This window comes from Flavobacterium notoginsengisoli (genome assembly GCF_042686225.1).
Taxonomy (GTDB): domain Bacteria; phylum Bacteroidota; class Bacteroidia; order Flavobacteriales; family Flavobacteriaceae; genus Flavobacterium; species Flavobacterium notoginsengisoli.
In genome coordinates this window covers 324,102-381,772 of sequence record NZ_JBHUOT010000007.1, presented here as the reverse complement: position 1 = coordinate 381,772, position 57,671 = coordinate 324,102, and the positions used below count along the sequence as shown (strand labels likewise).

Sequence of the window (57,671 nt, the reverse complement as noted above, 5' to 3'; positions counted from 1 at the left end):
AGTCCATATATTTTTGTTTTTAATATAGAGCAAATACCTCAAAATTATTTTGTTATAAATTCTACATCACTAGTACTTAAAAACAATCTGTCCAAAAGGGCAGATTATTTTTTTTAATCAAACTAAACTTGTTTAAATCTCATTAAAAATATCACAATAAAGCAATCTTCTTTCTCAAATAAACCTCCCTTTCCAGCCAACTGCACTATCACCGGCCAAAACCAAATTAAAAAAATCTAAACAGAAGAAGAAAAACATAAACAAAACAAACTAACTAACTAACTAACTAACTAACTAACTAACTAACTAACTAACTAACTAACTAACTAACTAACTAACTAACTAACTAACTAACTATTTAATAATTCTTCCTTTAAATTTCCTGATTTATATCCTATTTGTAAGCGTTGCAGCCATACTCAATCCGCTGTCTTTTTTTGCAAACACAACATTTATAAAGCTGATTTCCATTAGATTGAAATCCATTTTTTACGTATTTACCATTGCACAAATTACATTTTATTTTCATGACCTAATCTGGAACACTAAGGTAAGGTAAAAGCACTTTAAGGCTTATTAAAAGACAAAAAAGAAAGAGACGACCTCATGGTCGTCTCTTTCTTTTTCAATAATTTTAAATTTAATATTCTTTTTCAGCTAGTTAAATGATTAAATTATAAAAACACCTAATCTGTAACATTACCAACCCAATAATCTTTTATGAGAACACTAGCCTATTCTTTAGATTCCAGAATGTCATTTAATTCACCTATTCTTTTCTCTGTTGCCTCTTTTTTACAATTATTTAAAAAACCCATGTAAAGATTACCTCCTCTCAAATCTCTAGTTTCTTCTTCGCAAGAAATATCCCTATGTTTTATCCATTTTCTCTGTTCAAGTCTTAATGCAGTTTTTTCAGTTTCGTTTAAAACTGCCATAACTTGTTCGTAAATAATATTCAATTTTTTATCAGCTATTCTAAGCTCGTCTTCTGATTTAATATTATAACTTATTTCACTTGCATTATAAGTACTATTATTAGTGTTTTTTTCATTATCCGGTGTTTGAATTTCAGTCGAATTTCCTCCTTCTGAAATATTTTCAGAAGAATAATTATCATTACTCACTTTAGCCTTTGACAAAGTGTCATTAGCATCTGGAATTACTTCAATTTCAGATTCATTAATTTGATTGTTGATTTCGGTCTTATTATCATTATTATTTAAAAGATCTATGGCTTCGGTATTTGACTTATCAACATTTATAGAAGAAAAAAGGGAATATATGGCATAAATAATTATCAAAAGCAATACTAAGAAATGAACCATATGAATTTTCCCCGTTATATTCCCCATGTCACTACCACTTTCACCTTTAACAGTTTGATATTCTACAATTTTACCATATTTGGTGTTAAATGACCTGCCTGTTTTCACCTCTCTATCCATATAAGGAGCCATGGTAATTATTTCAGTTAAAAAACAACCTATAAATAGCCAAGCTAAAAAATTCTCCTCCCAATTATGATAACAAAATAATGCTATAACATAGGGAACTGATAAATGAAGCCAATTCCAAAAACTTAATTTCATGATTTTTTATTTTAAAAAGTGGAACGGATTAATTGGAATGTTTTTTTAGAAATCGAGCTAAACAAACTAATGGTTTAACAATAAAAATGTAACTCAACTTCTTTAATACAAAACTTCTTTCTATAAACTTTGCAACTATTGCTCCGTTTAGATAGTACCACTTAACAAAACTATCTCCCCAATATTTTTGCAATATCCAATTGTCTCTAAAAGATCTTAATTCCATAACCAACGGATGATTGTAGTTTCCCATTGTAGCAGTTGCAATAAAACAAGAACCTGTTGTTTGTTTCTCTATTGATTCTATATATTTATCACGTTTTTTAGGATTCAAGTTATTTTCAGGATGATAAAAAGTTATTTTAGTTGTTTTATCATTAGCTACTATTCTAATATTATCATCTTTTAAAAAATCAACATTATAATCCTTTATTGTTGAAAAAGACAAGTTGACTTCCACATTATCAAAATCTTTATTCCTATTATCACCAATCAAATGAGATGCACTTACAGTAGCAGTAGATAATATTCTTTTATAATCAAATTTTCTTAACCATTCAAGCGAACTAAAAGGATTATTTATAAAATTAATTCCTAGGTTTGATTCTAAAACACGAAATTTTAAACTGTTTAATTCTAAAATATCATCATCAGAAATATTTACTATTTTGTTATTTGAGAAATTATATGATACGGCTCTAAACTTGGAAATATATTTTATTGAAGTAATATTGTTGTTGTTTAAAAATAGATATTTAACCTTACCTAATTCTGAATCAGGATATAAGTCTGTGATTTGTTGAATACTATGAATCTCTCTATTTTCATAAGCTAAAGAAGATTCCTTTTTTATTTTGGCAGTACTTAATGTTTTGTTTATTACTGAATGATTTGGAATTGTTTTATTGATAGAATTTCCACAAAAAGCACAAAACATTGAACTTTTACCGTCAGGTAATTGATTTAATGCCCCACAGGAAGAACAATATATTGCATTATCCATAATGTTTTTTTATTTCAAAATTTATATAAGAAAAAGTGAATTTATAAAGTATAAGAATTTATACTATCTGACTAAATTTGATGAATTCGGAATACTTAATTCCCCGTCTATTACTATATAATCTGAATTAATATAAAAATTAGAAATACCACAATGTAAACGTAAACTACTTTTACATAATTTAGATGTATCTATTTTTGAATTTTCCATTGAATTTTTATAATATAATATTTTACCATTTTCTATAATTGTTCGTTGATTCTCATCCATTTTTGAATTAGTAAGAATGAATAAAATATTGTCTTTTAAAAATACATTTCTGATTTTTTCAAGTTTTGTTTCTGTTTTTTGCTTTAAATCATATACATAACTAATACAATCATAGAGTTCATTACGACTTTCGTTATAGTCAATGTATAATTTATTATCAAAAGCTAAAAATCTGCTTATACCACCAAGGCTTCTCATTGTTTCAACATCATATTTAAAAACAATTTCATCTATTTTTGACCATGATATTCCCTTGTCAGTAGATTCATAAATATTTTTAAGAGTAGCAATGTACATTTGATTATTTGAAGATGTAAATTTGGTTATTTGGATGCCTTCCGGTGTCTTTATTTTATTCCAATTGGTGCAATCTTCTGATATATAGAGCCCTTCACTTGAAAGCCCTATATAATTATCATTAAACATATATCCTTTATAGAATCTCCTTTGCTCTTGAACTTTTTTGTTTTTGCTGATTCTTTTAAAACTTCTTCCAAAATCTTTTGAAATTAAAAATTCTGAATTAAAAATTATCAAATCATTTTCTCTAATAAATAAACTTTCGTCAATGTCTTCATGGAATATATTGTTATAAGGCAAAATTGTTTCATTATATTCAAAAGATTGCCAATCATGTCCCCGGTTATAAGATACAGAATAGTAATATGCATTAAATCCAATTATTGAATCCCCTTTGCAAATCAATTTTTCAAACTTTAATTTTTCATTATAATCGACTTTAGTTTTTTTTCCAATGAATGTATTTACTTGTGCATTTAAAGTATATGATAAAAACAGTAACAGTATGATGCTAAATAGCTTTTCTTTCATTTTATATTTTTTTAATTATCAAAGGAAACACAATAGATTAACCACCAGATGAAACAGGGAACACTGCTACATCCATTGTTTTAATTATATCTCCTTTATTATTAATTAAATAATATTCTTTTTTCTGAATTTCATCACCAGGATTACTAATTATTTTACTTAATTCAATTAATCCATTTTCAAATTTTACCGCTGATCCCCAAATTGGTTCATAACCTTTGTCTAATTCCTTAACAATTTCAAATTTCTCATTGATTGTACAATATCCATCATTGACAATTTTATAACCATCCAGTACTTTTTTGCTTATTATTGCAAATCCATTATCAAAATCACCTGCAAACGAATATATTTTTTCAGTAAGAATTTCTCCTTTACTATTTTTATAACCAAAGCCATCTCTTCCATTATCACCATAACTGACTATATTAGGCAACGGTTTTGCAGCTATATCGCAGTATGGTATATTATATGATTGATAATTACGTAGATAATCTTGGTTTTCAGCAATAGACATACTGCCATCCTTATTTATTATATAATAATCAGGCTTACCTTCATTATAGTAACCACCATCTTTGTCAAAAATCTTTTTTTCATCGATACCGTAAGTGATACCATTTACAATCTTAACATTATCAAACCATTTATTAGAAATATACTTTCCCTGCATGTTTATAAAACAATATTTCTCATTCAATTCAACCCATGCTATCCCATTACAAAATTGTCCTGTGGAATCATATTTATGGGGAATAACAAGAATCCCTTTCTCAGAATAATATCCAAATTTTCCATTCATACTAACAGAAATTAGCCCTTCATTAAATCCAAGATTACAAAAAGCATATTGATCATCAAACTTAGGTTGAAAAACAATCATTCCTGTCTCATTTATCAATCCCCATTTTTCATTTTTTTTGAATCTGCTTAATCCAGATTCAAACATTGTCATTTGTTCAATTGTCGGTTTCAAAATAATTTTACCCGTTTTATCAATAACTCCATACAGTTTGCTGGCATTATCATAATAAACCGTTTGCGCTGATATTACATGGAGACTGAGTAATTGAATTAATGATATAATTAACGAGTATTTAAATTTCATATTTTTATTGGATTGGGTTAATATTGTATAAACACATTAAATAGTTTTTACTAGTGTTTTTTTAGTATTAATTTACAGTTATAAGAACTGTGATTGTGAACAGTATTTTTTTCTTCTCATTCATATTTCATGATCTGTAGTTGTTTAATCAAGACGCACAAGCCTTAATATTTAGAAGCTTTCTGAGCAACAGCAAGTTATTGCCCTTCCAACTAGTTCTTTGAATAATTTGGATTTTGCAGAAGAATTCTTTGGATAAATTTTTCGCTCAATTGTGAGTTTTTACAAAGCATAAATTAATGTTTTATGTATGAAACTGCAATGTTCTATTAAAGCTATTTCAACAACCAGAACGCATTAGTTTGCAATAAAATCCCAAACCTACAGTAAATTAATTATCAAAAAATCAAGAATTAGTTATCGTATAGATTTATCGTTTTAACGTTAGATAATAAAAAAACTATTCATTTCAGAATAGTTTTGTGACTTTGTATTTTATAGTCATTAGATTAATTTCCAATTCTATATCTTATTTTAAAACCTCGATTTTAATTCTGTAATTACCACTAACTGGAACATCAACATTCTTATTAAGGAAAGTACAGTTAAAATTACCTTCAATAATATAAAATTTAGATTCAGAATCCTCAGACAAGAAATTAACTTTGGTTATTTTGTGCGTACTTTGAGTATTTGGTTTCAAATTTAGATAGGTATCGGTACTTTTATCTTCATAAATAATACTCAAATCATTGTTTAAATTACAAAAATTACTATTAATTCCATCTGTAGAAAATGTCCAGATACTATTAGTATCAACAACCCTACTGCTCAGAATGTTGTTTTTTTGTGTATTTGAATAGTCAATTAAGTTTTCAAAATGGGCAAAACTAACTTCAATATATAAAGATGAATTCTCCACTTCACCAACATATTGCAAAAAGAAATCCCCATTATCCAAACAATTCTCCTGTCCTCCAAAACCTGTAGCGTAAAGCCCTTCACTTGCGTAATCTTTTCCTGACACATTTACCTGCAAAAATAAATTGTCTCCTGAATTATCTTCATCAGAACTGCTACAACTATTAAATAGCACTATAAGAAAAGTACAGAAAAAAATCTTCATAAGTAATTTTAAATTATTCATTGTATTGTTTTTAAGATTAATATAATCCAAAACTAACTCTATAGAAAAATTAAAATTTGAACAACTAGTTCTCGTACAGATTTTATGATTAATCGTAAAAAATTATAGAATTTGAAAACGTAATTCCACTGTAGTCCCTTCTTTTAAATTCGAAGTAATTATTATAGGATTAGAATTATGAGCATCAAATAGGGCAATACGTTCTTTCGCTAAGTCAATCCCTTTTGATGTGTGAAGTTTGTTTAAATTCATTAATTGCATTCCTTTTCCGTTGTCTATAATTTTACATAACAAAAAGTTATTTTGCATAGTAAACCAAAGAGTTAATTTTGGATTTGCTGAATGAGAGTCAAATGCATGGACAAATACATTTTCAATAAATGGTTGAATTAACATTGGAGGAATTTCAATTTCAAATAAATCTAATTCTTCATCTACAATCAGCTCAAACTGAATATGATTTCTAAATCTCATATTTTCTAGGGCAACATAAGATTTTAGATATTCAATTTCATCGGATAATGCAATTTTTTGAACTGAAGAATTATTTAATGTTTGACGAATTATCTTCGAAAATTCTCCCATATACATAAGCGCATCATCAGTGTTGTTATCAATGATATAGTTCTGAATAGAGTTCATTGCGTTAAAGATAAAATGAGGGTTCATTTGGCTTTGTAATGCCTCCATTTTTGTTTCCGCTAAACGTTTTTGAATTTCAGACTTTGCACGTTCTTGCTTTTTTACATTACGTATACGATTCATATAAATTAGATAACTGCAAATAAAAATAATAATAAAACAGCTTAGTAAAAACCACCATGTTTTCCAAAAAGGAGGCGTTATTACAATATTTAAAATATCATCTGAAGATATTTGACCAGAATATAAATTTTTGATTTGTAATCTAATTACATAGCTCCCATTTGGCAGATAAGTAAGATTGATATTTTTATCTTTTGTCCATTTACTCCAATTAGAATTACTTAGTCCGAATACCTTATAACGGTATTCCAACTTATTTGGGTATGTGATGGATTGAGGTTCAAATGCAATTGAAATCGTATTCTTATTGTATGGCAATTCAATTTTATCCGAATTATATTTTAACCATTTAAAATGATTTTGATTTATCTTCTCGAAGTTAACATCAATTCCTGTAACTTTAATTTTTGCAGAAGCATTTTTGTCTCTAATATAGTTCTTAAAATCAAACTCATAATAGCTATTTTGAGTTCCCATTTTCAAAACAGTTCCATCAATATTTGAAGAAGTAAAAGCTTTGGTAATTAATCCTTGTTCTTCATCGATCAATCTAATAGTACCATTTTTATAAATATTTAATCCCTTTTCTGTACCTATAAACAAAATGTCTTTGTAGCATTCCAAAAATGAAATCGAATTACCAATTAACTCTTTTCTATTAATTTTTTTAATTACTTTAAATCCTTTTGAAACATCAATAACAAAAATATCTCCGAAAGAGTTTGCAATTACAAGTTCACTTTTATCATTAACTTTAGCCTGAACAAGTTCTTTTTCATTCCATACTTTATTTAAATAACAAGAATAGGGCTTATCGTTTTGAAAGATATACAACCCACCTGATGAAGAAGCTATATAATATTTACCATATAAAGAATAAATGGCGAAAGCATCCCTTGGAGTATTTTCGTCTGGCAACTCATATGTTTTAAAATCTATATTATTTTTAAAATTCTCTGATTTATAAAACTTACCATAAGCAACTTGAAAAATTATTGCATTTTGATTTAAAAAATTAAAAGCACTTACGGAATATGGAAAATAAAGTGTTATTTGTCCTTTTGAATTAATTCCAAACAGCCCAATCGTCGAATTGACCCAAATAACTGAATTCACTACCTGAATACTTCTTAACTCAATACCTTTTAGCGCTTTTGCATCAGAAGACACATCATGTTCAAAATATCTAAATGCTGAATTTTGTTCATACCATTTACTGGCAAAATTATAAAACATCTGATTTGTGATTTCAGTAGTAATTTCTTTTCCGCTAAGAAATAGTAGCCCATCCTTATGTAGAATAAGCTCATTATTGCCCATCTTCTTAAGACAAACTATATCTAGTTTTGATTTATTATAAAATGATGAAGGATAATATTCAATTTGTTGTTTCAAATCAATTTTAAATAGTCCTTTATTTATAGTCCCTACATATAAGTTGTCAGTTGAAGAATCGTAAAACAAACTCCAAACTTCAGAACTTTCGATACCAAACTCTCTATTAAGATTAACGAGTTTATTATTTGCTTCCTTATAAATCCCCCCCGTAGCAAAATTAATTCCATTACCCGCTACATAAGTCACTCCTCTTTTATCCGTTACAAAATTCCAAAAAACACTACTCCCAAAATGCGTGTTGGATGCTTCATTTTTTAAATAATCGGTAATTTTAATTTTGCTTATGGATTTACCAATTGCATCACTATGACAAATAAAAAGACTATCATTTTTCTTGTGAATTGAAAATATATCAGGTCGTCTATGGTTTATCAGTTTTATACTTTTTTTTTCTAAATCAACCCGCCAAAAACCATCGTTAAAAGTTCCGAAATAAATTTTAGAATTTATTTCAACAAAATCCATGACTTGAAATAAGTTCCTGCAACCAATAATTTTCTTGCTCAAAAGGATTTTATGAGTGTTGATATCCAAAACAGTAATACCGAATTCAGTTCCTATGTAAAGAAGATTTTTGTAGATAAATAATCGTCTGATTTTATCATGAATAAGTCCTTTTTTTTGATTGATGACTTCATATTTTTTACCATCATAAAAAGTCAAACCACCACCATGACTACCAAACCACATATTATGATAAGCATCTTCTACAATAGCCCAACAACTATTGTGCGCTAAACCGTCTGAAATATAATAGTTTTTTACTGTTGCGTTTTGGATAGCAGATAATCCATTTGCTGTTCCTACCCAAAGAATTCCACGGCTGTCTTTGTAAATTGAATAAACGCTATTGTTGGGTAGTCCATCAATTGTAGAAAAATTCTTTGATGGAAATTGTTGTGAAAAAACTATTTCAACAACAAAAAGCAGAATCAATAATAGATTATTTTTTTTGAATAATAGCATTTATAAATTCTTCTTTTTTTCTAACAGATACTGGTAAAGTTTCTCCATTGCTTAATTCCACAAGGAGTTCATTTGTTTTATTGAATCGAATAATGTAATTAAGGTTAACTAAATATGATTTGTGAATTCTTTGAAAAATAGAAGCTGGAAGAAGCTCTTCAATATATTTCAATGTTTTAGACAAGACAATATTTCTTCCGTCAAGACAAACAATTTTACAATAGTTACTATCGGCTTCACAGTACAGGATCGCATTAGTTTTAATTAATTCAAATCCATTTTCTGTTGGTAATGCTATTCTGTTAAATTCTGAACCTCCAGTATCAATGTTTTCCAAAAGTAATCTTAGTTTTTCCTCTTGTGATGCCTTTTTTTGTTTGTCATTGTATTTTTTGATAGTCTCCAACAAATCGATATAATTGATTGGTTTTAACAAATAATCCAACGCACTACATTTTATAGCATCTATAGCAAATTCTGAATGTGCAGTCGTAAAAATGACTTCAAATTTTACTTTATTTAATTCTTTAAAAAGTTGAAAACCATTTTTATTTGGCATTTGGACATCCAGAAAAACTAATTCAGGATTATATTTTTCAATAGCAATTTTTGCTTCATCTACGCTTTCGCATTTATCAAGTACTAGAAATTTATCAGGAAAATAGCGAATCAAAAGCTTTTCCAGAAACTCTCTGGCATTGTATTCATCGTCAACAATAATGGTCTTAATCATTTGATAAATATAAATATATTTTAATTAAATGAATTGATTGAATTAGTAAACGTTATAATTTTCACAGTAAGTGACTGACAGACTACTATCCAGTTTCAAACATGTGCAAAATACTCGGAGTAAGCAGTAGCTATTATTAATTTCGTCACAAAGTTCGACAATCCCCTGCGGGCACTAGTGAAAAATTCCCGCATAAATGCAGAAAAAAATCTTACTTTATTGCGTTGCTTTTTGCGCCTGCTAAGTGATTCCCAATGAATGTTCCATAATTATAAAATATAGAAAGTATGGAAACTTTAAATCAAAACTGGCAAATCGTATCTGAAATTGAACTGATCTACAAAACGAGCGCCAAGCTCTCTTTGATAAGAAAGAATTTTTCTGTAAAATGAATTCTTAATTGATCGAGAATTCCATTTACAGATTGCTATTAAAGTCTTTTTACCAATCTTTATTCTTACTTTGAATTTAAACTTCGGAGGAAATCTGGAGCTTTACTTATTTGTAATCCAGCAATTCTTCTTCTATCGGCCTACTTGACGGTCACTCAAAATTACACTAAAAGAAATCTAAAACAACAAACGATACTAAATCGCTTTTCCATTAAATAAACACCCTTTCTCACCAACCTCACCTTCACCGGCCATAACAACAATTAAAAACAATCTTCAAGAAAGAAAAGAAAAAACACAATCTAAAACTAACTAACTAACTAACTAACTAACTAACTAACTAACTAACTAACTAACTAACTAACTAACTAACTAACTAACTAACTAACTAACTAACTAACTAACTAACTAACTAACTAACTAACTAACTAAATGAAGTCTTAGAAATAAAGTTAAAATAGACCGTAAATAAAGCTTATGTTTTTTAAACGTAACTTATAGCTTTTTACGGTCTAAGATAACTGATTCTCCAATAAACTCAATTATAAGTTACTAAAAAACCGGCTTTCTGCATACAACTGCAATAAAATCAAAATAAACATTTTTAGATATGCCCGCAGGTTCAGAAATTTCAATTGTATCCTGAAGACCGTACGCTCCAAACTCTTTTTGGATAGAATCGGAATCATAAAAGAAAATCTGTACTCCCTGGGTATTTTCAAAAGTATCCGGCGCAATCTCCCTGCCGAGACCATAATTAGAGCTTGTTTTTGATAATACCGAAAAATACATGTATCCGCCGGGCTTTAACTGATTATTACAAGCATTAAGCATAGCAGTCCGCTGTGCTGCATTTAAGAGATAAAGAAGTCCATGACAAAAAATTCCGTCATAAATTATATCATTAAAAGGCATTTCAGTTACAGATCCGTGAATTATTTCTACTTTTCCATTATAGTTCCGTTCTGCAGTACGAATAGCCGTTTGAGATATTTCAATCCCTGTAACATTCATACCGTTATTCGTGAAAAGCTGTGCATTTCTGCCATATCCAAATCCCGGAATAAGTATATTTTTAAGACTGCTTATATTAAACAATTCATTGGCCAGAATGGCAGCGTTTGCTGGTTCCCACCCCCATACAGTATTATTAGACAGGAAACAAGTGTCCCACTGTTCATGCATCTCTTTTGAAGAGTTTTTCTTTAACAGGCACAGCCTATCAGGAATAATTTTACAGGAAAAACCTAAGTCTAATGCTGTTTGGATAATCTTTTCACTATTAATAAACTCCGCTTCTACCCTCAATATGCGATCCTGATCATCAAGGTCGAAATTAACCGTATAGTCGGCAAACTCTTTCTTTAAAGCCTCGCTTAGCTTATCCGCAAGTTTTTTATCTGTTATATCCGTTTTAAAAATTTCAATCATAATTATATTTTTTTTATCCTCGCCAAACTTTTATATTTCCTTTTTACATCCCAAAATTACTTATATTTACTTTCCAAATGATAGTGCTTTCCTTTTGGAAAGTACTATCCAAAAGGGAAGTGAACTAAAACAAAATTGTATGAAACCACAAGAAAAAGACTGCTCAAAAGCTATGCTTTCTATAAAAGATGCACTCGAAGCAGTGAGCGGAAACTGGAAACTGCTTATTCTTTATGCTCTTTGTTCCGGTCCAAAACGTTTCACCGAGCTAAAAAAAGATGTAATTGGGATTACAGATAAAACTCTTTCCAGAGAATTAAAAAATCTTCAGGCTGATAAACTTATCAGTCGGCACGTTTATGACAGCACACCAATATTGATCGAATATCAAATAACAGACCATGGAAGATCGCTGAACAAAGTATTGTATGAATTGTGGAACTGGGGTCTTTCGCATCGTAAAGAGGTAATAGGATGAAGACAGCTGACTAATAAAATAATTTCAATTAAAAATGTCTCAACAGTGAGACATTTTTTTTATATCTTTGTCCGATGAAAGACACAAAAGGTAAAATAATTGAATCTGCAATATCAGTTCTTAACAAAGATGAAACAGCCTCTATAGAACAGATAGCGATCACAGCAGGAGTTACAAGACGTACGATACATCGCTACTTTAAGGATAGATTGAACTTAATTGAGTACTGCAAAGAGAATATGCTGGCGGTATGCAATGAAAAAATGACAAATGCATTTAAATCGAGTCCGGATCCTTTTACACAAATTGAACATATGCTGTATGCAGCAATTGAAGTTGGAAACCAATACTGCTTTTTAAAAAAATTTTATCAGCATACTGATTATTCTGAAATTAAAAACAACAGTGAATCTGAATATGAGAATGTCAGGCTGCAATGGTTTAGACTTATAGAAAATCTGCAGTCTGATGGTCACATTGATACTGAATTAACAATTGGCTGGATCTACAATTTATTTGGTGGAATAATTGAAACAGCTGTCATTTCCGTACAGTCTGGAAACATAACACTGAACCAGGTCAAAAAGTTTGCCTGGATTTCTTTCACAGGTGGTATCAGTTTAAACAGATAAGAACTGTAATTAAATCCAGACTTAAATAATTTCTACGGATATAACGAATAAATAAAAAAGCAAAAAATGAATTTTTACAGCGACGAATCATTAATACAACAGTTGCCCGGTTTTAAAAATAACTATACTACAGTAAATGGAGTCAATTTGCACTATGTAACCGGAGGACAAGGAAGTCCATTGGTCTTAATTCCAGGATGGCCGCAAACGTGGTGGAGTTATCGTAAAATTATGCCCATTTTAGCAGAAAAACACAGTCTTATTGTAGTTGATTTGCGAGGAATGGGTTCATCGGAAAAACCTTTGGACGGCTACACAAAAAAATATATGGCCCAGGATATCCAATCGTTAATTACGCATTTGGGACATCAAAAAATAAATATAGCAGGTCATGATATTGGAGCTGCAGTTGCTTTCAGTTATGCTGCCAACTTCCCTGAAAGTACGGATAAACTTATCATTTTAGATACGCCGCATCCCGATGAAAACATATACAAACTGCCAATGATGCCAATTGGAAATCCTGTATTTCCTTGGTGGCTTGCTTTTAACCAAGTAAAACAACTACCCGAAGAATTACTGGAAGGACGTTATGACATATTGCAAAATTATATCTTTAACCACCTTTTGATTGACCCCGAAACAATTAATGAGTTTGACAGAAAAGTGTATGCTGAAGCTTATAACAATAAAGCTGCAATAAGAAGCGCCAATGCCTGGTACCAAGCCTTTACGGAAGATATTCAGGATATCAAACAATACAAAAAAATAACTCTGCCTGCAATCGGAATTGGAAGCCCGGAAAGTAAAGAAATGCTGGGTTATTTCTTTTCAACCTATATTGATAATTCAAGAATAGAAGAAATAGAAAATTCCGGTCATTTCGTACATGAAGAAAAGCCGCTGGCAACAGCATTGCTTATAATGGACTTTTTAGACCATTAAGCGCCCGTATTTTTAGCATAAAGGGGCAACGTATTGTAAAATCATAGATTTCATATGAATTAATTTCTTAAAGCTGTAAGCCACTGTACCCGCTGCTAATAACGCTGAAAGCATATCCCATACGCTCTTCCCAATTTCACCGTCACCGGCCGAAACAACAATAAAAAAAATCTACTATGAAAATATTCTGTCTAATTCTGATATTAGTTTTTGCTTTCAGCTGCAAAAAATATGTAATCCCTGATGACCTTACTTTTGTACCTCAGAAAAGCATGAACATCAACGGCATATCTTTAGTAAAAAATAATGCCGTTTGTATTGGGAGCTATACATCACAAAAAGATACGGTAGTGTCTCAATATAATATTCAATCAAAATATTCTCTGATAGCTGTTAAACTTGGCAACACTGCTCCCTTTTCAAATTTTAAAAATTATGAAAATGGGGACTACTCTATCCCGGGTTATTTTTCAATAGTGAATCAAGGACTTTATGAAGTTAAGGTGAGTCCAAAAATTTTTGATGGAAAAGAAAAAATTACTTCAATTGATTTTTACTCTGACAAAAAAATAATTTATCAGATCAACAATGACAGCATTAAAAGCTTTGATTTAAATTTCAACAAATTCACATTGAAAATTAATAATGATGGCAATAAGGTGCTGTACAGCAATATTGAGTATTATGGATTAAAAAGTTTAGATGCCCAAATATTATTATACAAATCAGAAAATCAGAGTTATCTTTTTATTATGACTCCTGCTAAAGAGAACATTCTTTTGGAAAAGGATTTTTTATATCATTATTTCTTTAATTAAAAGATAATTTAACTATTCTTGAGTGACGAAAAGACAGCAAAAAATGCTGTCTTTTTTTATAAATAACTTTCTGTTAGAAAAAGCAGGAATCACTTTTCCTCAATTCTGCATCACTAACAAAATATTAAACTATTTTATCTTATTAAATCTATAATCAATCTCCCCTTCAAATCAACGCTACACCCCAAACCGCTTCCCTCTCACCGGCCAAGATCAAACTAAAAAAATCCGCAATAATAAAACTAACCAACTAACTTGACAGCGCAAAACGGGTCCAAATAACGGACATCAAAACTTACCCATCGTCAATTTTTCCTGCTTTTCTTATTCTTAGATTTGAAGACAATCAGAAAACAGATTTTCTTTTCCCTAAACAATATCAAAATAGTATGAAATACAGTATTTTAATTACTTTCGTGATTGCGGGAACCTCATTATCTGCCCAAAATAAAACTATTGATGTTGATCGCATCATTAAAAGGGAAATGAGCGAACGCAAAATACCGGGACTGCAGATAGCAGTGGTGCAAGCCGGAAAACTCGTTTTAAACAAATCCTATGGCACTGCAAACATCCAGGACAATATCCCTGTAGACAACCAAACTGTTTTTGCCATCAATTCCTGTACAAAAGTTTTTACCAGCGTAGCAGTCATGCAGTTGGTTGAAGACGGAAAAGTTACGCTTTCAGATCCTGTTTCCAACTATTTGGACAACCTTCCCGAGTCATGGGCAGCTGTAACCGTTAACCAATTGCTAACCCATTGTTCAGGACTGCCTGATCTGCTCAAGCTACTGGACCCCTACACAGGTGGCCTGGCCGCTTTGAAAAATGAAGAAACGATATGGGAGAAACTGAAATCCAGCCCTTTGGAATTTCAGCCTGGTGAGCGTTTTAGCTATAATCAGACCAATGCCTATCTGTTGGGGAAAATAATAGACAAATTTAGGGGAAAGCCGTTTGCTGAAGTTTTTTCAGAAAAACAATTTGAACCGGCAGGTATGGACAACACTATTTTTGGTGATTCCCGTGATGTCATACCCCATTTTGCACCAACCTATTTTTACAGAACAGCCCTGGACGGGCAAAAATATACGGAGCCTAAAATGGTCAATAATTATTATGAGTTTCCGTATTTCAGAAGAACCGCAGCCGGACTTAACAGCACCGCAAAAGACATGGCCCAATGGGTTATCGCTTTGCAAAGCGGCAAGCTCTTAAAATCCAAAACAACTATAGCGACCATGTGGTCCCCAATTCAATTCAATAACGGGGAAAATACGCCCTGGGCATTGGGATGGGGCCTGGCGAAATTTCGCAAAAATCATAGGGCTATAGGCATGTCAGGTGGCGGAAGGGCTGCTTTTCTTATTTATCCTGATGATGACCTCGCTGTAATTGTACTGACCAATCTGGGCGGCGGCTCCCCTGAAGATTATCTGGAAGAATTGGCGGCCTGTTATATCCCGGATATTCTCAATGCCGACCCACTGACCTTTTTAAGAATCAATCTGCAAAAAACGGGATTTGACAAGGCCATTGAAGTTGTGAGGCAACAAATGAAAAAAGACCCTTATTTCAAACCAAATGAATTTGAGTTAAACGAATGGGCATACCGAATGATGCAAAAAGGGCAGATTAAAAATGCCCTGCAGATTTTCAAATTAAATGTATTTCTGTTTCCAAACAGCTGGAATACCTACGACAGTTATGGGGAAGCATTATTAAAGGATAACAATAAAGAGGAAGCCGTCAAAATGTATAAAAAATCCATCGAACTGAATCCAAAAAATGAAAACGGCAAAAAAGTTTTAGAAACCTTAAAATAAAAAAATGACAAGAGCAATTCTATCACTCACAGCCACTTTTTTTATCGGACTGATGTCATTTGCACAAACACCAACATCAAAAGCCAATAAGGAGAAGTTTTCGGCTGAAACGGTAAAAACCACCATCGATGAACTGCAGAAAGAACTTAGCGAAAAACATCCTGGGTTTTACAGATATACCACCGAAACGCAATTTACGGCTTACATCGATTCAATAAAAAAAACGATTACCGATTCACTGACACTATTTGGCTCTTTTCAAAAACTCAAACCAATCGTCGCAAAAATAAATTGCCTGCACACCGGCATATCCTTACCCAAAGCCTATTTGGACCAATTGAATACACGCCCAAATTTATTCCCGTTCCAGCTCTTCTTTTCAGAAAACAAAGCCTATGTAGTCAGGAATTTTTCGGATAATAACCACATTCTGCCAGGTGATGAGATCCTGAGCATCAACGGAAAAAGCATACCTGAAATCACTGCATTGCTCTTTGCGCTCATTCCTTCTGACGGTTATAATCAAACGCTGAAATACAGAGCATTGAACCTGCAGTTCCCAAGCTGGTACAGAAATATCGATTTAACCGAAAATTTCAGCATTTTGGTGAATCGCAATACTATGGAGAAAACATATTACATCTCAGGAGCCAAATTTGATGATATTGCCAAGGATGGATTTCTGAAAGAGCCCACAAGACCGAAGCAGTTGGAATTTAAAATCGAAAACAATGTTGCTTTTCTAACGATTCATTCCTTCGCCAAGACCGATATTAAAAATGCAAAGCAGGATTTTAAGAAATTTACAGACCAGGCTTTTGAAGAAATCAAAAACAAAAACATTGAAAACCTTATTGTGGATCTTCGGGACAACACGGGCGGCTCAGACCCCAATGCAGAATATTTTACCAGCTATTTTTTCGATCAGCCTTTTCGCTATTGGGACAGAATAGAAGTTACCGAAACGGTAGCCAAAGAAATAAAAGGCCTGTCACTGAAACTATTTTATAGAAAGCCCATAGAAAAAAAAGGGATCTGGTTGTGGCAAAAAGCAAAACATACATCTGAATTCGATTATTACGAAACTCAAAAACCGGCAAAAAACAATTACAGTGGCAAAACTTATATTCTGATTAACGGCTTTTGCATGTCCTCCTGCGCCGATGTAGCAGCAATATTGTCCCATAACAAAAAAGCAATATTTATAGGTCAGGAAACCGGCGGGGGCTATCAGGGAAATAACAGCGGGATGCTGCCTGTAAGCCTGGTGCAGCCATTTGGATTTACTCTTACCGTTCCATTGCAAAAATATACCAATGCTGTCAATCCATTGGTAAATTATGGACACGGCACAATGCCCGATTACAAAACTGAACCTAATTCTGACAGTATTTTGAATCATAACGATAAAGAAATGCAAAGGGCACTGGACTTAATATTTGGTGCGGAATCAGTGCATCAATAATTTAAGAAATTAAAGAAAAAGTACAGGCAGGCCTTCGATGTTTATAGTTCGAATCCACCCTGCTCAAAAAATCCGATTAACCGCAATGATACCAACGGTATCAATTAAAATTCTGTAATAAAACAGAAATTTAAATCTACAGTATAAAGGATATATATAAAATCAACCAGGATAACTCAACCAATCTCGGCATCACCGGCCAAACAACAATAAAAAAAATAAAAGGGAAAAGGAAAACAAACTAGCCATTTCAAATAAAAAAGAAAAGAACATACTGTAAATGAATATGTTCTTTTCTTACCTTAAAAATTACAACTTCTTTTAATACCTCAGCAAAAACCATAAAACACCCAACATTATCACTACATAAATAGCAAACAATATCAAAAGTTCCCTATTATGGCGACGTCTGATCTGTCGAAGTCTTACTTTCAGTGCCGCTTTCTCTCCCGCTATAATATCATGGTATCGGTTTGTCATCACTGCTAAAATTAAAAAACAATCTAATTCCGGTATTAAAAATTTCTCATAGTACTCTAAAAACCAGGTAGCACCTGTACACCTACCACCACTTTGCTGCTTCTGATTTTCTCATCACTGCCAAATGCATTCACTATCGCTGATATCCTGAACTGATTTAGCATGGTGACACCTGCTATTATTTTTCCGTTTACAAAAGGCTTTTGGTTATCAAGTCCCAGATTATTATAAAAATCAGTAGTCCCTACAGTGTAGTTTGTATTTCCCTGGACAAAAAAATTAAATTTCTTATTATCGGAGGAAATTCCCAGATAGGCATTTAAGCCAAGTGTACCATTTCCCGTAGAAGTATTCACATTGCTGCTGAATCCTTCCAGGTCCATAGCTCCTCTTAAATTGGCATATCCGTAAAATGTAATCTGGTCTCCGTTATTCTGGTTAGTAGTAAAAACTGGCAAAATTACATCCAGATAAAAATTACCTCCTCCGTTGATCAGGCGGCTGAAGGCCTCCTGCTCGGTTTCCTTTTTGGTCTGGTCTTCAGGGGTTTGTTCTGTATCAGCGCTTTTACTGTTTGAAATCGAAAGCACGCTGCCAAAAGAAATACGCAGGGCCCACATATTATCTGTAATTACTTCGGTTTGTACGGCCGAAGCATCGCTGTTTGCGTTCATAGCAAACGAATTCAGCAGTATGGTCTTATCGGTTTTATTGCTGTACATATCATGGAAGAATTTTTTTCGGTTTACTTTTTTCCATGAAGGGAAAAACCATGGGAACTTGCCCAAAGCAGCTAACTTTTCGTCCCTTTTGGTCTGAAGTGCTACTATTTCTTCCCTCCTGTCGGCAATTAGTTTATATACAGAATCAATCTTGTATAAGGTAAGATTGTCTTTCTTTAAATACACAGCATAAATCTTGTTTATAGTATCCTGCTTATTTGTGATAAGCTTGTTATAAATTGCCCCATAATCTTTCTTAGCATCTATATCCCCGTATACGGCTTTCTTTTTATTTAGTGCTTCAATAAGGGTATTGTTGGCTGCAACTTCGGCCTGGAGTGCATCATTTTTGAGCTGATTTTTTTCATTCTTGATTTCAGCATTCAGTTTTTTATTACTGCTGTCTATTCTTTCTATCTCGTCGTCTATCTCTTTAGTAAATGAATCACTAAAGTACGACATGCGTTGCGCCTCATTTATTGAGGGAGTCTGAGCATACGATTTTACCAGCAGAAAAAAACACAAAAAAATAAAAATGTAATTCTTCTTCATATTATTTCATTATTTAGGGGTTAGTTATTAAATATTATATGTTTTCACTTTACTAAATATCACAAAAATTACGAGGTCAAATGTATCATTTTAACAGAAGCCTATACTAGGTATTTATACGTATTTTTCTGATTAATAAAAAACTAATATTCTGTTAACATAAAAATTCTTCTGTAGACTGAATGAATTTCAGACTGCCTGCAAAGGCATCCTAAAATTGAGATGGCAGGTTAAAGATTCTTAAAAGCGGAGAGATACAAAAATCACTTATTCACAATCAGATGTTTCAGCGCCGGATCCTGAAAAAGCCTTTCCATTTCGGTATAGATTATATCCTGGACATCGGTCTTGATCTGTATATAATTCTGCTGTATCATTCCATTATCGAGTTTTCTCACGGGCGGTATTTCTTTATAATCTGCCTCCTCTTTCTTGAGCGCTTCATGGTCATTTACAATTTCACAATGAAAGGTCTTAAGTTCAATTTTACATTCGGGATTATCTGCCACCATACCCACAAATTCACCCGAACTTAAAGAAGAAATCTTAGAAGCAGGAACCGCTGCTTCCAATTGTCTGGAACGGCTCACTGAAGTATCCGAGCTGTTGATCGATATGCTTTCCCTGTCCTGCATGATCTTTCCGAACCGTTCCGAAAGTTGCTTGGCGGTATCCCCTGTGACCTGACCCGATATAATGTTTCCCGTGATATTCAGAATCACATCAGCCTGCTCCCTCCCGTAGTCTTTTCTGAGTTGACTGAAGTCCTGTATCCCCAGACAGGTAGCCACTTTATTGCTTCTGGCTGTGGCAATCAGACTGTCCATATTGTTGAGGTAAATAGTTGGGAACTCATCAAAAATAAGACTGGATTTAAGCTTTCCTTTTTTATTGACCAGCTTCACCAGACGGTTTACATAGAGCGACAATACGGCTCCGTATATCTGTATTTTCTGCGGGTTGTTCCCCATGCAGACAATCTTGGGTTCTAAAGGATTGTTGATGTCCAGGGTAAAATCATTTCCTGACAGCACATAGTACAGCTGGGGCGAAGACAGCCTTGCCATGGCTATTTTTGCCGAAGCAATCTGCCCCTCCAGCTGCTCCATGGCGTCGTTGAGATAAGCATTGATAAAAGGGTTGATGAGCACCTCGATTTCCTTATCGGTGCGCAACAGGGTAAACAGACTGTCATAGTCTGCCTGCATGAGTTCAATGACATGCGGCAAAGTGCAGAACTCCCCGTTGTTGTATCGTCTGAGATACCAGATCACGGCCGATAAAAAATTAATCGGCGACTCCACAAAAAAATCCCCCTGCTTTTTGATCCACTCCCGATTCAAACCCAGTAAAATGGTGCGCGCCGATTCCGAAGCATCGGTAATATCCTCCATGCTCTGCGGATCCAAGGGATTGCAGCGGTGCATGATGCTGTCGAAATTAATGAAGTAACATTTCGGCATCACCTTATACACATGCTTGTATTTCTCAAAGGTGTTGTAGACAATTTTTGACAGGTCATCATATTTGAAATCATAAACAAACATGCTGAAGCCTTTGGATATGTGCTGGGTGATCACATGACGGATGACAAAGTAGGATTTTCCCGAACCCGGTGTTCCCGATACCAGAAGCCCCCGGAAAGGATTGATGATGTTGATCCAGCTGCTGCGCACCTTATCTTTTAAATAATATTTAGCGGGAAGATTGATGGAATATTCATTTTCCAGCAGCCGTTCCTCCTGCGGAAAGGTTTCATTCTCGCTGTTGAAAATATCGGCGGCAGCCAGCCTGTTTTTAATGATCCGCGACAGCAGCGTGCCGCCTGAAAGCACCAGCAGAAATCCCGGAACAGCAGTCCCCATATACAAAACAGCATATATTAGACCAGCACCGCTGTAAAGCGGCAGCAGCCCGCTCAGAAAATAAACTGCCAGTCCTGCGCCTGTATAATAGAAAGCCGTTTTTAACTGCAGCTTCTCATCCTTGCGCCCCTTTGCACCAAGCAGGGAAATCACTAAAAGTCCCAGCGAAATAAATTTAGAAATATGAAAGCTTTCGAACAGCCCGGTCTTATAAACCGTCCCCAGAATCTTATCTCCGAAAGCTCCGGTCAGCTCCCAGAAACGGAATGCCCCGTAGCAGTAATAATAAAAATGCAGCATCAGCAAAACGATGCTCATCAGCCTTGTCATGTCGAGTATTTTTCTCAGCGCCTGTTCATTTTCTCCCGTCTGCATAGCTGTCTGTTTTTACCGTTAATCATTCCGGATCAGTTCAGATCCGAACGCCCTTTTTTCCTTCTTTTCTTCTTTCTTCTGACCTTAAATTTTCCAGCCACATAATCCTCCTGCCATACGGGTTTCATCAGCTCTTCGAGTCCTTTGGGATTGATAAGCAGGTCCATTGCTTTCGAAGACTCTTTCGAATCGACATCCGGGCCTTTCAGCACCACCTTCTCAGTGCTTCCCTTTTTCTCTTTTTCCGATCCTGCAGTACATCTTTCCAGTACAGCTTTGGCACTGTAATTTCTTCCCAATGCGCTGCCGTTAAACACACATTTTGTGACATGATCCACATAGGTCAGACCATACAGCAGACCTGCATCGCTCTTTCGCAGCACGGCGTTTATTCCTTCTTTTTCAAGAAGTGAAACCAGTCTGTCCAGAGTCAGATCCTTTCCGAAAAAAGCACAGTCCACAGCGCTGCGGATTCTCTTTTTTTCGAAAGCTCTTTCGGTATTGTTCTGAGCAAATTTTCGCTCCAGAAAACGTAGTGTTGGTCGCATCGAAAAGTCACTAGCTTTGATCGGAACACCAACCGGTTTTCCATTTCGGTCTGCTATACGGTAAACCAATCCTCCAGCCTTAAAAATTCTGGATTCCTCACTGCCTCTGTCTGCCTTGATATTGTAAAGCTGCAGCACCGTATTGAACTCTGCCAGCGTAGTATATTTATAACTTGAAACCACAGCCTGAAGCACACTCGAAATGGCTTTTTTAGATTCCATTCTGCCGTACTCAGCTATGGAAGCAGGTATTGGTTTCAGTGCAGCAGACACTTGCTTTTTTGCATCTTCGGCGCGCACCAGGCCAAAGGCTGTCTCAATCTCTTTTCTGGCTTTTTCGGACTGGTTCCGACCGATATTCTGCATGTCAATTCTGGAGCCGTCCGCCCTTACTTTTATCGACACAATGTGGATGTGTGGATGTCCAGCATCGTGATGTTGATAAACCAGACAGGGCTGCTCGCCGAAACCTATTTTTTCCATATAGCTGTGGGCAATCTCCAGGAGTTTTTCAGCCGAATGATTTTCCGATGGATGGAAATTCAGCGAGATGTGTACACTGCCCCGCTTCACATTGCCGTTAAGGGCATTCTGATTCAGTAGCCTGCCCAGTTTAATTGACTGGTTCATGCGCGAAACCTCCATTGGATAATTACTCTCCCCGATGCACTGGGCCTTGTCTTCTTTAACTTTGTTTTCATTGTAATTGAAAATGCTGCGAACTGAGCAGCCGGTCTTAATCACTGCAACCATTTTCCCGCTGCTTTCTCGATACAATGCTGAATGATTTCCACTTTCTCCAGCAGTTCACTTCGCTGGTTCTCAGTATCGACAATCCAGTTCCTGAACTCCGGGACCTGTCTCTGGGTATGGAGTTTTTTTACGGACTGGTTGAAGTTGTTTGCAATACCGTTTAAATCTTTGCGCAGACGGATAATTTCAAGCATTACCTCATCCGTGGACTCATTTCTGTAATTGACCGTAATAGGCTTGTTTAAAAGGCATTTCCTGAGGTATTCACTCATCTGACGGCAGGTAGTTGCCTTAAATCTTTTTACAAGCAGATTGTATTCAGCTGCGGTAAAACGTACCGCCGCAATCCGGTTTCGGTTCAAATTCTCTTTCTCCATCTTTTTTCCCTTTTATTACTTTAAACTTCTTTTTCCTGATTTTCTCTTTTAAAAATCACTGCCGCGAGTTCCGAGCACAGGGCAGCCGGATGCGTTTGTTTAACAAACGGACATCTGGCCGACTGCAGGAACGAGGCAGTCCTCCAGAATCTTTAAAAACATGCAGTCTCAAAAGTCACTTAAAAACGATTCATCGGCTAATGTAGAAAAGCAGCGTGGATACTGCCCATCCACACCATATTTTGAACGGGGTGTTTTCAAGGCTTCAGTGTATCTTTGAGGGAATCAATTATTAATTTTAAAACGTGGAAATTATGCTGACGGAAAATGATGCGGTAAGGGTATTCGACACAATTATGAGTAGCCCCGGAATGAATGAAATGGTGAGGATGGACATGAAGATTTCACGAAAAAATGTGCTGCTGCTCCATCATATGATCGAGCGCGGCATTACTGAAAATGACGGCAGTTTGTCGGTGCTGTTGCAAAGCCTACCCAAGGAGAATATTCAAGAGCTTAAGCAGCTTTCCGAGGAGTGCCTGCAGAGAGCGGGCCTCACCGAACTTAACCAGAAACTCTCCGAACTCGGAGCAGATAAAAGGAAGTAAAAATTAAGCCGTTAATAAAAAAATATTAACGGCTTTTTAGTGGTACACATTCACTAATTTAAGTTATGGAAATGCATTTTCAGCATTGCCAATATGCTTACGAAAACCCTCTGTTTTCCGGAGGATTACAATAAGATCATAATTTTTTTTATGGCAGCGGTGTTTCTTTGAAAATGTAAGGCGGTATCAGCTTCGCATTCTAACGTCGGTTAATTAACTCTTGCTGAAAGTCCCAATTCCCTCATGTATTTTCTCACGGTCCTATCCGATAGCTCATACCCTAAATTGCGGAGTTCTACAGCAATTCTCTCACTCCCGTAACGTTGTTTAAAGGCAAAAAAGAGTAATGTTATTTCTTTCTGCATCAAGAGCTTTCTAAGCCGGGTATCATTAAGAGGCCTTTTTTTCCATCTATGATATTCCCTTCTGTCAATACTTAGCACGTCTGTCATTAAACGAATGGAATACTTTTTTTCATTTTCTTGAATAAAATCAAAAATTACGTACTTCCCCTGTGTAGTCCTAATCCCTGCATTCTTTAAGATTTCAAACTTCAATTCTGATTTTTTAATCTTTTTCTCTAAACCAACAATATAAGAATCTGCAGTACTTTTTTTGTCTTCCGGTTTCATATCTTAAGACCTGTTTCCAAATAATACTGTTTATTAAACTGCTCTATTGTTTTATTTTCCAATGCGGTGTGTATTCTTTTTGTATTGTACCAGTTTTCAATGAAGTCATATATTTCTTTTTTCATTCGCCTGCGTGTGAACAAGTTGTTGTTTCGATCTGTTAATTCTCTTTTCAGGGAACTGAAAAAACTTTCTGACACAGCATTGTCACAGCTGCATCCTTTATTACTCATGCTTTTAATAAACTGGCAAGACAAAAGCTTCTGCGAGAAGGCCCTGTTTGCATACTGTACTCCTCTGTCAGAATGAAATAGTAAGCCCAAAGATGCATTCCGTTTTGCTACGGCCATATTTAAAGCAGGTAATGTGGTATGTGCGCAGGCCAAACGGGAACCCAGGTTCCAACCGACTATCTTTCGATCGTATAAATCAATAATAATAGTGAGATACAAAAAACCTTTCGTGGTCTGAAGATAAGTAATATCGGAGGCCCAAACCTGAGAATGTCTCTGCACTTTAAAATTTCGGCTCAATATATTCGGTGCAGTATAATACTGGTGTTTAGAATTTGTAGTGGGCTTGAATTTTCTTTTTTTGATACGGCGTAATCCAAGCTTTCTCATGTAAAAAGAAACCTGTTCCTTACATAGTGTATATCCCAGTTTGTGCATTTCTTTCGTAAGCCTGTTTCTTCCATAATGCCTTTTAAACTGCATAAATACCGACTTCAGATCTTCTTTAAAAAGAGTTATTTGTTGCTGTTTTTTAGAAGTACCACTCTTTTTCCACCTGTGGTAACGACCGTAGCCCGTTTCCAAAACTTCACACATTTTCAATATCGAATAGCGGTTTTCATTTTCTTTTATAAACTGATAAACCAATACATCTTCCCGATAAAGATAAGGAGATGCATTCTTTAAAATTTCATATCTAAGTTCGGTCTCTTTTGATTTTTTTTCAAGATCAAACATTCGTTGATTATCCGGATGAACTCTGTCATAACCCGATCCCCTGAAGCTCCCCCTTCCAAAATTTTGAAATTCTTTTCTCCACCTGCTTACAAGATTAGCCCGTATTCCGAGTTCCTGTGCGGTTTTTTTAATGCTGTTTTTTTCTATGCTTAACTGGACAGCATTCTCTTTAAAAACACTGTCATATTTTTTATACCTTACTTCCATACATCTGACTATGTTAGGCAGAATAACAACCTAATTGACAACTAAGTTACTTAAAACATGCTCCCCTTTATTTTATAAACTTAAAATTAACCTCAAAAGGAATTAATATCTAAAATTTATACTGGATATTTTTGTACAGAATACCAAAAAGAAACAGAAATAAAAGCGCTATAAAGCGCCTTGATCTGCAAAGGAATAATAGCTCTCTGAAGTGATAATTATATGATCCAAAAGTTTGATATCCAGCAGTTCTCCTGCCTGTGCTATCTTTCTTGTAATCTGCTTGTCGGGATTTGAGGGGATTAACGTTCCCGAAGGATGGTTGTGTGCAATGATCAGGCCTACAGCGCCGGCTTTAAGCGCTGCCGCAAACAGCAGTCGAATGTCCACGACGGTTCCCGTAATACCTCCTGAAGAGGCCTGGTAAATGCCCAGCACTCTGTTGGACTGGTTTAGCAGCAGGACCTTGAACTGCTCCAGGAATTCAATCTTGCCGGGATCCCAGCAGTCCCTTATCAGATGATAGGCACATCTGGAGGATGTAATATGGGGTCTTTCTGAACTTTTGACTTTTGTTTTATAAACCAGGTCGATTTCACAAACGGTTTTCCAGCTGCTGCTTTCTTGTGTTTCCATGATGCTAAATAGTTAAAGATTAATTTTAGCACCGCCTTCGGGCAGAAGGAAGCAAGCGCAGAAAGCAACGCAATAAAGCAGGACGGATGTCGTGCATTTATGGGGGAATTTTTTGCAGCGCCCCGCACCGCCCTGCCCTACCTTTGTGATGGAATTAAACGGTATTTACATCCCCAGCGCTTTCATATGAATATGGCAAACACGATGCAGAATATCAGAAAAAGAGCTAGCAGCTCGACAGACATAAAAAAAAACATCTACAAGTATTGAGCAAACATCTGAGCTTCAAAACAGTGATGGGAGCCCGAGAAAAAATCAAGTTGAAAACAGACCTTAAGGCCGCCATGCGCCTTGTATCATGCTTGCTTTTCCGTTATTTTTGCAGCATGAATCACGAAGAAATTAAACGCTATTTTGAGAACAATCCGCCACCCAAAGAAGTAAGATTGACGGAATGGGCAAACATTACCGATACGCAGGTTTTCCTGAGAAGCTGCTACAGCACCATCAGAAACTTTAACGGCCCGATAGACAGATGCCCGGCATGGTGGCACCTGAGGGATTTTTATCTTCTTATAAAAAAAACTCCCCAGCAGCAATCCACCGCATCTGAACAGCATGCTTCCGCTGATGAAGCTGTACAGAATGAAGAAACAAAAGAAGAAGAAGAAGAAAAACAAGTAAAAACAGAAACCGCCGAAACTTAGCGCCAGGCTGAAAAGCCTTGAAAAAATCCTTCAAGCTTATTAAGTGTTCAGAAATTTCTTCATGTCTTTTTTCAGGCTCTCAAAGTCATTGAGCACCTTTTCCAGCAGTTCCCTTAGCCCCTGATAGGTTCCCGGTTTTACGGCATAATAATCCCCACCGAACTTATAGGAAATCTGGATGTGTATGGAGCTGCTGCTGGTTGAAAGCATAATGATTTTTACCCTGCGCAGATCGCCTTCAGCGCTTCGGATTTCCTTGAGGCATACAAAGCCGTTGCAGCATGGCATATTGATGTCCAGAAAAATAACATCGGGAAGACATTCGGTCTTCTTAAGGGCTTCCAACAGTTCATTGCCGTCTGCTGTCTGCACGACGCGCACAGGTATCTCTAATTCTGCCGCTGCCTCTAAAAAGAGCAGTCTGTCATCCTCATCATCTTTGGCCATATAGATAATCTGCTCCAAATTCTGCTGCTGTGCCATGAGTTTACATTTTATAATGCAGTTTCAGAAAACAGTTTTCCTGAACCTGCAGGGTTACTAAAAAATAAGCCTTAAAAAAATATCATGAATTCAATTGCAGCTGAGGGGGACAGTGTCTGATAAAGACAATTATTTTTTTTTAAAAGAAAAAACTTTCAAAAACTAGAGTTTTTTTTAAGTAGGCCAAAAAATCAAAATACCACAGTTTTTCAGAGAAAAAACTTCAAAGCTCGCTGCGAAATAAAATGCAATATTCAAAGAACGTAAATTCTGAATAAACCCCATCCGGCTTTTTTCAGCACTATGCCCAACACCCTATAAAATGAGGTTTTTTATTTTTTGTTACTATTTAGAACATTTTATTTTTCAAAAATTGTTATTATCTGTACTAATTTTGAACTACAAAAAAGGAAAGATTATGGCAAGGGCAGTGGTGCACATCGATATGAACACGTTTTTCGTTTCCTGCGAAAGGCTGACCAATTCAGAGCTTAACGGCATTCCGCTGATCATTGGCGGAGGTGACAGGGGCGTTGTGGCCTCCTGCTCCTATGAAGCGAGAAAATTCGGCGTGCGTTCGGCCATGCCCATGCGCATGGCGCTCAAGTTGTGTCCACAGGCAAAAGTCATGAAAGGCGACATGGAACTCTATTCCAGGCTTTCTCATGACATCACCGAAATCATTCAGGAAAAAGCTCCAGTTGTGGAAAAAGCCTCCATTGACGAGTTTTATCTTGACATTACAGGCATGGATAAATTCTATGGCAGCTATAAATGGACTGATGAGCTGGCGCAGCGCATCACAAAGGAAACAGGCCTTCCCCTCACCTTTGCCTTGTCTGTAAATAAAACAGTATCCAAAATTGGCACCGGCGAAGGCAAACAGAAAGAGAACCTTGAAATACCCGAGCATCTGGTGCAATCTTTTCTCAATCCGCTGTCGATCCAGAAAATTCCCATGGTTGGGGACAAGACATTCCAGCTGCTTTCCCGCATCGGGGTCAGAACCATTAAAACGCTTTCCGAGATGCCTGCAGATTCCCTGCAGCAGATGATCGGCAAAAACGGGCTGGAACTCTGGAAAAAAGCCAACGGAATAGATAACAACCCAGTAGAGCCCTATTCTGAAAGAAAGTCCATCTCCACTGAGCACACCTTCACCCAAGATACCATTGACACGGCCAAACTCAACAGGCTGCTGCTGGGCATGGTTGAAAAACTGGCCTATCAGCTCAGATCGGAACAGTGGCTCGCATCGATAGTAACGGTGAAAATCAGGTATGCCAATTTTGACACCGAAACCAAACAGTGCAGGATCCAGTACACCTCAGCCGACCATATCCTGACCGGCACGGTAACCGATCTATTTGAGAAGCTCTACCAGAGAAGAATGCGGCTCCGCCTGATAGGGGTCCGTTTCAGTGGACTGGTCAGGGGCACCTACCAGATCGATCTGTTTACCGACACCGAAGAAATGCTGGCGCTTTACCAAGCCATGGATCGCATGAAAAACCGCTACGGCTTTGATGCGGTGATGCGCTGCGCAGGCGCCTCCTTCAAGCCCAACAACAAAAATGAAATCCTAAAACGCAAACCCTGATCCGATGTACCTCAACTGCCACTCCTACCACTCGCTTCGCTACGGCACCATACCGCTTGAAGATTTAGTGAAGCAGGCAGTGCAGTGTGGGGTTAAAGCCATGGCATTGACCGATATCAATACCGTTACGGCAATCTATGATTTCATAAAGGAATGTCAGGCAGTCAATATAAAAGCGCTGGTCGGGATGGAATTCAGATGTGTAAATCAGCTCCGCTATATCGGACTGGCAAAGAATGCCAAGGGACTGGCAAAAATGAACCGTTTTCTGACCGACCATAATTTCACCGGCAGACCGCTTCCAGAGACAGCACCCGTAATGGATTCTGCATATTTTATCTATGCGCTGGACAGTGCCCCGCAACATCTTAACGATAATGAATTCATCGGCATTAAACCTGATGAGCTTGGCAAGCTTTTCATTCCTGAACTTCGAAAAAGGCTTTCCAAAATGGTTATCCTGCAGCCAGTGGTGTTCCGTACCAAAAGGGAATACAACCTGCACAGGATACTGCGCGCAGTGGATCTCAATGAGCTGCTATCTAAGCTTACCGAAAACGACTGCTGCAGAAAATCCGATACCATGCTGCCTTTAGAGCAGCTGGAAGCATATTACAAAGATTATCCGCAACTTGTTGAAAACACCCAGAGAATAATAGACAACTGTAATTTTGAATATGACTTTAAAGCACCCAAGAATAAACGTTTCTATACCAAAAACAAAGAAGGAGACTTCCGTCTTCTGAACACCCTCGCCTATCACGGGCTGGAATGGCGCTACGGCAGAAACAACCCTGAGGCAAGGGCAAGGGTTGAAAAGGAACTCAAAGTAATCGACGAGCTGGAATTCGGCGGCTATTTTCTCATTACCTGGGACATTATCCGCTACAGCAACAGCAGAGGCTTTATGCACATCGGGCGCGGCAGCGGAGCCAACAGCATTATTGCCTACTGCCTGGGCATTACCGACATCTGCCCCCTAGAGCTGGACCTTTATTTTGAACGCTTCCTGAACCAGAACCGCAAGAGCCCTCCTGACTTTGACATTGACTGGTCATGGAAGGAACGCGACGATATCCTGAAATACATATTTGAGCGCTACGGCTATGAGAATGTGGCTTTCTGCGGCACCAACGTGGAATTCAAATACAGATCCATTTTCCGCGAAGTCGGCAAGGTCTTCGGACTGCCTAAAGAAGAGCTGGACCTGCTGGCCAAAAATCCCATGAAAATGCATGAGACTAATCATATCGTCCAGCTGGTCCAGCAGTACGGCATGATGCTGGAGAAATATCCAAACCAGCGCAGCATGCATTCCTGCGGCATCCTGATATCCGAGGAGCCTATAACCAACTACACGCCGCTGGAAATGCCGCCGAAGGGATTCCCTATCGTGCTTTTTGACATGCATACTGCCGAGGATATCGGATTTGACAAATTTGATATCCTGAGCCAGAGAGGCATCGGCCATATTGATGATACGGTTAAAATCATAGAACAAAACAGGGACATCAAGCTTAATATCAGAGACACCAGTATTTCCAAAGACGAAGCTTCTTCTAATGTATATTTAGCTCAGGGACGCACCATCGGATGCTTCTACATTGAAAGCCCCGCCATGAGAGGACTGCTGCGCCGCCTTAAATGCGATAACTATAAAACACTTGTGGCAGCCTCTTCCATCATACGTCCGGGAGTCGCCCAGTCGGGCATGATGAAGGAATATATATTCAGGCATAACAACCCTTCGAAATTTGAATACTTCCATCCTGTATTCGAAGAGCAGCTGGGCGAAACCTACGGCATCATGGTCTATCAGGAAGACGTCATCAAAATTGCCCTGCATTACGGCGGGCTGTCTGCCGCTAACGGGGATATCCTCAGAAGAGCCATGTCGGGAAAAGGAAGATCCAAAGCGGCGCTGCAGAAAGTCAAAGATGACTTTTTTATTTCATGTGAGGCTAAAGGGCATCCCTATGCCCTGAGCCAGGAAATCTACCGCCAGATTGAATCCTTTGCCGGCTACTCCTTCTGCAAGGCACACTCTGCTTCGTATGCTGTGGAAAGTTATCAGAGCCTTTATCTGAAAGTCCACTACCCTATTGAATTTATGACAGCGGTGATAAACAATCAGGGCGGGTTTTACCGCACCGAAATTTACATCCACGAAGCAAGAATGGCAGGAGCCTTCATCCACAATCCGTGCGTGAATAAAAGCGGCTATGAAACTGCACTTTATGAAAAGGATATTTATCTGGGTTTTATGCACCTGCAGAATCTGGATTCCAAACTGGCGCAATTTATTACCATGGAACGTGAACGAAACGGGGATTACATTTCACTGGAGGATTTTATCAGCAGGGTGCCGATGGGACTGGAAAATGTCAAGACGCTGATTTTTATCGGCGCTTTCCGCTTTACCGGCAGGGCAAAAAACGAGCTGCTAGTTCAGGTCAGCATGCTTTTAAATAATTTCAAGCCTGAAAACAGAGGCCTCACTTTACTGCACGAACCCGTTAAAGAGCTCAAGCTCCCAGCGCTGGAGCGTTCTGTTTTTGAAGATGCCTTTGATGAGATTGAACTGCTGAGCTTTCCGGTTTCCTGCAGCGTTTTTGACCTGCTTCAGACCCGCCACAGGGGCGATGTTCTGGTAAGGGATCTTTTGCTACATCATAAAAAACAGGTCCGCATGCTGGCCTATCTGATCTCCACCAAACAGGTGCCGACCAAAAAAGGCAATATGTATTTCGGAACCTGGATTGATCATGAGGGAGCCTACTTTGACACAGCCCATTTTCCCGACTCCCTTGTGCAGCATCCCTTCGAGGGAGGGGGCTGCTACCTGCTATTGGGAACGGTGGAAATCGATTATCATTTTCCGACCATCACCATTTCCAAAATGGCCAAAATGCCTTTCATAGCCGATCCGCGATATGGCGATTCGGACAAGCGTTTTAAGGCACAGAACCAGATCAGACCCGATATCAGCAGCACCCACCGCCAGCCCTATCCGCAAGAGCATGAAATCAACCTACCACGGCACAGAATAAAATTTTAATCCGTTTCATTCGTAAATTTCTGACATCTTAACCTGTTAAGATCTGAAACATTAGACATTCCATTTAATTCCCTAAATTTGCAATACTATAATTCGGCCTGTTTTACTGAACTTTAACCAGAACAATATAGATTTCATTACTTAACTTTTTTACATGACTGACCCGATTTTAGAAAACCTCAATCCAAACCAGCTTCAGGCTGTCAAAACTACTGAAGGATATGTTCGTGTTATTGCAGGTGCAGGATCCGGAAAAACAAAGGCGCTTACCTCCCGTTTTGCCTATATTGTGGACAGGCTTGGAATCAATTCTTCCAATATTCTATGCGTTACCTTTACCAATAAAGCGGCGCAGGAAATGAAAAAGCGCGTCAAGGCCCTCATTGGAGATCTTTTTGATGTCAGTTTCATCACTACTTATCATGGCTTCTGCGTGCGGTTTCTGCGCGAAGAAATCAACAAAGTACATTATCCCAAAAATTTTATCATACTGGATGCCGAAGACCAGAAGACCATACTTCGTGATGTATTCACAGAACTGGATATCAATTCCAAAAACCTGACATTCAAACAGGTGCTCCGCTTTATTTCCAAACAGAAAAGCACCTCGGACTATCTGGGCTATATGCTCGATAACAAGAGCTTCGAACTTGACGAGAAGGACTCACTGTCGAGCCGAGTCTACCAGAAATACCTTGACAAGCAGAAGCGCAATTATGCGCTGGATTTCGATGACCTGATCCATTTCACGGCTTTCATACTGGACAGCAATCCCGACGTGCTTTCCAAATGGCAGGAAATGCTGCATTACATACAGGTGGATGAGGCGCAGGACAGCTCCGACAGCCAGTTCCATCTGGTGGAAATACTTTCCCGTGTTCACCAGAACCTATTTCTTGTAGGAGATCCCGACCAGACAATCTATGAATGGCGCGGCGCCAAACCGGAATACCTGGTGGAATTCGACAGGATGTTTCCTGATACCAAGACCATCATCATGAACCAGAACTACCGCTCGACTCCAAACATACTGAAAGTCGGCAACCATATCATCAAAAACAACAAGGTGAGGGTCGATAAGGATATGGTGACCGATAATCCTGAAGGTGTTGAAGTGGTTCATTTCCACGGAAAGAATGATTTTGAGGAAACCCTATGGGTGGCTTCCGAAATCAAGGAAATTCTTAAAATGGAAAATGCCGCCTATTCGGATATCACCATCTTATACCGTTCCAATCATCTTTCAAGAAATATCGAGCAGGCACTCATTAAGGAAAACATTCCCTATGCCATATTTGGAGGGGTGCGCTTTTTTGAACGCAAGGAAATCAAAGATGTGCTTTCCTTTCTAAGGCTTATCGTACAGGGGGATAATTTCTCTTTTCTGCGTCTGCATAACCATCCTTCAAGAGGACTTGGCAAAAAGTTTCTCGAAAGGTTGAGCTTTCTGGCGGGCGAACAAAACCTGTCCCTGCTTCAGGCACTGGAAAATAATATAAAAGACAAAGAACTCAATAAAAAAGGTGCCTCTGATTTTCTTTCTCTTGTTGCAGCGCTGAAAATTGATGCCGAAACAAATTCTATTTCCGATCTGGTTAAAATCATACTGGACAAAAGCGGGCTTTCCGAGCTTTACCGCAAGGACGGGGATGAAGACAGGCTGGAGAATATAAAAGAGCTGGTTAGCTCCATGATGCTGCTGGAAAAAGAAAACAATGGTCCTGTAAATATTGCAGAATACCTACAGGAAATAGCACTTTATACCGATCTTGACAAAGACACCGAAAATCAGGACAAGGTCCGCCTGATGACCATCCACATCTCCAAAGGACTTGAGTTTCCGTATGTGTTCCTGTGTGGTTTTACAGAAGGCGTGCTGCCAAGCGCCCTGTCGATCAAAGAAAGGAGAAAGCGGGCAATCGAAGAAGAAAGAAGACTGATGTATGTGGCAGTAACGCGTGCCGAAAAAAGGTTCTACATGACCGACTCGGAAGGCTTTAATTTCACCACCGGACTTAATAAATACCCTTCAAGGTTCCTCTTTGAAATCAAGGAAGAATTTTATGTGCGTAAGGGAAAACTCTCCCCGGAAATCCTTCAGGCGGCACAGACCTCAGCCGCCGCTTCAAAAAACAGTGAAGATAGCGCCTTCAGTGAAGGGGATCTTGTCATGCACCCCGTCTGGAACAAGGGAAAAGTACTTACTGTGGACAGGGAAAAAAACCAGTACATTGTTCATTTTTTTGAAATGGAAAAAGATAAACACATTGATTTTGCTTTTCGTTTTCTTACGGCCGCTTCGGATTTCGAAGAAGAAATGGCTTCTCCTGATGCTCTTTTAAGTATCCAGGAAAACTTAAAAAATACACCGGATCCGTTTGCTGACAAGACAGAACAGACAGACCTGCCACACAAGGAAGAAGACCAAAACATCTTCAATGATAAAGACGCAAACCCAGGGCAGAAAGAATGGTAAGAATTCAACCCACTAAATTAATATATATTCATATCTGCTTTAATCAAAAACTTAATTCACTTACCCTATTGAATACAAAGCCCATTGTCATATGAAACAATGGGCTTTGTAATATAGGGCATATAGCATAAATTCCATAAACAGTCTGATTTAGAAATTTGTTTTATCGGCATGTATTTGTTTTAATAACGCCTTTATGCCTTCTTTTAGTATCCGAAACCGTAATTTTACTCTTTTGGATTCTCCATGCTGCTGATGATTTTTACTACTTCAGCTTCTGTAGACTTTAATTTTGCCTGACAGAACTCAATGAGCTCCGAAGCTCTTTTCACCTTTGCAGCCAGCTCGTCTACCGAAATGGTTTCGTTTTCAATTTCTGCGGATATGGTACGAAGCTCGGCAAAAGCTTTTTCATAGGTCAGGTTCTCTTCCATCATATTGTATTTTTTCTTTAACGGTGCTTATCAATCTGGTATCTTTGAGGATCACTTCAAAATCATCCCCTTCATTTATGCCGTCTGCACTGCTGACAATGGCATCATTGAACTTTACGATGGCATATCCTTTTTTAAGGATATTATGCGGGGACATCATTTTTATGGACTTCTGATGATGCTCCATAGTAAGTTCCTGTCTGCGAAGATAGACATTACTGAATGTTTTCAGACTATTCTTTAACTGCAGCAGTTCTCCTGTGCGCTCTACCAGCATCATCTTAGGATACTGCAGTGTCTGCTGGGATGCAACCAGAAGTTTTTTCTGATTTGCATGCAGTACTGCACCTGAATTTACGGCAAGTTGCTGCCTTGCTGCGTTAAGCTGCTCTCTATGTTTTGCAGTTAGTTCTCTTGCATTATTGGAAACTAAGGTTTTTATTCGATTCAGCTCCTTATAATGCCCCAGAAACAGCTGCTGTGATTTAATAGCAATAGTACGCTGCAAGGAGAGTATATTCTCTTCAAAGCTCCGGTTGTGTGCGATGATAAACTCTGCCGCCTTGGTTGGGGTCTTGGTTTGGGTGTGCGCCATAAGATCCGTAATGCTCACATTTTTCTGGTGTCCGATTCCTGTTATGATCGGGATCGGAAACTTGGCCACCGCCCTGCCAATTCCGTAATTGTCAAAAATAAGGAAGTCAGACTGCGATCCACCTCCTCTCGCAATGACAATGGCATCATAGGGAATGCCAGTATTATAGACCTCAATGAGTTTATTGAGAAAAAGTTTGGCATTATTGTCTCCCTGCACTACGGTATGGTAGTCATCAATCTGGAAAACGTACCCAAAATCATTATGCGCCATGGTATGGCGGAAATCCTCATTTCCTGCTGAGCTGCTCGATGAAATCACCGCCACTCTCTGAATTACTACCGGAAGCTTTAACCTGCTGTTAAAGGTCGAATATTCCTCTCTTTCTTTCCATATATAATCGTTTTCCCTTACCAGCCTGGCAAGCGTGGCATTGCGCTGCTGCTCCAGAATACCGAGCATAAAATTGCTGTCGATATCCAGCAGGTTTACCGAGAGTCCATAAAGCGGATGATAATCCACGCTGACCTGAACCAGCACATGAAGGTTGTTGGTAAACCGCTGTCCGGTTGTGATTTCGAAATCAAGGATTTTAAGTGCACCCCCACCCCATGACTTGCCCAGTATTTTAGCGGTAATGGTGCTGCCGGTTTCTGATTTCTCCACCAGCTCAAAATAATGGATCTTTTTATCGGCCTTAAAAGAATGATTGGTAATATCAGCTAACACCCAGTACTTCTGTCCTTTAAACTGGGCATTGATCGCATCCTGAATCTGGCTGCTGAGCTGAGAGAGTCTGATATACTGGTTTGGTCCCATTTTAAAGTGTCTTTTGCTTAAAAAAGATCTTCCGTCTGCTATAGGATAGTGTTTAGACCAGTGGACTAAAACGAATCTGATATATCACAATAATTCAAATAAAGCAATGAAATATAGCAGGCAGAAAGAAATCGATGTTTAATTAATTCCTTTATTTAAGCGTAATTGTATCAAGCAGGTTTTCCTGATTAATGAAAGCCGCAATATACTCCTGAACCTCATTACGTTTTTCTGGAGAAGTTTCAAAAGTATTGATATGAAATTCTTCATCCTGGTCGAGGATATGAATGATTTCGGTATAACCTTTTGAGATAAGGCTTCCCTTTAATTTAATAACGGTGAGCTGCTGGCGTGCGTCCAAATCTTTTCTCACTCTAAGTTGTATTGCTTTATCCATTGCGAAAGATTTGTTTAAGATGGTATGAAAATTTAAAATCAAATATAATAATTTTGGACTTAACCCTTCTTTGCTCAAATGTTAAAAACGGATTATTCAAAATTAACGGTTCATTTCTAAAGAACAGACTAAGCAATATCCATTTGTTTTATAATAATATAAAACACCTCATTAAATGAGGTGCTTCTTTAAAATTCTAAAAATAAAAAACCAAGATTTATTTATAGCAAAGAAATCCTGTTGGCAGCATCCCTTTTCTTCTGGTCAATCACTTTTGCATATATCTGCGTTGTCTTGACGCTCTTATGCCCAAGCATTTTCGAAATGGTAAAAATATCTGTTCCCACAGTCAACTGTAATGTGGCATACGTATGCCTGAAGCAGTGAAAAGTAATATGCTTACTAATTCCCGATAATGCTACCCAGACAGGAAGTGTGCGGTCAACATCCCATTTATTTAAACCTTTAAATACTTTTTCTTTTTCCCCCTTTCTTTTTCCCAGCAGAGCAAAAGCATCATCCGAAATTGGTATTGAAGCAGTGCCTTCCGTTTTTTGCTGCCTGAATATGATATAATGCCCGTCATTCTCAATATAGTGCAGTTCGGACCAAGTTAGTTTTGTAATATCGGAATATCTTACTCCGGTAAGTACTGAAAACATTGAAATTTTACGCACCAGAAGATTGGGACAGGGAGTCGCAAAGAGTTTCTTTGTCTCTTCCATCGTCATAAAATTACGCTGAGATTCCATTTCTTTTATAGAACTGATTTTAGCATTGATATCAGTTTTTAATTTATCCTCTCTGTAAGCTCTTTTAAGGGTGGTTTTGATTTTGTTGTAATAAGACAGAGCCGTATTACGTGCCAGCTTTTTTCCGGTATCTCTCAGACTGTATGCAGACAAAAGATAATCTCTAAAATCCTCGATTAAAGTTACAGTTACGTCCTGGAACAATAATTCACCTCCTTTTAAAAATGTTTCAAAGTGGATAATAGCGCAATTCCAGATTGCCAGATTGTTGCCTTCTTTTTTTTCTCCCAGCTTTTTAAAATACTCAAGGAATGATTCTTTCCCCACAGCCTGTATTTTAAGCTGCTCTCTTTCAAATATGGAATAAATTTCCGACTTGTTGATTTCATTCTGCCTCCTTACACGAATGAGTTCGGCAGTGTGCATATTTTCAATATTTTCCATTTTCTGAAGCTGATTAGAAGGTTTCTGATACACGTACAGTTTCAAAAACTCACGTCTGGTAAAACAGTTTGAATCGTCGTTCCAGACCGGAGGATAGAAATCTAAATACAAAGACATTCTTCCCTGAGATATGGTTTTCTTACGAAGTGTTACGATACTTTTACTCATGTCAAATGCTTTTAAGATAGACATCAAGATCCTTTTTTTGTATATAGGTGAATTTTCCGGATGTGTACTTCCTAATGTTATGCTTTTTAATTAAAAAGTATAGACCTGTCTGGCTTATGCCATAAAGCTCCTGCGCCTGGCTTATAGTACAACACTCGTTTAAATCTAATATTTGGGGCTCAGCAGCACATTTTGCTTCATGTGCTTCATTTACAGCAAACAGAGCTTCTATGCTCTTAGTGCTGACAAGCCTGCGTCTGCCCAATTTTACAGTTTCCACTTCTTTTCTTTCAATCATTCTATACAATGTTCTTCTGCTTATGCCGAAAAACTGAACGCAATTGTTTATGCTCAAATACTCCCTCTTTTTTACTGCCTCAAAATCCAGCAGTCTGATCCTTTCCGTTTCCCGATTACTGACATCAACTATCTTGTGCCTAGTAATTAATTTGTAGTTCCTACTGCTACATTTTAAGGAGCAGAACTTGGTTTTAGTGGTTTTTGCCGTAAATTCCTGATTGCAGAACTGGCAGATTCTTGTGATTCGCATGTTTGAACTCATAATTTTTTAATTTTTTAGTTATGTGCCCTACATTGTCCATTAAATTCTCTCCTGATATGTCATTTTGTGCCATAAGATGCCAAAGTGTGCCAAAATTTGACCATACCATTAATTTTTGCTTGAACCTCGGAACCCGAGGTACAAATAAGGTACAAATTTTAGCAAAACAACACCCAAATATTCCAAAAAACAACTTAATAAAAAAAGAGCTAAAATGTTAATTATCAACATTTTAGCTCTTTTATATATTTTTACTTTGTGTTTCTTTGCGCCTTCTATTTCCCGATGCAGAAATTGGCAAATATATTACCCAAAAGTTCATCATTTGAAACCTGACCGGTGATTAAACCAAATTGATATAAAGCTTCACGAATATCTAATGCCATTAAATCACTTGAAAGTCCGGACTCTAAACCAAATTTTACTTTCTGAATTTCATCTAAAGCTTTTAATAAAGAATCATAATGTCTTGTATTAGTAACAATTGTTTCATTGTTTCGAAGTGCTCCAGTATTTACAAAAGATAACAATTCATTCTTTAAATCCTCCACTCCTATTTTTTCTTTTGCAGAAATCAATAATAGTTTTGCATTTAGATTCTCAAGTTTAGAAGTTATATTCTGCACTTCATCGGCAGATAAAATATCCTTTTTATTCACTACTATGAGAAGTGGTTTTAGTGGATATTTATTTTTTATTTGTTCAATTTCAGAAACAAAGTCTGAACTTGAAGACTGGAATTTTAATCCGTCAAATAAATAAATTACAACTTGTGCCTGCTCTATTTTCTCAAAAGTTTTTTTGATTCCGATGCTTTCTACAACATCTTTGGTATCACGAATTCCTGCTGTATCAATAAATCTAAATCCGATACCGCCAATTACCAATTCATCTTCAATTGTATCACGAGTTGTTCCCGCAATGTCCGAAACAATAGCTCTTTCTTCATTCAATAAAGCATTCAATAAAGTCGACTTTCCAACATTAGGTTCTCCAACAATAGCAACCGGAATTCCATTTTTTATCACATTTCCAACTGCAAATGAATCGATTAAACGTTTTAAAACAAATTCTATTCTGTTCAATAATTCGTGAAACTGAGTTCTATCAGCAAATTCAACATCTTCTTCTGCAAAATCCAATTCTAATTCGATTAAAGAAGCAAAATTTAAAAGTTCTTCGCGAAGTTTGGCAATTTCATTACTAAATCCGCCTCGCATTTGCTGCATGGCAATTTGGTGAGATGCTTCATTATCAGACGAAATTAAATCGGCAACAGCTTCTGCCTGTGACAAATCTAACTTTCCGTTTAAAAAAGCACGAAGCGTAAATTCTCCGGCATCTGCCATTCTACAGCCTTTTCTCAACAATAACTGAATAATTTGCTGTTGAATGTAAGTTGATCCGTGACACGAAATTTCTATTGTATCCTCTCCTGTATAAGAATTCGGACCTTTAAATACTGAAACCAAAACTTCGTCCAGCGTTTTGGTTCCGTCAATAATATGTCCTAAATGCAAAGTATGTGTTTTCTGTTTCGTTAAATCTTTATTTTTTATAGATTTAAAAACCGAATTTCCAATTGTAATGGCTTCGGCTCCGGAAATTCGAATTATGGCGATAGCTCCGGCTCCAGAAGGTGTAGCCAAAGCAACTATAGAATCTTGATTTATCATATCGCAAAGGTACAAAAAAAGGCTAAATTTCATTTACTACAATCTTGCTTTGAAATGCTGCCTTAAATCTTAAAATTAGTAAATATTAACAATTCATTAAGTGTTAAAATACTGATAATTATCAGGTTGTTTTATTGCCAGAATGAGTAAATTTGAGAGACAAACCTTAATCCTCAATAAAATGAAAAAGATACTATTCCCTACCGATTTCTCTGATGCTGCTACAAATGCATTTGTCCATGCTTTAGAATTTGCTAAAATTGTAAAAGCCGAATTGATCTTGCTTCATACATTTGAGATTCCTGTTTATGATAGCCAGTTTTTTCCGGAGAATTATGCTTCTATATACAGTTCGATCGAATTAGCAAAATTTGAAATGTTTAAAGATGAAATTCCAAAACTACGTGCTATAGCTTCTGAACGAAAATTAGATGATATTATAATTAAACACCGCTTAATGGATGGTGATCTGATTTATAACCTTAAAAATGCGGTCGAAGAAGATCAAGTAGATTTTGTCATTATGGGAACCAGCGGCGTTTCAGACTGGACAAAATTCTTTACAGGTTCTAATACCAATTCTGTAATTTCCGGTGTTGAAGTTCCAGTTCTTTGTGTTCCGATTTATGCAAAATACAAAAAGATTAAAACAATTGGATTTACTACACGTTACCGTGAAAAAGACAAAAAAGAGCTGAAAAAAATCCTGAAAATCGCTAAAAAAACAGATGCAAAAGTCAAAAGTCTATATGTAAAAACATCTAATTCTGACGTTTCAGACACAACAATAAAAGAATGGGAAAAAGAATTCGCAGGCGAAAATGTCGACTTTTTAGTATTACCAAGTGACGATGTTAAAGATACTATTGTTGATTTTATCCTTTACAAAGACATTGACATTCTTACAACAATTACACACAAAAGATCTTTCTTTGAAAGCCTGTTTGATTCTAGTTTCAGCAAAAAAATATCCAAAGAAGTCTCAATTCCTGTATTGATTATGCACGAAGATTAAAGCTGAATATCGACCGATTTTATCTCTTAAAAGCTATATTTGTATTTCAGTAAAATAATATAATGAAAGCATATCAGGACAAAGTCGAAATCTATTCAGAACTATATCATAAAACCAACAAAAAATATAACAGCATTAGCCTTTTGAGGTTGTTAAGTATTTTTCTTTTATTGTTTTTTATGTTTAATTACATCAAAACAGACGAAATACTTTATGTTATTCTGGCTGTTTTATCTTTTGCTGGTTTTATTTTTTTAATGAAAATACATTCCCGATTATCGTTTCAAAAACTACTTGCTGACACGCTTCTTAAGATTAATCGTAACGAAATTGCTTTCCTAAAAAGAGAAAAAACTTCGTTTGAAAACGGAGCAGAATTTATTGATTTTCATCATCCGTATGCATACGATCTGGATATTTTTGGAGAACATTCTTTATTTCAAAGTCTAAATCGAACAGCAACATTTATCGGAAAAAAATCACTTGCTAATCTTTTACTGCATACGCTTCCTCAATCTGAAATTTTGGAAAACCAGGAAGCTATAAATGAATTAAAAGATAAATTAGAATGGCGACAAGAATTTCAGGCTTTAGGCATTATCAGCCAAGATTCTAAAGAATCTTATGAAGCGATAAAGTATTGGTCTTCTTTCAAAAATAACTCTTTGCCAAAAGTTTTAAATGCACTTTCATTTATTCTGCCAACCTTATTCTTTGCATTTTTGACTGCCTATTTTGTAACTTCAAAAACCATTATTCTCTCCTATCTGACTTATATTTTTATCGCTAATCTGATTGTTTTAGGAAGAGCAATAAAAAGAATTCAATCAGAGATTGCAAAAGCAGATAATGTTGATAAAATTATAAAGCAATATAGTTTACTGATTGAGAAAATTGAAAACGAATCTTTCCAGTCCAAAAAGCTAATTGACTTACAAAAACAGCTTGTTTTCAAAAGCAACAAAGCAAGTCAGCATTTGAAACAGCTTTCAGAGTTGTTTTCCAGAATGGATACCATCAGTAATTTTGTAACCGCGACTTTATTCAATGGAACGTTTTTATTCAACCTGCACGTTTTAAAAGCGCTTTTAAAATGGAAAGAAAACTATTCTTCTGAAATTGATCACTGGATTTCTATTATTGGCGAAATTGAAACTTTAAACAGCCTTGCTAATTTAGCTTATAATAATGCTGATTTTGTTTTCCCGGAAATCAATTCTGAATATAAAATTGAATTTAAAAATCTAAGTCATCCACTTTTAAATCCTGCTACAAGAATTGGAAATGACACTAATTTTCACCCGCTTTCTTTCGTGATTTTGACAGGATCTAATATGTCTGGAAAAAGTACCTTTTTAAGAAGTTTAGGAATCAATATGGTTCTTGGTGGAATTGGCTCAGTTATTTGTGCTTCAGAGGCTAAAATACATCCACTTCCAGTATTAGTTTCAATGCGATTATCCGATTCTTTATCGGATAGTGAATCTTACTTTTTTGCTGAAATTAAACGTTTAAAACAGATTATGGATGCTCTTGAAAATCAGCCTGCTTTTGTTTTATTAGATGAAATTTTAAGAGGAACAAATTCTGACGATAAAAGAAACGGAACAATTGAAGTGGTGAAAAAGATCATTTCGAAAAAAGCAATCGGAGCTATCGCAACACACGACATCGAAGTTTGCCTGACAACAAACGAATATCCCGATATCTTAACGAATCAATGTTTTGAAGTTGAAATTCAAAACAATGAATTACACTTTGATTACAAACTAAGAAACGGTATCTGCAAAAACAAAAGTGCAACATTTTTGATGCAGAAAATGGGGGTTATTTAAGGGTAAAAGTTATGAGTTATGAGTTATGAGTTATGAGTTATGAGTTATGAGTTATGAGTTATGAGTTATGAGTTATGAGTTATGCTTAACTTTCTAGCTTTCCTTGAAAATGATTTAATCTCGCAAAGTCGCTAAGACGCAAAGTATTTTACCGAAGTTACCATATAGTTTGTCATTTTGACTGAAAGGAGAAATGACACTCACATGTCGACAAAGATTGGCGCTTTTCTTTGCGGAATTTCCAGTGTGATTTCTCCTTTCAGTCGAAAATGACAAGATTGAGGATAACTTTTTCGAATGATAAAATCTTTCCGTCTTAGCGACTTTGCGAGATTAAATTACATCTACTTATAAACCTCATAAGTCTTCCTTCATTTTCTTTATACCTTTTGCTATAAACGCAGCCTTATTGTTTTTGGCTTTAGCAATAATACTTTCTCTTTCTTTCGGAATATCATAGTATTTCTCTGCCCACAAGCTTATTTCGACTAAAACAGGAAATAACTCAATTCCTTTTTCAGTCAATTGATACAGTACTTTTGCTTTGCTTTCTGGATGTTCGAGCTTATTGATTATATTATTTTCTTCTAAAACCAAAAGTCTGCTTGCCAGGATATTGGTTGCTATTTTCTCTTCCGATTTTAAAAAATCACCATAAGTACATTGTTTCTTAAACATCAAATCCCTGATAATTAACAACGACCATTTGTCTCCCCATATTTCTAAAGAAGTACTTATCGGACATTGTGATCTCTTTTTTGAATTCGTCATAAAAATAATTTTAAAAACCACTTGCATTTTACAAGTAATCAATACCTTTGCACTTGCAAAATGCAAGCGAATTTATTTAATAATATCAAACGAACCAAATTATATACTCTTATTAGTTTAAAAATCAATTAAAATGGACAATAAAAGACTAGAATTTTTACAAAGTTATATCGGAAAACATTTTACAGGAAGTCCTTCTCCTTTCGCGCATTGGCTAAACGGAAAAGTAATTGCTGTAGAGAAAGAAAACGTAGAATTTGAGTTTGAAGTCAGAAAAGAAATGACAAATCCGGTCGGTATGCTTCACGGTGGCGTTACTGCCGGAATGATCGATGATTGTATTGGTGTAAATTTTATGGTTTTAGGCCTTGAAAAGTTTTATCCTACTATAAACCTTTACATAGACTATTTTAATCCAGCATTCGAATCGCAAACGGTTATTGTAAAAACTACGTTATCAAAATTAGGTAAGACGATTATCAATATTAAAGCAGAAGTAATCAATAAAAATACTTCTAAAATAATGGCGCAGGCAAGTGCTAACTTAGCTTTAAGCGATGTCAAAATACCTGTATAACTAAAAAGAAAAAGCTTTGTCAAAGTTTAAAACTTTGACAAAGCACTATTTTGGAATTTAGGATTTAATTTATTGAAATTTATTCTTCGTACATTTCCATCCATAAACGTGTTTCTTCCAGATCGAGTTCTTTTTCAATTTTTCTAAAAATTTCCTCGTTTACAGATCCTTTTTTGTGCATGCTTTCCAGATTATTACGTTCCACGTTCAAAAGATCAATTTGAACTCTGGTAAACTCATTAAAAATTTGTCCTCCTAATACCTTTCCGTTTCCAAAGAAATTAGCCGGAAGTTCTGTCTTTTGCAGTCGGTTAAATTTTACTTCATATTTACTTTTAATATTGTGCAGTAATTCATCATCCAATAAAGAAAAATTATCTTCGATATGAGTAATCGTTTCAGAAACTATTTTGTTTCGAATATCATATTCTTCTGCCAAAATAGAATAGCGTTCGATTTTCAGTTTTTTAATCAGCCACGGAAGCGTCAGTCCCTGAATAACCAAAGTTGACAATATCACACAAAAAACCAGATAGATAATCAAATTACGTAGCGGGAATTCTTCTGTTTTATTCAGCATTAACGGAAGCGCCAGAGCAGCGGCCATCGAAACCACGCCACGCATTCCCGACCAGCCAAAAATGATCATATTGCGATAATCAAATTCTTCTTTTGATCGTATTCTTTTACTAATAATCCTTGGAAGCATCGTAGCCGGAATAACCCATAAAAAACGGACAAGAATTACAACAACACTAATAACAGCTCCCCATATAAGCAAAGAACTTCCGGAATAACTGCCGATTCCTTCCATAATCTGTCTTAACTGTAATCCGATTAAAATGAAGATTAAACCATTTAGAATATTGTTTAAAACGTCCCAGATCGTATTGGTCATAATTCGGCTTTCATGAGAAAAAATAGTACCTGATCTGGCTGCCAGAAAAAGTCCGGTAGTAACTACCGCCAGAACTCCGGAACCATGAAAATGCTCTGCCAAAAGATAAGCTGAAAATGGTGTAAGTAACGTTAGTGTCACCTCTATAATATCATCACAAACAAATTTTTTATGAATATAATACATTATAAAACCGATAGCCAAACCTATTGCAATCCCTAAAATCGACATCAAAACGAAATTTAATCCTGCTTCCCATAAAACAAAATTTCCTGCCGTAATCGCTGTTAAGGCATATTTATAAGCCACAAGACCACTGGCATCATTCACCAGACTTTCTCCTTCAAGAATGGCAATTAATCTTGGATTTAGTCCTAAACCTTTTGTAATGGCTGTTGCTGAAACTGCGTCCGGAGGCGAGACAATAGCTCCCAATAAAAAAGCTAACGGCCAGGAAATATCATCTATAAGCCAGTGTGCCACAACAGCTACCAATCCTGTAGTAAAAAATACCAACCCGACGGCTGCTAAAGTTATCGGACGAATTGATTGTTTAAAATCGGACCAGCTTGTGTGCCATGCCGCATGATACAAAAGCGGCGGCAGGAAAATGATAAAAACAATTTCAGGACTTAATGCTACAACCGGAAGCCCGGGAACAGCGCTAATAATAACACCACAAAGCACTAAAACAATTGGTATTGGAAAATTATATCTTTTACTAACAAGACTTAAGAATGCTACTCCAAAAAGCAGCATAATAATTACGGTGATGTTCTCCATTTAACAGGCGGTATTTATCGATTTTGGAATAGAAATTTCGAGCACTAAATTAAGATTTTTGCCGACTTAATTAAAATAACATTAAAAAAGAAAGCCGATTTATTGACTTACATCAAACTTTTTCGTTCTACACAACTGTACATTTGATCTTTAAATTATTTAAAAAGTTTTAAAAATATGACACAAATGATAAGTACAGAAATAAGTCCGTTGCTCCAATTTGGAATTACAAGCCAAAAACGTGTTGAAAATGCTTTAGAACAACTAAAAAGAGGAAAAGGAATTCTTTTGATTGATGACGAAAATCGAGAAAATGAAGGCGATTTGATTTTTTCTGCGGAGCATATAAATGTTTTCGATATGGCTCTGATGATACGTGAATGTAGTGGCATTGTGTGTCTTTGTTTAACAAATGAAAAAGCCGATCAGCTTGAACTTCCTTATATGGTAACAGAAAACACAAGCAGTTTTCAAACTCCTTTTACTGTTACAATTGAAGCCAAAAATGGAGTTACAACCGGAGTTTCTGCTGCGGATCGCATTACTACAATCAAAACTGCTATTTCATCAAATGCTAAACCTCAGGATTTGGCAAAACCGGGACATATTTTTCCTTTAAGAGCTAAAAATAACGGTGTTCTGGAACGAAATGGTCACACGGAAGGAAGCGTAGATTTAATGAAACTAGCCAATTTAAAACCCGAAGCAGTTCTTTGTGAATTAATGAACGAAGGCGGAACAATGGCGAAACTCAACGAAATCGTTAATTTTGCACAGCGTCACGATTTAATAGTTTTATCAATTGAAGACATTATCTATTACCGTAAATTCGTGCGAGATTACAACTAAAATGATATACGAACAGCTTAGTAATTACATTCGAAAAAACATTCAGGTTTCTGATGAAGATTTAAATACGATTCTCTCCTATTTTAAACCTTTAAAGAAAACCAAAAATGAGTTATTGCTAGCACAGGGACAAATCAGCCAGCAGTCTTTTTTTGTCGGAAAGGGCTGTTTACGAATCTTTTTTATTAATGAAGAAGGAAAAGATGTTACCCGTTATATTGCTTTCGAAAATCAGTTTGCCACTGCTTTGGTAAGTTTTATAACCAAAAAGCCTGCTCAGGAAAATATTCAGGTAATTGAGAAATCAGAATTACTGGCTATTACGCATGAAGATTTTAATTATTTAATACAAATTATTCCGCAATGGCGTGAATTTTACAGTAGTTACCTGGAAAAAGCGTATGTAAATAATGCTAACAGGTTAATGTCTTTTACGACGATGGATGCTTTGGAAAGATACAATCAGCTTTTGAAAATTAATCCGGCTATTGTAAAACGGCTTCCGAATAAAATTGTCGCTTCTTATATTAATATTTCTCAGGAAACTTTGAGTAGATTGAAATCTAGGGTTTGATTTTTTATTTTGATTGTGGAGATATGGCTTCGTCAATTCACTATCGCTCGGGTCTCCTTCGTCAACATGACGATATTGTAAGTGCAAAAAACGGCTCAAATCTGCTCAAATCTGTTTAAATCTGCGTGAAACTTTCAATCAATAAAAAAACCGAATCTAAAATAAGATTCGGTTTTTGTTTATTATGATTCACAACTGCTGCAAGAAACAAGACTTGTTACTAATTCCTTAGAAACACTTTGACTTCTTTGGTAGTACAAACTTTTAACACCTTGCTGCCAGGCTTCGATCATTAAACGGTTTACATCTTTAATAGCCAGTTCTGCTGGGATATTAAGGTTTAAACTTTGTCCCTGATCTACAAATTTCTGACGAATTCCTGCTTGTTGTACAATTTCTAACTGACTGATTTCTTTAAATGTTTTAAAAACATCTTTTTCCTCTTGTGTTAGCTCTGACATATGTTGCACGCTACCTCCATTCAGCATAATTCCTCTCCAAACCTCTTCGTTATCTAAGCCTTTTTCTTCAAGCAGTTTTTTAAGGTATTTATTTTTACGCATAAAATTACCTTTGCTCAATCCGGCTTTGTAATAATTACTGCTGAAAGGCTCAATTCCCGGTGAAGTTTGTCCTAAAATTGCAGAAGATGAAGTTGTCGGCGCAATTGCCATTGTGGTTGTATTACGTCTTCCGTATCCTTTTAACAATTCTGGTTCACCGTAAATTCTAGCCAATTCCTGACTAGCTTTATCTGCTTTATCACTAATATGTTTGAAAATCTCTGTAGTTTTCATTTTAGCTTCCATTCCTTCAAACGGAATCATGTTTTTCTGTAAATAAGAATGCCATCCTAATACACCTAAGCCTAATGCACGGTGTCTTTTTGCAAATTTATTAGCAGCAGAAAGATAATAGTTCCCTTCTGTTTTTTCGATGAATTCCTGAAGAACAGCATCTAAGAAGAAAATCGCTAATTTTACCGCTTCAGTATCTTTCCATTCTTCATACAATTCTAAATTCATAGAAGAAAGACAGCAGATAAATGATTCGTCATGAGTTGACGGAAGCATAATCTCGCTACATAAGTTACTTGCGTTAATTCTAAGATTCTGATCTTTATATACCTGAGGTTTGTTCTTATTTACGTTATCACTAAAGAAAATGTATGGTAAACCTTTTTGTTGACGACTTTCTAAAACTTTTGCCCAAACTTGTCTTTTTTCTGCATCACCATCAATCATTTCCTGCATCCAGTAATCTGGTACGCAAATTCCTGTAAACAAGTTTTGAATTGGGTTTCCAATACTTTTAATTTTTAAAAACTCTTCGATATCCGGGTGATCAACATCTAAATAAGCAGCAAATGCACCACGACGAACCCCACCTTGTGAAATCGTATCCATAGCCGTATCAAAAAGCTTCATGAAACTTACAGCTCCACTACTCTTTCCGTTGTCGGTTACAGCACTTCCACGTTCACGTAATTCACCAAAATAACCGGAAGTTCCTCCTCCAATTTTAGTCTGCATAATTACCTCTCCCAATTTATGTGTGATTCCTTCAATCTTATCCGGAACGTGTACATTAAAACAAGAAATTGGCAAGCCTCTTTCTGTTCCCATATTTGCCCAAACCGGAGAACTTATACTCATCCACCCTCTTTCGATCATTTCAACAAAAGATTCTTTTAATTCTGGTTTGTATAATCTTTTAGCTGCTGCGGTACAAATTCTATCAATTGCACCTTCAACTGTTTCACCTTTTAAAAGATAACCACGATTTAAAATTTGTTCGCTTTCTGAATTTTTCCACCACATTTTACTGTCGTTCTGTGATTCAAAATTATTTACTGGGTTTGTGTCTATTGTATTCATAAGTATTATGGGCTTGTATTAGAAAAGATCGTTTGCTGTAATGCTTTTATCGTGTTTCGTATATTCTACGGGACGTTTTGCAAAGAAATCATCTAAACTGTTTGCAAAAACCTCTTCTTCAAACCAAGCCATCGCTGCGTAATCTTGCGGCGATACATTAAAAATTGTTTCTATATTAATTTGTCTTAAACTTTCGTCAACTCTAAATTTCATGAAGTTCACTAACTCTTCTTTATTGATGGTTTCAATTGCTCCATCTTCAAAAATCCAGTCCAAAATAGCTGCTTCAACATCAATTGATTCCCTAACGGTTTCGCGAATTAATTCTAACGTTTCGGCATCAAAATATTCAGGGAATTCTTCGCGGATTTTATTAATGATATAAATTCCCCCATTTGCGTGAATCTGTTCATCGATTGAAGTCCAGGCAATAATATTGCTCACGTTTTTCATATATCCTTTGAATCTTGTAAAAGAAAGCAAAATCGCAAACTGACTGAATAATGAAACATTCTCAATCAGAATACTGAATAAGATCAGTGAAACCATATATTTTCTGTTGTCCTGAGATTTTGTGTCTTTCAGCACATTCGAAAGATAATCTACACGTCTGCGAACTACAGGAACATCCAGAAGTTTTTCAAATTCATCATTATATCCTAAAACTTCCAGTAAACGGGAATATGCTTCGGAATGTCTGAATTCACATTCTGCGAAAGTTGTTCCTAATCCATTGAATTCAGGTTTCGGAAAATGCTCGTATATATTTCCCCAAAAACTTTTTACAGCTACCTCAATCTGTGCAATCGCCAACAGACTATTTTTGATTGCCGTTTTTTCAGCTCCACTTAAATGCGCGTGAAAATCTTGTGTGTCGGCTGTAAAGTCTACTTCGGTGTGTACCCAGTAAGCTTTATTTATTGCTTCCGTAAATTGCAGAACCTCAGGATATTCGAAAGGTTTATAGTTGATTCTTTTATCGAAAATTGACATATATATAGAGTTTTAAGTGACAAAAATGAATTATAGAAAATCGTTCGCTCAATTTGTAGGCGGTATTAGCGTGCTTCCTATTAATTACAAATTTAGCCCACAGATATTCGTAAGTCCAGTTTTAGATGTTAAAAATCATCTCAATTATCAACAGTTTAAAAAAGGTAAAAATTCGTCGTTTTATAAATTTTATCAACAGTAAAACAATCTCATGTAATTGTCAATGAGCTAGCCATTTCCCTAAAACGAATGTTAAGTTATTAACATTAAAAAGTCATCTTTTTTATGATGACTTCCAAAACAGTTATCAACAGGCTCATTTAAAAAATGGAAAATCAGTGATTGGTTTTGAAATAAAAAAACGTCTTTTATTAATAATAATTCTAAATAGCGAAAAATCAAAAAACACCATAACATTTTTTAATACAGCTTGTTACAGAAAAAATATTTTTATAAAAATTTTCAAAATCACTGTAAAGTCTTTTAAACAAACCGTTTTCAAAACGTTAACATCTAAAATCTGTTTTTCGTCATGAAACGGTCTGAAAAAAGAAAAAATTGAGCTTAAAGTTGTAGGAAGAGAAATCGAAAAAGTCTGCTTTAAAAGCAGACTTTTAACATTGGGGGCAATTAGTTTTTTGGGAAACTAAATTTTTACGGCCTGGTAGATTAATTTCCAGCCTTTTCTGTTGTTTGTATCATTAGTAGTAAACCAAATCAAAACGCTATTGGTTCTTGAAACTACTATGGGTGGTAAATTTGTACCACTAAATCGGGCAATAGCATATTCCGGAATAGCGTATTCTCCATCAAATAAAAATACATTGTCTATTTTTTCTTCTGTGTCCATTTCTGTAAAAGCTATCGAAATCCTATAACCTTCAGGAACGGTAATCTGCCATTTGCAGTCACATTCTTCAGCATAATTATTTTCGGTTCCGCTTCCATCGCTAATTTCTCCGCTTAGTTCTGCAATGTCGTTTTTTCCACTGCAATATAATGTACTTCTGTCAAGAGGCAGCACTTCATAATATATTTTAAATTCAGCTTTTTTTGAAGCACCATTAACAATTAATTCAACGGTTGTATTGGGATCACTAATAACAACCGGTTTTCCTATTTTCCAATCACTTATTTTAATATCTATATTAGGACGATTATTACTTCTAAAGCGCAAGATAGCATTTTTAAAATCACCGTCTATTTCTTTAAGATGAAATGCAATTCCCAGATTTTCTCCAAAAGGACTAACTTTCCAATCACGAATACTTTTTTTATCATTCACGAAATTGATAAAACCTTTTTGATTTTCTGAGTTAAAAAGAGAGGAAATCTCTTTTTGATTTTCAACAAAATCAATTATGTTTTGAAAATTAACTACTCCCGCTCCCAATTTTCCAGCATATTTTATATCAATGTGATCTGTTACAATTGAAGTTCCCATTAAAATTTCTTCGATTTCAAGATTACTCTTTTCCGGGAAATTTAGTTTTAAAAGCGCACTTGCGGCCGTAACAATTGCCGTTGAAGGTGAAGTTCCTTTATTTTCAACTATTCCATTATCATCTGTAGATGAAGCTCCAAAAATTGCATCTCCGGGAGCAGAAAGAGTTACAAATTTCCCAAAATTGGATATATTAATCTTTTTTGATTGAGCATCAACCGCTGAGACCGCAATTACATTTTCTAAAGAAGCAGGATAATAATCCATCGCATTAGAAAAATTTCCTGCAGCACTTATAACCAAAATTCCTGCGTCTGTAGCTTTTTTGATTAATTCTTTTTCTTCTGGCTTAATGACGTTACTTCCCCAGGCACAGCAAATTATATCTGCTTTCATGGCAATTGCATATTCAAAAGCCTTATATCCTTCTTTTACATAGGTAAATTGAGAACGATCTTCAATAGCTTTTACAGGAAGAATTTTAAAATACTCTGAAGCTTTATTACCATAACATCCTTTTAAAGTTTTAGCAATTATTCCTGAAATATAAGTTCCGTGATAATAGGATTTTAATTTATCCGTTGGTGGTCGCACATCAGCATCATTATCAGATATATCCCAGCCCGTAACATCGTCTTTATAACCATTGGCATCGTCATCGTAAGAATTCTTTGGGTCTGAATTGTTATGATACCAAAATGGAGCAATTTCTGAATGCGTCAAACGAAAACCATCGTCTATAACGGCAATAACAATCGGTTTTAAAGTTTTAGGTTCTTTTTTTACCTGACGAACTCCGATAGAAGTCAAATACCAAAACGAATCATTTTTAGAATTATCTGAATTTTTAATAGAATCACCGATATTTCGATTAGCAAAAATATCTGTAGTCAAAACTACGGGTAAAGCATGAACCTTATTAAAAAATATATTAGAAAAAACGCAGTAAACTAAAATGATTATTTTCAAGGATTTAATTTGGAATAACCGCATGATTATGTTGTGGCAAATTAGTACTATATAAGGTCGTGTTTTCCTGTCCCCCAATCTCTCCCAAAACATATGTTTTCGGTGAATATGGATTCTGCCCTAAATGAACAGGTACACGACCTCTTAAATCCGGCAATCCAAAAGTGGTTGTTCCGTTTCCTCCATATGTTATTCCTAATAATGCAAATAGTGTCGAATTTTGTTGAACTGAAATTAATTGCCCATTACATAAAGCAAAATCTCTAACAGCAAAATTATATGGAGTCAGCATAATTTCTCCAACAAATGGATCTGATCCATTACGTGATGGAAAAATCCCATTCAAAGCTATCTGATAATTCATTACGAGATAAGGTTGCAAATTATTGATAGGAATATTAGATCCCACGATTGATGTTGTCAAATTTGAAGCGACCCAATTTCCCGTTTTATAAGATAAAACTTGTCCCTCAGCTCCTGCCGGCAGATTGCCTTGGGTTGGCGTTGTTATTTCCCAAACAGCTGTTCCTGAATCCGATTTTACACAAACGTATTCTTTCATTGTTGTAATATTTATCCATCTGGAACCTATTGCATATCCTTTGCTAGTATCGTCTGTAACAGTAGGAGCTGTTGTAGCTGCTAAATTTACTTTCAAGTTTGGAACATTATTTAGCACTACATCGCCATTTTCTCCTTTATCACCTTTAAGACCTTGAATCCCTTGATCACCTTTTGCTCCAACAGCCCCGGTTAAACCTATTATCCCCTGTTCTCCTTTATCTCCCTTCTCGCCTTTTGCACCTGATAAACCTGTTAATCCAATTTCACCCTGATCTCCTTTGTCGCCTTTGTCTCCCTTCTCGCCTTTTGCACCAGTTAGTCCTGTTAATCCAATTTCGCCCTGATCTCCTTTGTCACCTTTAAGACCTTGAATTCCTGGATCTCCTTTCGTTCCAGTGGCTCCAACAGGACCAGTTAAACCTATTATACCCTGCTCTCCTTTCTCTCCCCTTTCACCTTTTGCACCAGTCAGTCCTGCTAATCCAATTTCACCCTGATCTCCTTTGTCTCCTTTGTCTCCTTTTAGTCCTGCTACTCCTTGAATTCCCTGCGGTCCGGGAGCAGAACTTCCGGAATTTAAAGCATAAAGTGCATAAGGAACACTTAAAAACTGATTCACGGAAACGAGAGTATAATTACTACCGCCGTTCAAATCGGTTTCTGTTTTAATATAATAGGGCCCGTTTGCCCAATTAATTGCAGAAAAAGTCCCTGTTTCTGTAGTACCAAGTCCAATTTCCATAGTTACCAGACCATTTGCATTAGATGTAGGACTTTGCTTTTCAACATACACAGCCAAACCTGTTTCTGTTCCTTGTAAAATAGAAACTCTCATTCCGATTTGACCATTTTCTATAAGTTTACCTGAACTATTACGAACAACTGCCTGATAACTTAAACCAGACTGTGCCTGCACTTTAACAGATGCTAAAATTAATATCGTAAACAAAAAAAAGTAAAGCTGTTTCATATTCTTCAGATAGATTAGTTTTTAATAATTTTAAATTTTTTAATTGCTTTATTTCCTTCCAAAACCTGAAGAAAATAAACAGCTTCAGGTAGATTTGTAAAATCGATGATCGTTTCGTTACTCAATAATTTGTTTCCTGATATAGCCTTTCCTGAGATTTCGAATAACTGATAATTGAGATTACTATTAAGATTTTCCGGAGCTTTTAGGATTAGAAAATTAGTGGTTGGATTAGGGTAAACGACAAACGACAAGTCTATTTCAGGACGATCTATTCCTAAATTTACATCAATAATAAAAGGTTGTTGTACACCTCTGTACAAACTGCCTGTATTATTTTGTGCTGAAGTGTAGAATACCTCTCCAACTGTAAAACTTACAGATCCGGATGCTCCGGAAGAATTTCCTCCAACTGCAACAGCCGATTGCTGGGCCCTTGCAACGGATAGATTAACAAAAAAAACAATTAATAAAAAAAGGATGTTTATATACTTTAATGCGTAATTTTTGACCATATAATTTGCTTTAATTGAGAAAAAAGTTTTCCGTTTTTTTTCAAAAACTAATAGAAATAGGGTATTAATACCTGAAAAACTCGCTTATGAATGACTTAACTTGCAGTGAAAAATTTTAAATCAAAAGTAAAGTTTAACGATTAAAAAATGCATTTTAACGAGGGGACAAATGGGGGACATTTCCTTAGCTAAAGCCTAAAAAATCAACACATTAAAAAACCGACTCTTAAATAGACATTATATTTTACTAATTTTACTTTTATAAAATCATCTGCCAAAACGAATTTAATGTCTGCCAAAAAAATATATTTTATTGTTTTATTCTTTCTTGCATTAATCATAAATGCCCAAAAAATTCAAATTAATTCTTCAAAAAACTATCTTCAGGATATTGAATCTATTCTACTTCAGGAAAAGAATTTTGACACTGATACAACAGACTTAAAAAAATATCTTTCTCCTATAAATCAAAATCCTAAATATGATGTCATTTATCAGGGTTTATTAGCAAACGGATATAGTAATTTTTATAATTCAATCAACAAAACTTCAGATAATTATTATCTAAATTCCATTCAAAAAGCAAAGGTTTCAAAAAATATTTCCTTAGAAATCTGGTCAAAACTCAATTACATTAATTATTTATACTACTATCGGGATTATATCAGGCTTACTCCTTTTTTATTAGAATTAATGGCCCAAATAGAGCCTTTAGAAGCTGATCAAATTATAACTGCAGACGAAACTTATAAAAGAATTGGATGGATATTGTACACTTTCGGGGATTACAATAAATCGTTACATTATCTAAAACTTGCCGAAAAAACGGCTAAAAAAAATACTTCGGAATATGCTTCAATTATAAACTCAATCGGAATGAACTATTTCTATATTGGAGATTATAAAATGGCTTCCTTTTATTTGAACGAGACTGTAAAAATTTCTAAAAAGATTCCTGATGATGTCCGATATGCCAAAGCACTAGGTGATTTAGCTAATATTAGTCAGAAGAAAGGTGATTATAAAACTGCTATTGCATTGCTACAAAAAGATATTCAGATTTCAGAAGAATATCTAAGCAATCAGAATACCATGTATGCTTCTATTCTATTGGCTGAAGTTTTCTTAAAAAATAAACAACCCGAAGAAGCGATCCTATTTTTAAACAAAGCGGAAAATATTGCCGTAACAAAATCTTATTTTAAAAAATCAGAATTACAGATTATACAACTAAAACTGCAAATATTAAAATTGCAGCATTCAACTAAAAATGAACTGAATTTAAGGCGTCGAATGATTGTTCTGGAAGAATCACTTAAAAATGAAGACGGTGATCTGGCCATAAATCAGGCAAACTGGATTATAGAAAAAAATAAATATCAGCAACATATTGATGAAGCCAATGAGATCATTCAATATGAAGCTACTCTGAAAAAGTTTTACATCATTATATTTATAATGTTATTATCTACTGTTTTAATAATAGTCATTCACTTTCGAAAAAAATACAAAAACAAACAACTTAAATACGAGCAAAAAGTAAAAGCATTAGAATTAGAAAAAGTAAAAGCAGAACAGAAACTTACAGAAGTTAATGACGATATAAAATCTCAAATAGATTATCTCAAAGAAAAAAACTTTCAGATAAAAAAATTAAAAACAGAAATTGAAAACATCAAAAAATCGTCTTCTTATTATCTGGAAAAAGAAAAAGGAAAGCTTAACGCATTACTGGAATCTCATTTAATGACTGATGGCAACTGGAATACTTTTAAAAGAGAATTTCAAAAAGAATACCCGGAATTCTATACTCTTCTGCAACAAGATTTTCCGGAACTAACTGATTCTAATAAAAGAATTTTATTATTACAAAAACTTGATTTCAGTAACAATGAAATTGCTGAACTTTTGGGCATTACAAATGAAGCCGTAAAAAAATCCAAACAACGACTTAAGAAAAAACTCGGCGATAAATATGATTCTCTCTTTAATTACTTGCGGTAATATTTTTCAAATCTATACTGTTGGGAAAACATTAGATTAAAAAAAAATTAAAATCTGCTTAAGTGATTCTTAAATTTTAGAAAAACGACACCAAAAAATACTTTTAATATCAAATTATTATTGGTTTAAGAATATTAATCTTTACATTTGCTTTATTTTTAATTATTCTAAATAGTAAATTAAAAATCCCAAAAAGTAAATTAATCTTTGTACAATTCAATAACCATAAATAGCATATTATGAAAAAGTTTTTTTTCGTTTCTTTTGCTTTTGCGGCTACTCTTTTTATGAGTGCGCAGCAAAAAAACTCACTGTTAGAACAATCTTTTTGGA

At 35.7% G+C, this 57,671-nt stretch carries 47 protein-coding genes (1 of these 47 only partly in view); 18 read left to right on the top strand and 29 right to left on the bottom strand.

Annotated features, from left to right (window positions below):
* Positions 1-734: 734 nt before the first annotated feature.
* From ACFS3A_RS17410 to ACFS3A_RS17375, 8 genes are all read right to left on the bottom strand, one after another.
* The gene (locus ACFS3A_RS17410; protein ID WP_379826841.1) at positions 735-1,592 is read right to left on the bottom strand and encodes a lysozyme inhibitor LprI family protein; all 858 of its coding nucleotides are present in this window, start codon (positions 1,590-1,592) and stop codon (positions 735-737) included.
* 28 nt (positions 1,593-1,620) lie between these two features.
* Entirely contained in the window at positions 1,621-2,595 is a 975-nt protein-coding gene (locus tag ACFS3A_RS17405) for a CFI-box-CTERM domain-containing protein (RefSeq protein ID WP_379826840.1), read from the bottom strand.
* 63 nt (positions 2,596-2,658) lie between these two features.
* Positions 2,659-3,696, bottom strand: coding sequence for a WD40/YVTN/BNR-like repeat-containing protein (locus ACFS3A_RS17400; protein WP_379826839.1), 1,038 nt, complete (start codon positions 3,694-3,696; stop codon positions 2,659-2,661).
* A 37-nt stretch (positions 3,697-3,733) separates the two neighbouring features.
* Positions 3,734-4,804 carry a WG repeat-containing protein gene (locus ACFS3A_RS17395; protein ID WP_379826838.1) on the bottom strand — a complete coding sequence of 357 codons (1,071 nt, stop codon included), beginning with the start codon at positions 4,802-4,804 and terminating at the stop codon, positions 3,734-3,736.
* A gap of 529 nt (positions 4,805-5,333) precedes the next feature.
* Positions 5,334-5,951 (bottom strand): hypothetical protein, encoded by a 618-nt coding sequence (locus ACFS3A_RS17390; RefSeq protein WP_379826837.1) that lies wholly within the window; start codon positions 5,949-5,951, stop codon positions 5,334-5,336.
* Between the two features lie 102 nt (positions 5,952-6,053).
* Positions 6,054-9,080 carry a sensor histidine kinase gene (locus ACFS3A_RS17385; RefSeq protein WP_379826836.1) on the bottom strand — a complete coding sequence of 1,009 codons (3,027 nt, stop codon included), beginning with the start codon at positions 9,078-9,080 and terminating at the stop codon, positions 6,054-6,056.
* Positions 9,058-9,813, bottom strand: a complete 756-nt coding sequence (locus tag ACFS3A_RS17380) for a LytR/AlgR family response regulator transcription factor (protein ID WP_379826835.1) — start codon at positions 9,811-9,813, stop codon at positions 9,058-9,060. The genes ACFS3A_RS17385 and ACFS3A_RS17380 overlap by 23 nt, the downstream gene beginning before the upstream one ends.
* A gap of 944 nt (positions 9,814-10,757) precedes the next feature.
* A complete protein-coding gene (locus ACFS3A_RS17375; protein ID WP_379826834.1) occupies positions 10,758-11,636 on the bottom strand; it encodes a class I SAM-dependent methyltransferase in 879 nt (292 codons plus the stop codon).
* Between the two features lie 139 nt (positions 11,637-11,775).
* On the opposite strand from ACFS3A_RS17375, the gene ACFS3A_RS17370 reads away from it, so the two are divergent.
* The 6 genes from ACFS3A_RS17370 (at position 11,776) to ACFS3A_RS17345 (ending at position 17,803) form a co-directional block, all read left to right on the top strand.
* On the top strand, positions 11,776-12,114 hold the full coding sequence (locus ACFS3A_RS17370; RefSeq protein ID WP_379826833.1) for a winged helix-turn-helix transcriptional regulator: 339 nt from the start codon (positions 11,776-11,778) through the stop codon (positions 12,112-12,114).
* A gap of 74 nt (positions 12,115-12,188) precedes the next feature.
* A complete protein-coding gene (locus ACFS3A_RS17365; RefSeq protein ID WP_379826832.1) occupies positions 12,189-12,746 on the top strand; it encodes a TetR/AcrR family transcriptional regulator in 558 nt (185 codons plus the stop codon).
* Positions 12,747-12,812: 66 nt separating this feature from the next.
* Positions 12,813-13,691 (top strand): alpha/beta fold hydrolase, encoded by an 879-nt coding sequence (locus ACFS3A_RS17360; RefSeq protein WP_379826831.1) that lies wholly within the window; start codon positions 12,813-12,815, stop codon positions 13,689-13,691.
* 176 nt (positions 13,692-13,867) lie between these two features.
* Positions 13,868-14,509 (top strand): hypothetical protein, encoded by a 642-nt coding sequence (locus ACFS3A_RS17355; RefSeq protein ID WP_379826830.1) that lies wholly within the window; start codon positions 13,868-13,870, stop codon positions 14,507-14,509.
* A 389-nt stretch (positions 14,510-14,898) separates the two neighbouring features.
* Entirely contained in the window at positions 14,899-16,338 is a 1,440-nt protein-coding gene (locus ACFS3A_RS17350; protein ID WP_379826829.1) for a serine hydrolase, read from the top strand.
* Positions 16,339-16,342: 4 nt separating this feature from the next.
* Positions 16,343-17,803, top strand: a complete 1,461-nt coding sequence (locus tag ACFS3A_RS17345) for a S41 family peptidase (RefSeq protein WP_379826828.1) — start codon at positions 16,343-16,345, stop codon at positions 17,801-17,803.
* Positions 17,804-18,339: 536 nt separating this feature from the next.
* On the opposite strand, the gene ACFS3A_RS17340 is transcribed toward ACFS3A_RS17345, so the two are convergent.
* The 4 genes from ACFS3A_RS17340 to ACFS3A_RS17325 form a co-directional block, all read right to left on the bottom strand.
* A complete protein-coding gene (locus ACFS3A_RS17340; protein ID WP_379826827.1) occupies positions 18,340-19,557 on the bottom strand; it encodes a hypothetical protein in 1,218 nt (405 codons plus the stop codon).
* A gap of 263 nt (positions 19,558-19,820) precedes the next feature.
* On the bottom strand, positions 19,821-21,797 hold the full coding sequence (gene mobC / locus ACFS3A_RS17335) for a conjugal transfer protein MobC (protein WP_379826826.1): 1,977 nt from the start codon (positions 21,795-21,797) through the stop codon (positions 19,821-19,823).
* A 32-nt stretch (positions 21,798-21,829) separates the two neighbouring features.
* Entirely contained in the window at positions 21,830-23,098 is a 1,269-nt protein-coding gene (locus ACFS3A_RS17330; RefSeq protein ID WP_379826825.1) for a relaxase/mobilization nuclease domain-containing protein, read from the bottom strand.
* Entirely contained in the window at positions 23,086-23,475 is a 390-nt protein-coding gene (locus tag ACFS3A_RS17325; protein ID WP_379826824.1) for a plasmid mobilization protein, read from the bottom strand. Before ACFS3A_RS17325 ends, ACFS3A_RS17330 begins: the two co-directional genes overlap by 13 nt.
* A 314-nt stretch (positions 23,476-23,789) precedes the next feature.
* Here ACFS3A_RS17325 and ACFS3A_RS17320 point away from each other — a divergent pair, with 314 nt between their 5' ends.
* Entirely contained in the window at positions 23,790-24,083 is a 294-nt protein-coding gene (locus ACFS3A_RS17320) for a hypothetical protein (RefSeq protein ID WP_379826823.1), read from the top strand.
* Positions 24,084-24,292: 209 nt separating this feature from the next.
* On the opposite strand, the gene ACFS3A_RS17315 is transcribed toward ACFS3A_RS17320, so the two are convergent.
* The 3 genes from ACFS3A_RS17315 to ACFS3A_RS17305 form a co-directional block, all read right to left on the bottom strand.
* Entirely contained in the window at positions 24,293-24,715 is a 423-nt protein-coding gene (locus ACFS3A_RS17315) for an IS3 family transposase (protein ID WP_379826822.1), read from the bottom strand.
* Positions 24,712-25,893: an IS3 family transposase gene (locus tag ACFS3A_RS17310; protein ID WP_379826821.1), complete on the bottom strand. Its 1,182-nt coding sequence runs from the start codon at positions 25,891-25,893 to the stop codon at positions 24,712-24,714. Before ACFS3A_RS17310 ends, ACFS3A_RS17315 begins: the two co-directional genes overlap by 4 nt.
* Before the next feature lie 168 nt (positions 25,894-26,061).
* Complete coding sequence (locus ACFS3A_RS17305) at positions 26,062-26,529, bottom strand: JAB domain-containing protein (RefSeq protein WP_379826820.1); 468 nt, start codon at positions 26,527-26,529, stop codon at positions 26,062-26,064.
* Between the two features lie 296 nt (positions 26,530-26,825).
* On the opposite strand from ACFS3A_RS17305, the gene ACFS3A_RS17300 reads away from it, so the two are divergent.
* Positions 26,826-27,236, top strand: coding sequence for a DUF6965 family protein (locus ACFS3A_RS17300; RefSeq protein ID WP_379826819.1), 411 nt, complete (start codon positions 26,826-26,828; stop codon positions 27,234-27,236).
* A 39-nt stretch (positions 27,237-27,275) separates the two neighbouring features.
* Here ACFS3A_RS17300 and ACFS3A_RS17295 read toward each other — a convergent pair whose 3' ends face one another.
* The gene (locus ACFS3A_RS17295; protein WP_379826818.1) at positions 27,276-27,719 is read right to left on the bottom strand and encodes a response regulator; all 444 of its coding nucleotides are present in this window, start codon (positions 27,717-27,719) and stop codon (positions 27,276-27,278) included.
* Positions 27,720-28,137: 418 nt separating this feature from the next.
* Between ACFS3A_RS17295 and dinB the strand changes: the two genes are divergently transcribed.
* The 3 genes from dinB (at position 28,138) to ACFS3A_RS17280 (ending at position 34,853) form a co-directional block, all read left to right on the top strand.
* Positions 28,138-29,319, top strand: a complete 1,182-nt coding sequence (gene dinB, locus ACFS3A_RS17290; RefSeq protein WP_379826817.1) for a DNA polymerase IV — start codon at positions 28,138-28,140, stop codon at positions 29,317-29,319.
* Positions 29,320-29,323: 4 nt separating this feature from the next.
* Complete coding sequence (locus tag ACFS3A_RS17285) at positions 29,324-32,377, top strand: DNA polymerase III subunit alpha (protein WP_379826816.1); 3,054 nt, start codon at positions 29,324-29,326, stop codon at positions 32,375-32,377.
* Between the two features lie 154 nt (positions 32,378-32,531).
* Positions 32,532-34,853, top strand: a complete 2,322-nt coding sequence (locus ACFS3A_RS17280) for an ATP-dependent helicase (protein WP_379826815.1) — start codon at positions 32,532-32,534, stop codon at positions 34,851-34,853.
* Positions 34,854-35,080: 227 nt separating this feature from the next.
* Here ACFS3A_RS17280 and xseB read toward each other — a convergent pair whose 3' ends face one another.
* The 6 genes from xseB to mnmE all read right to left on the bottom strand — a co-directional run bounded on the left by xseB (position 35,081) and on the right by mnmE (position 40,700).
* Positions 35,081-35,290: an exodeoxyribonuclease VII small subunit gene (gene xseB, locus ACFS3A_RS17275; RefSeq protein ID WP_379826814.1), complete on the bottom strand. Its 210-nt coding sequence runs from the start codon at positions 35,288-35,290 to the stop codon at positions 35,081-35,083.
* Entirely contained in the window at positions 35,265-36,701 is a 1,437-nt protein-coding gene (gene xseA / locus ACFS3A_RS17270; protein WP_379826813.1) for an exodeoxyribonuclease VII large subunit, read from the bottom strand. Before xseA ends, xseB begins: the two co-directional genes overlap by 26 nt.
* A 151-nt stretch (positions 36,702-36,852) precedes the next feature.
* Positions 36,853-37,098, bottom strand: a complete 246-nt coding sequence (locus ACFS3A_RS17265) for a hypothetical protein (protein ID WP_379826812.1) — start codon at positions 37,096-37,098, stop codon at positions 36,853-36,855.
* 221 nt (positions 37,099-37,319) lie between these two features.
* A complete protein-coding gene (locus ACFS3A_RS17260) occupies positions 37,320-38,462 on the bottom strand; it encodes a site-specific integrase (RefSeq protein ID WP_379826811.1) in 1,143 nt (380 codons plus the stop codon).
* A 1-nt stretch (position 38,463) separates the two neighbouring features.
* Entirely contained in the window at positions 38,464-39,024 is a 561-nt protein-coding gene (locus ACFS3A_RS17255; RefSeq protein WP_379826810.1) for a helix-turn-helix domain-containing protein, read from the bottom strand.
* A 275-nt stretch (positions 39,025-39,299) separates the two neighbouring features.
* Positions 39,300-40,700, bottom strand: coding sequence for a tRNA uridine-5-carboxymethylaminomethyl(34) synthesis GTPase MnmE (gene mnmE, locus ACFS3A_RS17250; protein WP_379826809.1), 1,401 nt, complete (start codon positions 40,698-40,700; stop codon positions 39,300-39,302).
* Positions 40,701-40,881: 181 nt separating this feature from the next.
* Here mnmE and ACFS3A_RS17245 point away from each other — a divergent pair, with 181 nt between their 5' ends.
* Positions 40,882-41,715, top strand: a complete 834-nt coding sequence (locus ACFS3A_RS17245) for a universal stress protein (RefSeq protein ID WP_379826808.1) — start codon at positions 40,882-40,884, stop codon at positions 41,713-41,715.
* Positions 41,716-41,777: 62 nt separating this feature from the next.
* On the top strand, positions 41,778-43,550 hold the full coding sequence (locus ACFS3A_RS17240; protein WP_379826807.1) for a MutS-related protein: 1,773 nt from the start codon (positions 41,778-41,780) through the stop codon (positions 43,548-43,550).
* A gap of 357 nt (positions 43,551-43,907) precedes the next feature.
* Here ACFS3A_RS17240 and ACFS3A_RS17235 read toward each other — a convergent pair whose 3' ends face one another.
* A complete protein-coding gene (locus ACFS3A_RS17235) occupies positions 43,908-44,321 on the bottom strand; it encodes a winged helix-turn-helix transcriptional regulator (RefSeq protein ID WP_379826806.1) in 414 nt (137 codons plus the stop codon).
* 133 nt (positions 44,322-44,454) lie between these two features.
* Between ACFS3A_RS17235 and ACFS3A_RS17230 the strand changes: the two genes are divergently transcribed.
* The gene (locus ACFS3A_RS17230; RefSeq protein WP_379826805.1) at positions 44,455-44,898 is read left to right on the top strand and encodes a PaaI family thioesterase; all 444 of its coding nucleotides are present in this window, start codon (positions 44,455-44,457) and stop codon (positions 44,896-44,898) included.
* A gap of 79 nt (positions 44,899-44,977) precedes the next feature.
* Here ACFS3A_RS17230 and ACFS3A_RS17225 read toward each other — a convergent pair whose 3' ends face one another.
* Positions 44,978-46,579, bottom strand: a complete 1,602-nt coding sequence (locus ACFS3A_RS17225; RefSeq protein WP_379826804.1) for a Na+/H+ antiporter — start codon at positions 46,577-46,579, stop codon at positions 44,978-44,980.
* 186 nt (positions 46,580-46,765) lie between these two features.
* Here ACFS3A_RS17225 and ribB point away from each other — a divergent pair, with 186 nt between their 5' ends.
* On the top strand, positions 46,766-47,428 hold the full coding sequence (gene ribB, locus ACFS3A_RS17220; RefSeq protein WP_379826803.1) for a 3,4-dihydroxy-2-butanone-4-phosphate synthase: 663 nt from the start codon (positions 46,766-46,768) through the stop codon (positions 47,426-47,428).
* Between the two features lies 1 nt (position 47,429).
* Entirely contained in the window at positions 47,430-48,002 is a 573-nt protein-coding gene (locus ACFS3A_RS17215) for a Crp/Fnr family transcriptional regulator (RefSeq protein WP_379826864.1), read from the top strand.
* A 182-nt stretch (positions 48,003-48,184) separates the two neighbouring features.
* On the opposite strand, the gene ACFS3A_RS17210 is transcribed toward ACFS3A_RS17215, so the two are convergent.
* The 5 genes from ACFS3A_RS17210 to ACFS3A_RS17190 form a co-directional block, all read right to left on the bottom strand.
* Positions 48,185-49,879, bottom strand: a complete 1,695-nt coding sequence (locus ACFS3A_RS17210; protein ID WP_379826802.1) for a ribonucleoside-diphosphate reductase subunit alpha — start codon at positions 49,877-49,879, stop codon at positions 48,185-48,187.
* A gap of 18 nt (positions 49,880-49,897) precedes the next feature.
* Positions 49,898-50,872 (bottom strand): ribonucleotide-diphosphate reductase subunit beta, encoded by a 975-nt coding sequence (locus ACFS3A_RS17205; protein WP_379826801.1) that lies wholly within the window; start codon positions 50,870-50,872, stop codon positions 49,898-49,900.
* A gap of 646 nt (positions 50,873-51,518) precedes the next feature.
* The gene (locus tag ACFS3A_RS17200) at positions 51,519-53,285 is read right to left on the bottom strand and encodes a S8 family serine peptidase (protein WP_379826800.1); all 1,767 of its coding nucleotides are present in this window, start codon (positions 53,283-53,285) and stop codon (positions 51,519-51,521) included.
* Between the two features lie 4 nt (positions 53,286-53,289).
* Positions 53,290-54,798 carry a tail fiber protein gene (locus ACFS3A_RS17195; RefSeq protein ID WP_379826799.1) on the bottom strand — a complete coding sequence of 503 codons (1,509 nt, stop codon included), beginning with the start codon at positions 54,796-54,798 and terminating at the stop codon, positions 53,290-53,292.
* Positions 54,799-54,833: 35 nt separating this feature from the next.
* Complete coding sequence (locus tag ACFS3A_RS17190; RefSeq protein WP_379826798.1) at positions 54,834-55,334, bottom strand: T9SS type A sorting domain-containing protein; 501 nt, start codon at positions 55,332-55,334, stop codon at positions 54,834-54,836.
* Between the two features lie 288 nt (positions 55,335-55,622).
* Between ACFS3A_RS17190 and ACFS3A_RS17185 the strand changes: the two genes are divergently transcribed.
* Together ACFS3A_RS17185 and ACFS3A_RS17180 are read left to right on the top strand one after the other, a co-directional pair.
* On the top strand, positions 55,623-57,338 hold the full coding sequence (locus tag ACFS3A_RS17185; RefSeq protein WP_379826797.1) for a tetratricopeptide repeat protein: 1,716 nt from the start codon (positions 55,623-55,625) through the stop codon (positions 57,336-57,338).
* A gap of 239 nt (positions 57,339-57,577) precedes the next feature.
* Positions 57,578-57,671, top strand: partial view of an ankyrin repeat domain-containing protein gene (locus ACFS3A_RS17180; protein WP_379826796.1) — the start only. It continues 1,403 nt past the right edge of the window; only the first 94 of its 1,497 coding nucleotides appear in the window; it begins with the start codon at positions 57,578-57,580; its stop codon lies beyond the right edge, outside the window.

What these genes read in the sequence shown, in the direction of transcription:
- xseA (WP_379826813.1), bottom strand. Translation starts at nt 36,701, where the DNA reads ATGGGACCAAACCAGTATATCAGACTCTCTCAGCTCAGCAGCCAGATT.
- ACFS3A_RS17260 (WP_379826811.1), bottom strand. Translation starts at nt 38,462, where the DNA reads ATGAGTAAAAGTATCGTAACACTTCGTAAGAAAACCATATCTCAGGGA.
- ACFS3A_RS17365 (WP_379826832.1), top strand. Translation starts at nt 12,189, where the DNA reads ATGAAAGACACAAAAGGTAAAATAATTGAATCTGCAATATCAGTTCTT.
- ACFS3A_RS17360 (WP_379826831.1), top strand. Translation starts at nt 12,813, where the DNA reads ATGAATTTTTACAGCGACGAATCATTAATACAACAGTTGCCCGGTTTT.
- ACFS3A_RS17305 (WP_379826820.1), bottom strand. Translation starts at nt 26,529, where the DNA reads ATGGAAACACAAGAAAGCAGCAGCTGGAAAACCGTTTGTGAAATCGAC.
- ACFS3A_RS17235 (WP_379826806.1), bottom strand. Translation starts at nt 44,321, where the DNA reads ATGACGAATTCAAAAAAGAGATCACAATGTCCGATAAGTACTTCTTTA.
- ACFS3A_RS17310 (WP_379826821.1), bottom strand. Translation starts at nt 25,893, where the DNA reads ATGGAAGTAAGGTATAAAAAATATGACAGTGTTTTTAAAGAGAATGCT.
- ACFS3A_RS17240 (WP_379826807.1), top strand. Translation starts at nt 41,778, where the DNA reads ATGAAAGCATATCAGGACAAAGTCGAAATCTATTCAGAACTATATCAT.
- ACFS3A_RS17315 (WP_379826822.1), bottom strand. Translation starts at nt 24,715, where the DNA reads ATGAAACCGGAAGACAAAAAAAGTACTGCAGATTCTTATATTGTTGGT.
- ACFS3A_RS17340 (WP_379826827.1), bottom strand. Translation starts at nt 19,557, where the DNA reads ATGAAGAAGAATTACATTTTTATTTTTTTGTGTTTTTTTCTGCTGGTA.
- ACFS3A_RS17225 (WP_379826804.1), bottom strand. Translation starts at nt 46,579, where the DNA reads ATGGAGAACATCACCGTAATTATTATGCTGCTTTTTGGAGTAGCATTC.
- ACFS3A_RS17255 (WP_379826810.1), bottom strand. Translation starts at nt 39,024, where the DNA reads ATGAGTTCAAACATGCGAATCACAAGAATCTGCCAGTTCTGCAATCAG.
- ACFS3A_RS17345 (WP_379826828.1), top strand. Translation starts at nt 16,343, where the DNA reads ATGACAAGAGCAATTCTATCACTCACAGCCACTTTTTTTATCGGACTG.
- ACFS3A_RS17285 (WP_379826816.1), top strand. Translation starts at nt 29,324, where the DNA reads ATGTACCTCAACTGCCACTCCTACCACTCGCTTCGCTACGGCACCATA.
- xseB (WP_379826814.1), bottom strand. Translation starts at nt 35,290, where the DNA reads ATGATGGAAGAGAACCTGACCTATGAAAAAGCTTTTGCCGAGCTTCGT.
- ACFS3A_RS17390 (WP_379826837.1), bottom strand. Translation starts at nt 5,951, where the DNA reads ATGAATAATTTAAAATTACTTATGAAGATTTTTTTCTGTACTTTTCTT.
- ribB (WP_379826803.1), top strand. Translation starts at nt 46,766, where the DNA reads ATGATAAGTACAGAAATAAGTCCGTTGCTCCAATTTGGAATTACAAGC.
- ACFS3A_RS17210 (WP_379826802.1), bottom strand. Translation starts at nt 49,879, where the DNA reads ATGAATACAATAGACACAAACCCAGTAAATAATTTTGAATCACAGAAC.
- ACFS3A_RS17330 (WP_379826825.1), bottom strand. Translation starts at nt 23,098, where the DNA reads ATGGTTGCAGTGATTAAGACCGGCTGCTCAGTTCGCAGCATTTTCAAT.
- ACFS3A_RS17325 (WP_379826824.1), bottom strand. Translation starts at nt 23,475, where the DNA reads ATGGAGAAAGAGAATTTGAACCGAAACCGGATTGCGGCGGTACGTTTT.
- ACFS3A_RS17350 (WP_379826829.1), top strand. Translation starts at nt 14,899, where the DNA reads ATGAAATACAGTATTTTAATTACTTTCGTGATTGCGGGAACCTCATTA.
- ACFS3A_RS17190 (WP_379826798.1), bottom strand. Translation starts at nt 55,334, where the DNA reads ATGGTCAAAAATTACGCATTAAAGTATATAAACATCCTTTTTTTATTA.
- mnmE (WP_379826809.1), bottom strand. Translation starts at nt 40,700, where the DNA reads ATGATAAATCAAGATTCTATAGTTGCTTTGGCTACACCTTCTGGAGCC.
- ACFS3A_RS17280 (WP_379826815.1), top strand. Translation starts at nt 32,532, where the DNA reads ATGACTGACCCGATTTTAGAAAACCTCAATCCAAACCAGCTTCAGGCT.
- ACFS3A_RS17230 (WP_379826805.1), top strand. Translation starts at nt 44,455, where the DNA reads ATGGACAATAAAAGACTAGAATTTTTACAAAGTTATATCGGAAAACAT.
- ACFS3A_RS17295 (WP_379826818.1), bottom strand. Translation starts at nt 27,719, where the DNA reads ATGGCACAGCAGCAGAATTTGGAGCAGATTATCTATATGGCCAAAGAT.
- ACFS3A_RS17375 (WP_379826834.1), bottom strand. Translation starts at nt 11,636, where the DNA reads ATGATTGAAATTTTTAAAACGGATATAACAGATAAAAAACTTGCGGAT.
- ACFS3A_RS17245 (WP_379826808.1), top strand. Translation starts at nt 40,882, where the DNA reads ATGAAAAAGATACTATTCCCTACCGATTTCTCTGATGCTGCTACAAAT.
- ACFS3A_RS17370 (WP_379826833.1), top strand. Translation starts at nt 11,776, where the DNA reads ATGAAACCACAAGAAAAAGACTGCTCAAAAGCTATGCTTTCTATAAAA.
- ACFS3A_RS17385 (WP_379826836.1), bottom strand. Translation starts at nt 9,080, where the DNA reads ATGCTATTATTCAAAAAAAATAATCTATTATTGATTCTGCTTTTTGTT.
- ACFS3A_RS17320 (WP_379826823.1), top strand. Translation starts at nt 23,790, where the DNA reads ATGCTGACGGAAAATGATGCGGTAAGGGTATTCGACACAATTATGAGT.
- dinB (WP_379826817.1), top strand. Translation starts at nt 28,138, where the DNA reads ATGGCAAGGGCAGTGGTGCACATCGATATGAACACGTTTTTCGTTTCC.
- ACFS3A_RS17400 (WP_379826839.1), bottom strand. Translation starts at nt 3,696, where the DNA reads ATGAAAGAAAAGCTATTTAGCATCATACTGTTACTGTTTTTATCATAT.
- ACFS3A_RS17185 (WP_379826797.1), top strand. Translation starts at nt 55,623, where the DNA reads ATGTCTGCCAAAAAAATATATTTTATTGTTTTATTCTTTCTTGCATTA.
- ACFS3A_RS17205 (WP_379826801.1), bottom strand. Translation starts at nt 50,872, where the DNA reads ATGTCAATTTTCGATAAAAGAATCAACTATAAACCTTTCGAATATCCT.
- ACFS3A_RS17300 (WP_379826819.1), top strand. Translation starts at nt 26,826, where the DNA reads ATGGGAGCCCGAGAAAAAATCAAGTTGAAAACAGACCTTAAGGCCGCC.
- ACFS3A_RS17265 (WP_379826812.1), bottom strand. Translation starts at nt 37,098, where the DNA reads ATGGATAAAGCAATACAACTTAGAGTGAGAAAAGATTTGGACGCACGC.
- ACFS3A_RS17355 (WP_379826830.1), top strand. Translation starts at nt 13,868, where the DNA reads ATGAAAATATTCTGTCTAATTCTGATATTAGTTTTTGCTTTCAGCTGC.
- ACFS3A_RS17395 (WP_379826838.1), bottom strand. Translation starts at nt 4,804, where the DNA reads ATGAAATTTAAATACTCGTTAATTATATCATTAATTCAATTACTCAGT.
- ACFS3A_RS17380 (WP_379826835.1), bottom strand. Translation starts at nt 9,813, where the DNA reads ATGATTAAGACCATTATTGTTGACGATGAATACAATGCCAGAGAGTTT.
- ACFS3A_RS17410 (WP_379826841.1), bottom strand. Translation starts at nt 1,592, where the DNA reads ATGAAATTAAGTTTTTGGAATTGGCTTCATTTATCAGTTCCCTATGTT.
- mobC (WP_379826826.1), bottom strand. Translation starts at nt 21,797, where the DNA reads ATGCAGACGGGAGAAAATGAACAGGCGCTGAGAAAAATACTCGACATG.
- ACFS3A_RS17215 (WP_379826864.1), top strand. Translation starts at nt 47,430, where the DNA reads ATGATATACGAACAGCTTAGTAATTACATTCGAAAAAACATTCAGGTT.
- ACFS3A_RS17405 (WP_379826840.1), bottom strand. Translation starts at nt 2,595, where the DNA reads ATGGATAATGCAATATATTGTTCTTCCTGTGGGGCATTAAATCAATTA.